Source organism: Pseudomonas sp. DCB_AW (genome assembly GCF_026240895.1).
Lineage (GTDB): Bacteria > Pseudomonadota > Gammaproteobacteria > Pseudomonadales > Pseudomonadaceae > Aquipseudomonas > Aquipseudomonas kermanshahensis.
Genome location: NZ_JAPFCE010000027.1, coordinates 1 through 56,252 on the forward strand (window position 1 = coordinate 1; position 56,252 = coordinate 56,252).

General features: G+C 62.1%; 58 protein-coding genes, 1 tRNA gene and 2 pseudogenes (1 of these 61 running past the window's edge). 14 read left to right on the forward strand and 47 right to left on the reverse strand.

The genetic code is table 11. The annotated features are described in order from the left end of the window. Position 1: 1 nt before the first annotated feature. Positions 2-91 (forward strand): annotated as a pseudogene (locus tag OO306_RS28345) (glycerol-3-phosphate acyltransferase); the annotation flags it as partial. 33 nt (positions 92-124) lie between these two features. Here the strand turns inward: OO306_RS28345 and OO306_RS15940 are convergent. From OO306_RS15940 to OO306_RS15950, 3 genes and pseudogenes are all read right to left on the reverse strand, one after another. Continuing rightward, positions 125-2,497, reverse strand: a pseudogene (locus tag OO306_RS15940) (TonB-dependent siderophore receptor); the annotation flags it as partial. Positions 2,498-2,605: 108 nt separating this feature from the next. Next, a complete protein-coding gene (locus tag OO306_RS15945) occupies positions 2,606-3,568 on the reverse strand; it encodes a FecR family protein (RefSeq protein ID WP_265969305.1) in 963 nt (320 codons plus the stop codon). Between the two features lie 17 nt (positions 3,569-3,585). Beyond that, entirely contained in the window at positions 3,586-4,068 is a 483-nt protein-coding gene (locus tag OO306_RS15950; RefSeq protein ID WP_027595562.1) for a sigma-70 family RNA polymerase sigma factor, read from the reverse strand. Between the two features lie 505 nt (positions 4,069-4,573). On the opposite strand from OO306_RS15950, the gene OO306_RS15955 reads away from it, so the two are divergent. Further along, positions 4,574-5,737 carry a type III PLP-dependent enzyme gene (locus OO306_RS15955; protein ID WP_027595561.1) on the forward strand — a complete coding sequence of 388 codons (1,164 nt, stop codon included), beginning with the start codon at positions 4,574-4,576 and terminating at the stop codon, positions 5,735-5,737. 154 nt (positions 5,738-5,891) lie between these two features. Here OO306_RS15955 and OO306_RS15960 read toward each other — a convergent pair whose 3' ends face one another. Together OO306_RS15960 and OO306_RS15965 are read right to left on the reverse strand one after the other, a co-directional pair. Then, entirely contained in the window at positions 5,892-6,641 is a 750-nt protein-coding gene (locus tag OO306_RS15960) for a tetratricopeptide repeat protein (protein WP_265969306.1), read from the reverse strand. 3 nt (positions 6,642-6,644) lie between these two features. After that, positions 6,645-7,325, reverse strand: coding sequence for a Fe2+-dependent dioxygenase (locus OO306_RS15965; RefSeq protein WP_027595559.1), 681 nt, complete (start codon positions 7,323-7,325; stop codon positions 6,645-6,647). Positions 7,326-7,546: 221 nt separating this feature from the next. Here OO306_RS15965 and OO306_RS15970 point away from each other — a divergent pair, with 221 nt between their 5' ends. Beyond that, positions 7,547-9,853: a TonB-dependent siderophore receptor gene (locus tag OO306_RS15970; RefSeq protein ID WP_099428375.1), complete on the forward strand. Its 2,307-nt coding sequence runs from the start codon at positions 7,547-7,549 to the stop codon at positions 9,851-9,853. 260 nt (positions 9,854-10,113) lie between these two features. Beyond that, a complete protein-coding gene (locus OO306_RS15975; protein WP_265969307.1) occupies positions 10,114-12,669 on the forward strand; it encodes a sulfite reductase flavoprotein subunit alpha in 2,556 nt (851 codons plus the stop codon). A gap of 113 nt (positions 12,670-12,782) precedes the next feature. Here OO306_RS15975 and OO306_RS15980 read toward each other — a convergent pair whose 3' ends face one another. The 21 genes from OO306_RS15980 to trmJ all read right to left on the reverse strand — a co-directional run bounded on the left by OO306_RS15980 (position 12,783) and on the right by trmJ (position 31,487). Next, positions 12,783-13,574: an amidohydrolase gene (locus OO306_RS15980; RefSeq protein ID WP_085272641.1), complete on the reverse strand. Its 792-nt coding sequence runs from the start codon at positions 13,572-13,574 to the stop codon at positions 12,783-12,785. Next, complete coding sequence (locus OO306_RS15985) at positions 13,562-14,710, reverse strand: pyridoxal phosphate-dependent aminotransferase (protein ID WP_265969308.1); 1,149 nt, start codon at positions 14,708-14,710, stop codon at positions 13,562-13,564. The genes OO306_RS15980 and OO306_RS15985 overlap by 13 nt, the downstream gene beginning before the upstream one ends. A 211-nt stretch (positions 14,711-14,921) precedes the next feature. Next, complete coding sequence (gene der / locus OO306_RS15990; protein WP_027595554.1) at positions 14,922-16,385, reverse strand: ribosome biogenesis GTPase Der; 1,464 nt, start codon at positions 16,383-16,385, stop codon at positions 14,922-14,924. Positions 16,386-16,502: 117 nt separating this feature from the next. Further along, positions 16,503-17,645: an outer membrane protein assembly factor BamB gene (gene bamB, locus OO306_RS15995; protein WP_027595553.1), complete on the reverse strand. Its 1,143-nt coding sequence runs from the start codon at positions 17,643-17,645 to the stop codon at positions 16,503-16,505. 1 nt (position 17,646) lies between these two features. Next, positions 17,647-18,288 carry a tetratricopeptide repeat protein gene (locus OO306_RS16000; protein WP_027595552.1) on the reverse strand — a complete coding sequence of 214 codons (642 nt, stop codon included), beginning with the start codon at positions 18,286-18,288 and terminating at the stop codon, positions 17,647-17,649. A gap of 39 nt (positions 18,289-18,327) precedes the next feature. Beyond that, positions 18,328-19,617 (reverse strand): histidine--tRNA ligase, encoded by a 1,290-nt coding sequence (hisS, locus tag OO306_RS16005; protein ID WP_027595551.1) that lies wholly within the window; start codon positions 19,615-19,617, stop codon positions 18,328-18,330. A 25-nt stretch (positions 19,618-19,642) separates the two neighbouring features. After that, the gene (ispG, locus tag OO306_RS16010) at positions 19,643-20,752 is read right to left on the reverse strand and encodes a flavodoxin-dependent (E)-4-hydroxy-3-methylbut-2-enyl-diphosphate synthase (protein ID WP_027595550.1); all 1,110 of its coding nucleotides are present in this window, start codon (positions 20,750-20,752) and stop codon (positions 19,643-19,645) included. A 3-nt stretch (positions 20,753-20,755) separates the two neighbouring features. Then, positions 20,756-21,772 (reverse strand): RodZ domain-containing protein, encoded by a 1,017-nt coding sequence (locus tag OO306_RS16015; RefSeq protein WP_265969309.1) that lies wholly within the window; start codon positions 21,770-21,772, stop codon positions 20,756-20,758. Further along, positions 21,769-22,530 carry a type IV pilus biogenesis/stability protein PilW gene (gene pilW, locus OO306_RS16020; protein ID WP_186675549.1) on the reverse strand — a complete coding sequence of 254 codons (762 nt, stop codon included), beginning with the start codon at positions 22,528-22,530 and terminating at the stop codon, positions 21,769-21,771. Before pilW ends, OO306_RS16015 begins: the two co-directional genes overlap by 4 nt. 13 nt (positions 22,531-22,543) lie before the next feature. Continuing rightward, positions 22,544-23,689: a 23S rRNA (adenine(2503)-C(2))-methyltransferase RlmN gene (rlmN, locus tag OO306_RS16025; protein WP_027595547.1), complete on the reverse strand. Its 1,146-nt coding sequence runs from the start codon at positions 23,687-23,689 to the stop codon at positions 22,544-22,546. Positions 23,690-23,717: 28 nt separating this feature from the next. Then, positions 23,718-24,143, reverse strand: a complete 426-nt coding sequence (gene ndk / locus OO306_RS16030) for a nucleoside-diphosphate kinase (RefSeq protein ID WP_012316140.1) — start codon at positions 24,141-24,143, stop codon at positions 23,718-23,720. 90 nt (positions 24,144-24,233) lie between these two features. Beyond that, entirely contained in the window at positions 24,234-24,434 is a 201-nt protein-coding gene (iscX, locus tag OO306_RS16035; RefSeq protein WP_024762959.1) for a Fe-S cluster assembly protein IscX, read from the reverse strand. Positions 24,435-24,444: 10 nt separating this feature from the next. Continuing rightward, entirely contained in the window at positions 24,445-24,786 is a 342-nt protein-coding gene (gene fdx / locus OO306_RS16040; protein WP_027595546.1) for an ISC system 2Fe-2S type ferredoxin, read from the reverse strand. Between the two features lie 3 nt (positions 24,787-24,789). After that, positions 24,790-26,652 (reverse strand): Fe-S protein assembly chaperone HscA, encoded by a 1,863-nt coding sequence (hscA, locus tag OO306_RS16045; protein ID WP_265969315.1) that lies wholly within the window; start codon positions 26,650-26,652, stop codon positions 24,790-24,792. Between the two features lie 42 nt (positions 26,653-26,694). Then, on the reverse strand, positions 26,695-27,216 hold the full coding sequence (gene hscB / locus OO306_RS16050) for a co-chaperone HscB (RefSeq protein ID WP_027595544.1): 522 nt from the start codon (positions 27,214-27,216) through the stop codon (positions 26,695-26,697). 8 nt (positions 27,217-27,224) lie between these two features. After that, positions 27,225-27,548: an iron-sulfur cluster assembly protein IscA gene (gene iscA / locus OO306_RS16055; RefSeq protein WP_027595543.1), complete on the reverse strand. Its 324-nt coding sequence runs from the start codon at positions 27,546-27,548 to the stop codon at positions 27,225-27,227. Positions 27,549-27,576: 28 nt separating this feature from the next. Beyond that, positions 27,577-27,963, reverse strand: a complete 387-nt coding sequence (gene iscU / locus OO306_RS16060; RefSeq protein WP_003248539.1) for a Fe-S cluster assembly scaffold IscU — start codon at positions 27,961-27,963, stop codon at positions 27,577-27,579. Positions 27,964-28,009: 46 nt separating this feature from the next. Further along, positions 28,010-29,224: an IscS subfamily cysteine desulfurase gene (locus OO306_RS16065; RefSeq protein ID WP_265969317.1), complete on the reverse strand. Its 1,215-nt coding sequence runs from the start codon at positions 29,222-29,224 to the stop codon at positions 28,010-28,012. Positions 29,225-29,271: 47 nt separating this feature from the next. Then, positions 29,272-29,763, reverse strand: a complete 492-nt coding sequence (gene iscR, locus OO306_RS16070) for a Fe-S cluster assembly transcriptional regulator IscR (protein WP_027595541.1) — start codon at positions 29,761-29,763, stop codon at positions 29,272-29,274. Positions 29,764-29,942: 179 nt separating this feature from the next. Further along, positions 29,943-30,728 (reverse strand): serine O-acetyltransferase, encoded by a 786-nt coding sequence (gene cysE / locus OO306_RS16075; protein ID WP_027595540.1) that lies wholly within the window; start codon positions 30,726-30,728, stop codon positions 29,943-29,945. 3 nt (positions 30,729-30,731) lie between these two features. Further along, positions 30,732-31,487: a tRNA (cytosine(32)/uridine(32)-2'-O)-methyltransferase TrmJ gene (trmJ, locus tag OO306_RS16080; RefSeq protein ID WP_027595539.1), complete on the reverse strand. Its 756-nt coding sequence runs from the start codon at positions 31,485-31,487 to the stop codon at positions 30,732-30,734. A gap of 151 nt (positions 31,488-31,638) precedes the next feature. Between trmJ and suhB the strand changes: the two genes are divergently transcribed. Then, positions 31,639-32,457, forward strand: a complete 819-nt coding sequence (suhB, locus tag OO306_RS16085) for an inositol-phosphate phosphatase (protein ID WP_027595538.1) — start codon at positions 31,639-31,641, stop codon at positions 32,455-32,457. Positions 32,458-32,580: 123 nt separating this feature from the next. Here the strand turns inward: suhB and OO306_RS16090 are convergent, their stop codons facing one another. Continuing rightward, positions 32,581-33,174, reverse strand: a complete 594-nt coding sequence (locus OO306_RS16090; protein WP_027595537.1) for an acyl-homoserine-lactone synthase — start codon at positions 33,172-33,174, stop codon at positions 32,581-32,583. Positions 33,175-33,312: 138 nt separating this feature from the next. On the opposite strand from OO306_RS16090, the gene OO306_RS16095 reads away from it, so the two are divergent. Next, positions 33,313-33,543 (forward strand): hypothetical protein, encoded by a 231-nt coding sequence (locus OO306_RS16095; protein ID WP_027595536.1) that lies wholly within the window; start codon positions 33,313-33,315, stop codon positions 33,541-33,543. Between the two features lie 3 nt (positions 33,544-33,546). On the opposite strand, the gene OO306_RS16100 is transcribed toward OO306_RS16095, so the two are convergent. Beyond that, on the reverse strand, positions 33,547-34,263 hold the full coding sequence (locus tag OO306_RS16100) for a LuxR family transcriptional regulator (RefSeq protein WP_265969318.1): 717 nt from the start codon (positions 34,261-34,263) through the stop codon (positions 33,547-33,549). 351 nt (positions 34,264-34,614) lie between these two features. Here OO306_RS16100 and OO306_RS16105 point away from each other — a divergent pair, with 351 nt between their 5' ends. Then, a complete protein-coding gene (locus OO306_RS16105; RefSeq protein WP_265969319.1) occupies positions 34,615-36,039 on the forward strand; it encodes a class I adenylate-forming enzyme family protein in 1,425 nt (474 codons plus the stop codon). A 156-nt stretch (positions 36,040-36,195) separates the two neighbouring features. Here OO306_RS16105 and OO306_RS16110 read toward each other — a convergent pair whose 3' ends face one another. The 6 genes from OO306_RS16110 to queA form a co-directional block, all read right to left on the reverse strand. After that, positions 36,196-36,744 carry a glycine zipper 2TM domain-containing protein gene (locus OO306_RS16110; RefSeq protein ID WP_027595533.1) on the reverse strand — a complete coding sequence of 183 codons (549 nt, stop codon included), beginning with the start codon at positions 36,742-36,744 and terminating at the stop codon, positions 36,196-36,198. Between the two features lie 119 nt (positions 36,745-36,863). Beyond that, positions 36,864-37,772 carry a protein translocase subunit SecF gene (gene secF / locus OO306_RS16115; RefSeq protein ID WP_027595532.1) on the reverse strand — a complete coding sequence of 303 codons (909 nt, stop codon included), beginning with the start codon at positions 37,770-37,772 and terminating at the stop codon, positions 36,864-36,866. A 10-nt stretch (positions 37,773-37,782) separates the two neighbouring features. Further along, positions 37,783-39,645, reverse strand: a complete 1,863-nt coding sequence (gene secD, locus OO306_RS16120; RefSeq protein WP_027595531.1) for a protein translocase subunit SecD — start codon at positions 39,643-39,645, stop codon at positions 37,783-37,785. 64 nt (positions 39,646-39,709) lie between these two features. Further along, on the reverse strand, positions 39,710-40,045 hold the full coding sequence (yajC, locus tag OO306_RS16125) for a preprotein translocase subunit YajC (RefSeq protein WP_027595530.1): 336 nt from the start codon (positions 40,043-40,045) through the stop codon (positions 39,710-39,712). Positions 40,046-40,087: 42 nt separating this feature from the next. Continuing rightward, positions 40,088-41,203, reverse strand: a complete 1,116-nt coding sequence (gene tgt, locus OO306_RS16130; RefSeq protein WP_077068621.1) for a tRNA guanosine(34) transglycosylase Tgt — start codon at positions 41,201-41,203, stop codon at positions 40,088-40,090. A gap of 14 nt (positions 41,204-41,217) precedes the next feature. Further along, positions 41,218-42,267: a tRNA preQ1(34) S-adenosylmethionine ribosyltransferase-isomerase QueA gene (gene queA / locus OO306_RS16135; protein WP_085272637.1), complete on the reverse strand. Its 1,050-nt coding sequence runs from the start codon at positions 42,265-42,267 to the stop codon at positions 41,218-41,220. Positions 42,268-42,373: 106 nt separating this feature from the next. Here queA and OO306_RS16140 point away from each other — a divergent pair. Together OO306_RS16140 and OO306_RS16145 are read left to right on the forward strand one after the other, a co-directional pair. Beyond that, positions 42,374-42,458: transfer RNA gene (locus OO306_RS16140), tRNA-Leu, on the forward strand. 554 nt (positions 42,459-43,012) lie between these two features. Further along, a complete protein-coding gene (locus tag OO306_RS16145) occupies positions 43,013-43,231 on the forward strand; it encodes a hypothetical protein (protein ID WP_085272636.1) in 219 nt (72 codons plus the stop codon). A gap of 142 nt (positions 43,232-43,373) precedes the next feature. Here OO306_RS16145 and OO306_RS16150 read toward each other — a convergent pair whose 3' ends face one another. After that, positions 43,374-44,705, reverse strand: coding sequence for a Fic family protein (locus tag OO306_RS16150; protein WP_265969320.1), 1,332 nt, complete (start codon positions 44,703-44,705; stop codon positions 43,374-43,376). 334 nt (positions 44,706-45,039) lie between these two features. Here OO306_RS16150 and OO306_RS16155 point away from each other — a divergent pair, with 334 nt between their 5' ends. After that, complete coding sequence (locus tag OO306_RS16155) at positions 45,040-45,687, forward strand: trypsin-like peptidase domain-containing protein (RefSeq protein WP_265969330.1); 648 nt, start codon at positions 45,040-45,042, stop codon at positions 45,685-45,687. Positions 45,688-45,780: 93 nt separating this feature from the next. After that, on the forward strand, positions 45,781-46,260 hold the full coding sequence (locus OO306_RS16160; protein ID WP_238210474.1) for a GNAT family N-acetyltransferase: 480 nt from the start codon (positions 45,781-45,783) through the stop codon (positions 46,258-46,260). 10 nt (positions 46,261-46,270) lie between these two features. Here the strand turns inward: OO306_RS16160 and OO306_RS16165 are convergent, their stop codons facing one another. Continuing rightward, complete coding sequence (locus OO306_RS16165; RefSeq protein ID WP_027595525.1) at positions 46,271-46,567, reverse strand: addiction module antidote protein; 297 nt, start codon at positions 46,565-46,567, stop codon at positions 46,271-46,273. Then, the gene (locus tag OO306_RS16170) at positions 46,564-46,788 is read right to left on the reverse strand and encodes a type II toxin-antitoxin system RelE/ParE family toxin (RefSeq protein ID WP_323055831.1); all 225 of its coding nucleotides are present in this window, start codon (positions 46,786-46,788) and stop codon (positions 46,564-46,566) included. The genes OO306_RS16165 and OO306_RS16170 overlap by 4 nt, the downstream gene beginning before the upstream one ends. 177 nt (positions 46,789-46,965) lie before the next feature. On the opposite strand from OO306_RS16170, the gene OO306_RS16175 reads away from it, so the two are divergent. Continuing rightward, on the forward strand, positions 46,966-47,856 hold the full coding sequence (locus OO306_RS16175; RefSeq protein WP_027595523.1) for a bestrophin family protein: 891 nt from the start codon (positions 46,966-46,968) through the stop codon (positions 47,854-47,856). Between the two features lie 28 nt (positions 47,857-47,884). On the opposite strand, the gene phnE is transcribed toward OO306_RS16175, so the two are convergent. From phnE to OO306_RS16195, 4 genes are read right to left on the reverse strand one after another with little or no spacing between them, the layout of a single operon-like run. After that, complete coding sequence (phnE, locus tag OO306_RS16180) at positions 47,885-48,652, reverse strand: phosphonate ABC transporter, permease protein PhnE (RefSeq protein ID WP_099428362.1); 768 nt, start codon at positions 48,650-48,652, stop codon at positions 47,885-47,887. Further along, on the reverse strand, positions 48,649-49,476 hold the full coding sequence (locus OO306_RS16185; protein ID WP_265969321.1) for an ABC transporter permease: 828 nt from the start codon (positions 49,474-49,476) through the stop codon (positions 48,649-48,651). Before OO306_RS16185 ends, phnE begins: the two co-directional genes overlap by 4 nt. After that, positions 49,470-50,285 carry a phosphonate ABC transporter ATP-binding protein gene (locus OO306_RS16190; protein ID WP_238210479.1) on the reverse strand — a complete coding sequence of 272 codons (816 nt, stop codon included), beginning with the start codon at positions 50,283-50,285 and terminating at the stop codon, positions 49,470-49,472. Before OO306_RS16190 ends, OO306_RS16185 begins: the two co-directional genes overlap by 7 nt. Further along, positions 50,282-51,136: a putative selenate ABC transporter substrate-binding protein gene (locus tag OO306_RS16195; protein ID WP_265969322.1), complete on the reverse strand. Its 855-nt coding sequence runs from the start codon at positions 51,134-51,136 to the stop codon at positions 50,282-50,284. Before OO306_RS16195 ends, OO306_RS16190 begins: the two co-directional genes overlap by 4 nt. Before the next feature lie 127 nt (positions 51,137-51,263). Here OO306_RS16195 and selD point away from each other — a divergent pair, with 127 nt between their 5' ends. Together selD and mnmH are read left to right on the forward strand one after the other, a co-directional pair. Next, entirely contained in the window at positions 51,264-52,298 is a 1,035-nt protein-coding gene (selD, locus tag OO306_RS16200) for a selenide, water dikinase SelD (protein ID WP_265969323.1), read from the forward strand. Continuing rightward, positions 52,298-53,410, forward strand: a complete 1,113-nt coding sequence (gene mnmH / locus OO306_RS16205; RefSeq protein WP_265969324.1) for a tRNA 2-selenouridine(34) synthase MnmH — start codon at positions 52,298-52,300, stop codon at positions 53,408-53,410. Before selD ends, mnmH begins: the two co-directional genes overlap by 1 nt. 23 nt (positions 53,411-53,433) lie before the next feature. On the opposite strand, the gene OO306_RS16210 is transcribed toward mnmH, so the two are convergent. The 6 genes from OO306_RS16210 to OO306_RS16235 form a co-directional block, all read right to left on the reverse strand. Continuing rightward, positions 53,434-53,820 carry a lysozyme inhibitor LprI family protein gene (locus OO306_RS16210; protein WP_027595516.1) on the reverse strand — a complete coding sequence of 129 codons (387 nt, stop codon included), beginning with the start codon at positions 53,818-53,820 and terminating at the stop codon, positions 53,434-53,436. A 20-nt stretch (positions 53,821-53,840) separates the two neighbouring features. Further along, entirely contained in the window at positions 53,841-54,380 is a 540-nt protein-coding gene (locus OO306_RS16215) for a hypothetical protein (protein ID WP_027595515.1), read from the reverse strand. 144 nt (positions 54,381-54,524) lie between these two features. Further along, positions 54,525-55,088, reverse strand: a complete 564-nt coding sequence (locus OO306_RS16220; RefSeq protein ID WP_027595514.1) for a GNAT family N-acetyltransferase — start codon at positions 55,086-55,088, stop codon at positions 54,525-54,527. Positions 55,089-55,259: 171 nt separating this feature from the next. Beyond that, positions 55,260-55,511, reverse strand: coding sequence for a DUF3077 domain-containing protein (locus tag OO306_RS16225; protein ID WP_238210492.1), 252 nt, complete (start codon positions 55,509-55,511; stop codon positions 55,260-55,262). Beyond that, entirely contained in the window at positions 55,508-55,756 is a 249-nt protein-coding gene (locus OO306_RS16230) for a hypothetical protein (protein ID WP_238210494.1), read from the reverse strand. The genes OO306_RS16225 and OO306_RS16230 overlap by 4 nt, the downstream gene beginning before the upstream one ends. Positions 55,757-56,211: 455 nt before the next feature. Continuing rightward, positions 56,212-56,252 carry the 3' end of a YkgJ family cysteine cluster protein gene (locus tag OO306_RS16235; protein WP_027595511.1) on the reverse strand. The gene runs 346 nt beyond the window's last position, so only the last 41 of its 387 coding nucleotides appear in the window; its start codon lies off the right edge, out of view — the gene reads right to left on this strand; its stop codon occupies positions 56,212-56,214.

Here is a 56,252-nt window from a genome sequence, read left to right on the forward strand (position 1 = left end):
CATGCTTCGCCTGGCAGGCCGCAAGCTGGCGATCCTGACCCTGCTTGGCGACCTGTGCAAGGGCTTGTTGCCCGTATTGCTTGCCCGCGCTGCCGGCCTCGACCTGCAGGAGCAGGCCTGGGTTGGCATTGTTATCGCTGGAGCGGGTGAAGTACTGCTTGTCGAACAGGTTCTTCACCCCCGCCGCCAGCGTCAGGTTGGACAGCTTCGGCCCGAAGTCGTACCCACCGCGGGCATGCCAGGTCACGTAGCCCGGAATGTCGCCATACTGCCCATCGGCGCTCGGCTCGGTGATGTAGTCGCCATTGAAGCTGCCATCGGCATTGATACCGGTACCCGGCGCGCGCTGCTTGGATTGGGCGTAAGCGTCCAGGTTCCAGGTCCAGTGGTTGACCGCGTAACGCACGCCGGCAGTGGCCACCTGGCGTGAATAGAACGGCAGATCACGGCCCTTGAAGCCAGGAATCTCCCCCTCGTAGGTCGCGCGGGTATAGGTATAGCCGCCATTGACCGACAGCCCCTCCAGCCGTGCATCCAGCCCGGCCAGGTCATAGCGCACCGACGCCTCGATCCCTTGGTGCTTGGTGGCGCCCAGGTTGGTCCAACCGACATCGTTGCTGATGTACTGCAGCTCGTCATCGAAGTCGATGTAGAACGCTGTCAGCTCACCGGCGAAGCCGCCATTGTCATAACGCGTCCCGACCTCGTAGGTCTTGGCCTTTTCCGGTTCCAGGCCATTGGCCGTGCTGTTGCCGGTGCCGCCTTGGCCCAGCTGGAAGTACTGCAGGCTGCCGAACGAGGTCTCGTAGTTGGCGAACACCTTCCAGGCATCGGAGAGGTGGTACATCACACTCAGCGCCGGCAGCGGCTCGTTGCTGGTGATGCTGCGCTTTTTCTCCGCCACCGGGCGGTTGTTGGCGTCCAGCACCGGGCGGTCGCGCCAGTCGGTGTTGATGTGCTCGAAACGCACGCCCGGGGTGATGGTCCAGTTGCCAACGTCGATCTTGTCATCGATGTAGTAGGCGCTGGCTTCGGTGCCGCCGCTGCGGTCCTGGAACACGTGGCCATCGGAGGTCGGGGTCGACGTCGGTACGTTGTCGATCAGCGCCAGGCGGGTCGACTGCTCGCGCATGGCTTCTTTCAGGTAGCGATAACCAACACTGACTTCCTGGGTGGTCGGGCCGGCGAAGAAGATCCGCGACACCCGCGGCTCGATGGCGAAGGTGTGGTAGTTGCGCGGGTACGAGGACAGGGTCTTCATGTCACGCGAGGCGATGGCACTGCCGCGAAAACTGTCGGTGTAGTAGGTCAGCACTTCGAACTGGGTGGCGTCGTCGAGCTGGCGCTGCCACTTGAACGACACGTCCTTGCGCCGGCCGGCAAAGTAGTCGTAGTCACGCAGCGACTGGTACGGGTTGCTGTCGTACTGAGCCTGGGTCAGGCCACCGGGCATGTCGGCACGGCCATCGTAGTAGTGGAAGTTGAGCCAGAACTCGTCGACGTCGGTCGGCGCCCAGTGGGTCTTGAGGATGACGTCGTCGATGTCGTTGCCGTTGTTGCTCTCGCGGTAGCCGTTGCCGTTCACCCCGGTGTACAACAGCGCAACGCCCATGCCGTTGTCGGCGGTGCCGCCGACGAAGGCCGATTCGGTGTGCTTCCAGCCGCCGTGCTGCGAGGTTTCCAGGGTGGTGGAAAGTTGCGCCGAGGCCTGCTCCGGGATTGCCCGGGTGACGAAGTTGATCACCCCACCGACGTTCTGCGGGCCATAGCGCACAGAGCCGGCACCGCGGACCACGTCGATGCTGTCGAGGTTGCCCGAAGAGATCGGCGCCATCGACAACTGCGGCTGGCCATAGGGGGCGAAGGCAGCCGGGATGCCATCGATCAACACGGTCGAGCGTGGTGACAAACGCGAGGTCAGGCCGCGCACGCCAACGTTCAGTGAAAGGTCGCTGCCACCGGTGCCATTGGAATCCTGCACCTGTACGCCAGGGATACCGCGCAGCACGTCACGCACGTTCATCGCGCCCTTCTCCACCATGGCCTCACGCCGCACCACGGTGCGCGCGCCTGGGTGGTTCTGGACCACGGCCTGGTCAGCATCGCCCAGCCAGTCGCCGACAACCTTGATGTCGGTGGGCGCCAGCTCCAGGCTACCGCTGCCCAGGTCGAGCGTGGTGGGCAGTGGCTTGACCACCACGGTGTCCTGCGACACCTCGAACGTCAGCCCGCTGCCTTGCAGCAACTGTTGCAGCGCCTGCACCGGCGCCAGGTTGCCGGACACTGCCGGGGCCTGTTTACCGGCCACGAGTTCCGGGCTGTAGAACAGCTGCAGGTTGGTTTGCTGGCCCAGCTGGCTTAGCGCCGAAGCCAGCGGTTGCGCCTGGATCTGAATGGCAGTGCCGGCCTGCTCGGCCTGGCTGTTGACGGCCACGGCACTGACCGCAAGGGCCAGCGCCAGGGCGCGCACGCGTGGGAAAGGCTTGTTGTTGTTCACGTCGTCAAGACATCCTGAAGTTCGGGATAAACGCCAACCGCATGCAAATGGAAATGCTTGGCAGTTGCAGCTGGCGAGGAAGACGAACGGGCTGAAAAAAACCTGAATCTATTTCGCGATTATTTCGCGAGAACCGTCTTCATGGGCTTTGATGGCCACCGGCAGAATGCTCGGCAAGGCGCGCAACAAGGCATCGGTGTCGTCGCTGCTGAAGGTGCTAGACAGGCGCAACTGCGCCACCTTGCCGGGGGCAACGCGCAGCGGCTCAGTGCGGTAGCGCGACACTTCGGCCACCACCTCGGCCAGGGTGGCGTTGTCGAACACCAGCTTGCCCTGGCGCCAGGCGGTGAGCGCGGCGGCATTGACCGCGTAGGGAGGCGTCACCTTGCCTTGAGCATCTATATGCGCGCCCAGGCCGGCCGTCAGTTGCGCCTGCGAGGCATCCTTGCCCTGCACACGCACCGAACCCTGCTCCACCGCCACGCGGGTGGCGGCCGGGTCCAGGCGCACATCGAAGCGGGTGCCGGTGACGGTCACGCTGCCTTGGGCGGTGTCGACCACAAACGGCCGGCTGCTGTCGTGGGCCACGATGAACATCGCTTCGCCGGCATTCAGCTGGATGTGCCGACGCCCGGCGCTGAAATCGACCTGCAGTTGCGTGCCGCCGTTCAGCGTCAGTTGCGATCCATCCGGCAACTCGACCTGCCGACGTTCGGCAAAGGCGGTCTGCAGCTGGCCCTGGTGGTTGAGGCGCTGGTACTGCCAGCCACTCCAGGCCACCCCCAGGGCAACCACCGCCACCCCGGCCGCCAGTGCCTGGCGTACCAGGCGCCGCCGTGGCAGTTGATGCACGGGCTCTGCTTGGCACAGCGCCTCGAGGCGCTGGCGTGGAATGAAGTCGGCGGCGCGCCACAGGCTGGCAAGCTGCTCGAATTCATCGCGATGGCGCGGGTCCACTGCCAACCAGGTGTGCAAGCGCGCCTGCAGCTCGGCATCCCGCGGCGCGTCCTGCACGCGGGCGAACCATTCGGCCGCCTGCTCGCGGACGGTGTCGGTGCCGTGCTGTTTCATCGAGGTCTCCTGACTCATCATCCCGACACATCCAGGTGTTCACGCAGGTGTCGGAGCGTGCGGATCATATACTTTTCGACCATGTTCTTGCTCAAGCCCATGCGCTGAGCGATCTCGGCCTGGGTCAGGCCTTCGAGCTTCTGCCAGATGAACACCCGGCGGCAGTTGAGGGGCAATTCGGCCAGCGCCCGTTCGACGCTGTCGGCCAGCTCCAGGGCGTGCACATAGGCTTCGGGGTCGCCGCTGCTGCTTGTGCTGCTTTCATCGAACACTTCCAGCGCCTGGCGCCGGTCCTCGCGGCGAAAACCATCCACGGCAATGTTGCGCGCCGTCTGGTGCAGGTAAGCGCGTGGCTGCTCGACCTGCTCGCGGGGGTTCTCCAGAACCCTGACGAAGGCATCGTGCGTGAGGTCCTCGGCCTGCTGGCGACTGCGCAGCTTGCGCGTCCAGGTGCCGATCAGCTCATGGTAGTGGTCGAGGAAGCCTTTGTGTGCGGACACGGTGGGGGTCGTCAGGGAGGCAGACAAGGGTGCGAATAGTAATGTTTCTCATCAAAACCGGCAAATCCGCCAGTCGGTAACAAAAAATTTTTGCGGATTTCCTGGACGGAAGTGCCAGCAAATCGTGGCCATAAATATGAACACCACCGGCCCCTTCGCGGGTAAACCCGCTCCCACAGGAATAGCGTAATCCCTGTGGGAGCGGGTTTACCCGCGAAAGGGACAACACGGTCTATTCCACAATTTTTTACGCTTGCGAACCCCAGGGGAACATCTGCCGGTCACATGAGTCGGTTATTCAAATGGCAGGTCGTCGATCCGCGACGAACACGCCCGGATTGCCTGTTGATCTTGCATTCTTCACGCCCTAAAGTGCGCGCCGAACGTCCATGCTGGAAACGATCCATCCGGCTCAAGTACTGAGTAGGCGAACCAAAGTGGGGATACGGAGGACGTTCAGTTTGCAGCCACTTATCTTTTCAGTTTGCCCATGGAGTCCCTGAGCATGTCGATCCAGGTCGAAGACTATTTCGCGCGTGACACCTTCCAGAAAATGAAGGCGTTCGCCGACAAGCAGGAAACCCCGTTCGTACTCATCGATACCCAGATGATCAGCCAGGCCTATGACGACCTGCGCGCCGGTTTCGAATTCGCCAAGGTCTACTACGCGGTCAAGGCCAACCCGGCGGTCGAGATCATCGACCTGCTCAAAGAAAAAGGTTCGAGCTTCGACATCGCCTCGATCTACGAGCTGGACAAAGTGATGGACCGTGGCGTCAGCGCCGACCGCATCAGCTACGGCAACACCATCAAGAAGTCCAAGGACATCCGCTACTTCTACGAGAAGGGCGTGCGCCTGTATGCCACCGACTCGGAAGCCGACCTGCGCAACATCGCCAAGGCCGCACCGGGCTCCAAGGTTTACGTGCGTATCCTCACCGAAGGCTCGACCACTGCCGACTGGCCGCTGTCGCGCAAATTCGGCTGCCAGACCGACATGGCCATGGACCTGCTGATCCTCGCCCGCGACCTGGGCCTGGTGCCCTACGGCATTTCCTTCCACGTGGGATCGCAGCAGCGCGACATCAGCGTCTGGGACGCTGCCATCGCCAAGGTCAAGGTGATCTTCGAACGCCTGAAAGAAGAAGACGGCATCGAACTGAAGCTGATCAACATGGGTGGCGGCTTCCCGGCCAACTACATCACCCGTACCAACAGCCTCGAAACCTACGCCGAAGAAATCATCCGCTTCCTGAAGGAAGACTTCGGTGACGACCTGCCGGAAATCATCCTCGAGCCAGGCCGTTCGCTGATCGCCAACGCCGGCATCCTGGTCAGCGAAGTGGTGCTGGTGGCGCGCAAGTCGCGCACCGCGGTCGAGCGCTGGGTGTACACCGACGTGGGCAAGTTCTCGGGCCTGATCGAAACCATGGACGAGTCCATCAAGTTCCCGATCTGGACCGAGAAGAAAGGCGAGATGGAAGAAGTGGTCATCGCCGGCCCGACGTGCGACAGCGCCGACATCATGTACGAGCACTACAAGTACGGCCTGCCGCTGAACCTGGCGATCGGTGACCGCCTGTACTGGCTGTCGACCGGTGCCTACACCACCAGCTACAGCGCGGTGGAATTCAACGGCTTCCCGCCGCTGAAGGCCTACTACCTGTAATGAACAACGGGGCCGCAAGGCCCCGTTTTCATGTGTGCGTCAGTGCCGGCCTCTTCGCGGGGCAAGCCCGCTCCCACAGGCCCCTGATGTGCCACAGGCAACAGATAACTTGTGGGAGCGGGCTTGCCCCGCGAAGAGGCCAGCAGTCTAGACATCATTCCCCGCGCTGTTCGAGTTCCTCGGCATACCCTGCTGCATACCCCGCCAGCAACGGCCCAGCCCCACGCAATGTAGCCACCGCACTGCGCAAGAAATTCACATTCCCCTCAACCCGCGCCCGCTCCAGCCAAGGCCCGGCTTCAGTCAGTTGCCCCCGCTCGACCAGCACCATCGCCAAACTGAACATCCCGCGAAAGTCCCCCGCCTCGGCCGAACGCCGATACCAGCGCACCGCCCGCGCCGGGCTTGCCGCCGTGGCAATGCCCTGCTCCAGGTAACGCCCGTACAGGTTCATCGACTTGGCATGCCCCAACTGCGCGGCCTTCTCGTAACAGACCAAGGCCTGGGCCTGATTGGCCGGCACCCCGCGCCCGGTGGCCAGTAGGTTGCCCAGATTGTAAAGGCCCCAGTCCAGCCCGGCGTCTGCCGCCCGGGCATAGTGAATGGCCGCCTGCGTCAGGCTGGCTTCACCGCCCCAACCATGCTCCAGGCAGCGCCCCAGCATGTTGCAGGCCATGACACTGCCTCCCTCCGTGGCAATGGCGAACCAGCGCCGAGCCAGGTCTACATCCTGCTCGATACCGCGCCCATCGAGCAGAATCTGCCCCAGCAGCAACTGCGCCTCAACCACCCCCTCCCCCGCTGCTGCCAGGATCGCCTGGGCCGCCTTGCCGGGGCTGTCTTCGAGCATGGCCTTGAGCCCTGCAACATCCACCACTTCTTCACGACGCAACGGGTATGACACGGTTCAGACCTCAGCCCAGCGGCGCAGCAGGTTGTGGTAAGTCCCCGTCAACTGCAGCAGCGATGGGTGATCGGGCACATCGGCGGTGAGTTGCTGGATGGCATTGTCCATCTCGAACAGCAGCGCACGCTGGCTGTCCTCGCGCACCAGGCTCTGCGTCCAGAAAAACGCCGCATAACGCTGGCCGCGGGTCACCGGGTTGACCTTGTGCAGGCTGGTGCCGGGGTACAGCACCAGGTCGCCAGCTGCCAACTTGACCTGCTGCACGCCGTAAGTGTCCTGAATCACCAGTTCGCCGCCGTCGTAGCTGTCCGGGTCGCTGAGGAACAGCGTCGAGGACAGGTCGGTACGCACGCGCTCCGGGCTGCCCTTGGGCTGGCGCAATGCATTGTCGATGTGGAAGCCGAAGTTGCCGCCTTCGCGGTAGCAGTTGATCAGCGGTGGAAACACCTTGTGCGGCAGCGCTGCTGACATGAAGCGCGGCGTGTTCCACAGGCGGTCGATCAGCGCGCTGCCCAGCTCCTTCGCCAGCGGGTGGCCTTCAGGCAACTGCAGGTTGTGCTTGGCCTTGGCCGATTGATACCCGGCAGTGACCTTGCCATCGGCCCAATCAGCCTGCTCCAGCGCCTCGCGGATACGCGTGAGTTCGTCGGCATCGAACAGGCCGGGTATGTGAAGCAGCATGGCGGCGGCACCTGGGCAAATGTAAAGGCGTCAATGATATTGATTCCCTTTTACATACTACAAGCCCCATTCGCCGCTTAAGACGTTTCAGCCACTGAAAACCGTAAGGGCAAACTGTAAAGATTGTAAATTCTTCACGAATGGTAACGACTCTCAATTGTTAGTCACAATTGCTTACATTAAGATCCGCCGCCTTATCACCTTGGGGAAGGTCCTTACCAATGCGTCACTACGTGCCATCTGCTGTGAGTTCACCACGCCTGATCGTGACCGCCATCGGCGTCGCCATCACTGCTTCGACCGCCTACGCTGCCGAGCCTGCCGCCAACAACGCTGTCACCCTTGACGCCACCAGCGTCAACGGCAAGGCCGAACAAGCCAGCACCGACTACAAGGTCGAGAAGGCCTCATCGCAGAAGTACACCGCGCCGCTGGTAGACACCCCACGCTCGGTCACGGTGATCCCGCAACAGGTCATCAAGGACACCAACGCCCTCAGCCTGCAGGACGCCCTGCGCACGGTACCTGGCATCACCTTTGGTGCCGGTGAAGGCGGCAACCCGCAAGGTGACCGGCCATTCATCCGCGGCTTCGACGCCCAGGGCGACACCTACCTGGACGGCGTACGCGATACCGGCGCGCAAACCCGCGAGATCTTCGCCATCGAGTCGGTGGAAGTGGCCAAGGGCCCTAACTCGGCCATCGGTGGCCGTGGCGCAGCAGGCGGCACCATCAACCTGGTGAGCAAGCGCGCGCACCTGGGCAACTCGCTGGATGGCGCCTGGACCTGGGGCAGTGACCAGACCCAACGCTACACCTTCGATGGCAACTACCAGTTCAGCGACACAGTGGCCGGTCGTCTCAATTTGATGACCCACGAGAGCAACGTCGCCGGCCGCGACAAGGTCAACTACGACCGCTGGGGCATCGCCCCGTCCCTGGCTTTCGGCCTGGGCACCCCGACCCGCGTCAACCTCGACTACTACCACCTGGAAAGCGACGACCTGCCGGATTCCGGCATCCCGTACACCATTCCTACCGGTGGTAGCGGCGCCCGTACCTCGGCGCACCCGAGCAAACCGTACGATGGTGGTGACAGCGACAACTTCTATGGCCTCACCGGCCGCGACTTCCGCAAGAGCCGCGTCGACATCGCCACCTTCGCGATCGAGCACGACCTGACCGACGCGCTGACCATCAAGAACACCCTGCGTCACGGCAACAGCATGCAGGACTACATCCTGACCCAGCCCGACGACAGCAAGGGCAACGTCAACAACGGCAGCGTCTGGCGCCGCGCCAACAGCCGCGTTGGCAACACCGCCACCACCACCAACCAGACCGACCTGTTTGGTGAGTTCTATGTGGGCGGGATGAAGAACAGCTTCTCCACCGGCATCGAGCTGAGCCGGGAAGAGAGCAAGCGTTCGTCGTACACCGTTGATACCAACACGGGGGGCTCTACTGCCTCGACGTGCAACCCGAGCCTGATCGGCGCCAACAGCGGCTACAACTGCACCTCGTTGAGCAATCCGAACCCGGATGATCCGTGGAATGGCGCGATCTCGCGCAACTACGCCGGCACCGACACCAAGAGCAACACCCGCGCTCTGTACGTCTTCGACACCTTGGAGCTGACGCCTGACTGGCTGCTGAACATGGGCCTGCGCTACGACCACTTCGATACCCAGTACCGCACCTACGATGCCGCTGGCGCCACCGTGGTCAACGCCAAGGGCGTGGCCTCCAAGGGCCGTGATACCAGCGAGTTCATCACCGGCCAACTGGGCCTGGTCTGGAAACCGGCCGAAAACGGCAGCATCTATGTCTCCTACGCCACCTCCGCGACGCCACCCGGCGCGATGCTCGGCGAGGGCACCGAAGGCAACCCTCTGGGCAACACCAGCGACCGCGCCGGCAACCTGCTGAGCAGCGACATGGAGCCGGAAGAAACCACCAACTACGAGATCGGCACCAAGTGGGACCTGCTCGACCAGCGCCTGTCCCTGGCCGCCGCGCTGTTCCGCACCGAGAAGGAAAACGCCCGCGTTCAGGTGGACACCACCACCTACGAAAACGTCGGCGAAACCCGCGTGCAGGGTATCGAGCTGTCGGCCAGCGGCAAGCTCACTGACAAGTGGCAGGTCTTTGCCGGCTACACCTACATGCAGGCGCGCCAGATCGATGGCGGCCCGCTGGGCAAGGCCAACGATGGCAACCAACTGCCGAACACGCCAAACAACAGCGCCAGCCTGTGGACCACGTACTCGATCACGCCGAAGCTGACCGTCGGGGGTGGCGCGTTCTATGTGGATGACGTGTACGGCAGTGTGGCCAACACCACCATGGTCGACAGCTACGTGCGCTACGACGCCATGGCCGCCTACAAGCTGACCAAGAACGTCGACCTGCAGCTGAACGTGCAGAACCTGACCAACGAGGTGTACTACGACAAGGCGTTCTCCACCCACTTCGCCAACCAGGCGGCTGGGCGGACTGCTCTGTTGACCACCAGCGTCCACTTCTGATGTCGGGATTGGGTTGATCTGTTGAATGGGCTGTGCCTGTGCCGGCCCTTTCGCGGCTAAAGCCGCTCCCACAGGTATTCCACTGACCTCGAGTTTCGTGGTGTCCCTGTGGGAGCGGCTTTAGCCGCGAAGAGGCCGGCACAGGCTACATACAACCGGTAAACAACACCCACCCCTGCCCCGTTCATTGAGCGGGGCTTTTGCGTATCAAGGCATAATGCACACCGCGCAGGCTGCGGCAGCTACACAAGGTGATCGATGTGGTGAAGAAGACGCTGTTCCAATTGCACTGGTTCTTTGGCATCACCGCTGGCCTGGTGCTGGCCTTGATGGGCATCACCGGGGCGATCTGGTCGTTTCAGGAAGAACTGCTGCGGGCCTTCAATGCCGATGTGCTGAAGGTCGAAGTACGCCCCGAGGGCGTGTTGCCGCCCGCCGAACTGGTGCAGCGGGTCGAGGCCGCGCGAGGCGACAAGGTCGCGATGCTGTGGGTGGACCTGCACGAAGGCAATGCTGCGCGGATCTTCTTCACCCCGCCGCCGGGCCAGCGCCGTGGTGAGCTGCGTTATGCCGACCCGTACACCGGCGAGCTCAAGGGTGAAGTGGCCGGGCAGGACTTCTTCAACCTGATGCTCAACCTGCACAGGTTCCTGGCCATGGGCGACAGCGGCCGGCAGATCACCGGTGCCTGCACCCTGATGCTGATCTTCTTCTGCCTCTCCGGCCTGTACCTGCGCTGGCCGCGCAAGGCGCTCAACTGGCGGGTCTGGCTGACCTTCGAGTGGGCCAAGAAAGGCCGCGCCTTCAACTGGGACCTGCATGCCGTGGCCGGTACCTGGTGCCTGCTGTTCTACCTGCTGTTCGCCCTCACCGGCCTGTTCTGGTCCTATGAATGGTATCGCGAAGGCCTGAACAAGCTGCTGGCCGATGCGCCGGCAGCGGGCCAGCAGCAAAAACGCGGCGAAGGCCGTGGCCGCCACGGGCCACAGAAGGTCGACAAGAACGCACCGCCGCTGGTGGTCGACTACGACGCCATCTGGGCCAACCTCAAAGAGGCCGCAGGCCCGGGCCTGGCCATGTACAACCTTCGCCTGCCACCGGCGGGTGGCCAGCCGGCCAACCTGTTCTACCTGCTGGACGATGCCGCGCACCCGCGCGCGTTCAACACGCTGGTCCTCGACCCGGCCACCGGCCAGGTGAAAAGCCACGACCGCTACACCGATAAATCCTTCAAGGCGCAGTTGCTGCAGAGCGTTTACGCCCTGCACGTGGGCGAATACTTCGGCTTGCCGGGCCGGATCATCGTCACCCTCGCCAGCCTGACCATGCCGCTGTTCTTCGTCACCGGCTGGCTGCTGTACCTTGACCGCCGCCGCAAGAAACGCCAGGTTCGCGCTGCCCGAGGCGGCGTCGACAGCACCCAGGCTGGCAGCGACAGCTGGCTGATCGGCTTTGCCAGCCAGAGCGGCTTCGCCGAACAGCTGGCTTGGCAAAGTGCCGGGCAACTGCAGGCGGCTGGCCTGCCGGTGCAAGTCCGCGCCTTGGCCGAGCTGGGCGAGGATGACCTGCGCCAGGCCCGCCGCGCCTTGTTCGTGGTCAGTACCTTCGGCGACGGCGAAGCGCCAGATAGCGCCCGCGCGTTCGAGCGCAAGGTGCTTGGCCAACCCTGGGCGTTGAACAACCTGCACTATGCCGTGCTCGCCCTGGGCGACCGCCAATACCCACACTTCTGCGGCTTTGCCCGTCGCCTGCAGGCCTGGTTGGGTGAACGCGGCGCCAGCACAGCGTTCAGCCCGGTGGAGGTGGACAACGCCGACCAGGCGGCGCTGCAGCAATGGCAACAGGCACTGGCGCAGCTGACGGGGGCCCAGCCGGTCACGGCCTGGCAGCCGCCGAGTTTCGGCAACTGGACGCTGGTGCAGCGTGAGTTGATGAACCCGGGCAGCCAGGGCTTGCCGGTTTACCTGATCGGCCTGCGCCCCGAGGAGCCTGCCAGCTGGCAGGCCGGCGACCTGGTGGAAATCCTGCCGCGCAATGCTCAGCCGCGGGTCGACGCCTTCCTCGACGGCCTAGGCCTGGATGCCAACGCAACCGTACAGCTCGACGGCCTGAGCGAGACCCTGGGTCAGGCGCTGGCCAGCCGTCAGTTGCCCAGCCGGCGCGATCAGTTGGTGGGCTTGCACGCACAGGCGCTGGTCGATGCGCTGGTACCGATCGGCACGCGTGAATACTCCATCGCTTCGATCGCCAGTGATGGTGTATTGGAATTGATCGTGCGCCAGGAACGTCACCCGGATGGCAATTTCGGGCTGGGGTCTGGTTGGCTGACCGAGTACCTGCCGGTGAATGGCCTGCTGAACGTGCGCATGCGCCGCAACAGTGGCTTCCACCTGCCCGAATCGCCGGTGCCGATGATTCTGATCGGCAACGGTACTGGCCTGGCTGGCCTGCGCAGCCTGCTGCGCGCGCGGGTCAACGCGGGCGAACAACGCAATTGGCTGCTGTTCGGTGAACGTAACCGCGCGCATGACCTGCTGTGCGGCAGCGAACTGCAAGGCTGGCTCGACAGCGGCGATTTGGCACGCCTGGACCTGGCGTTTTCGCGGGATCAGGCCGAGAAGGTGTATGTGCAGGATGTGTTGCTGCAGCAGGCTGAAGCGTTCAAACGCTGGGTGGCGGATGGCGCCTGTGTGTATGTCTGCGGCAGCTTGCAGGGCATGGCGGCCGGCGTTGATGCGGCGCTCAAGGGCATGCTTGGTGAAGCCGTTGTACAGCAACTGATCGAGGATGGGCGGTATCGGCGGGATGTGTACTGATCAGATATTGATGTAAAGGCATCTGGCCCTTTCGCAGCACAAGGCTGCTCCTACAGGTGTAGCGCATAACGTGTAGGAGCAGCCTTGTGCTGCGAAAGGGCCAGTGCAGGCTGTTAGTGCAGCTCGAAGGTATCGGCATCCAGGTTCGCCGGGAACTTGGCCCGGTATGCCGCCAGCTCCGCCGCTCTCAACACCACCGTGAACACCCCGTCCGCTTCGCCAGCACTGAGCAGGCTCTCGCCCTGGAAGTCCAGTACCTGGCTGTCACCGGAATAGGCGAAGCCTTTGCCATCGGTGCCCACGCGGTTCACCGCCGCGACAAAGCACAGGTTCTCGATGCCCCGCGCCGGCAGCAGTCGGTTCCAGTGCTGGCGGCGCGCCGCCGGCCAATTGGCGGTGTACAGCAACAGGTCGGTGTCCTGGGCATCACGGCTCCACACCGGGAAGCGCAGGTCGTAGCAGATCAACGGGCGCACCCGCCAGCCCTTGATCTCGAACTGCACCTGACGCTCACCGGGGGTGTAATGCTTGTGCTCGCCCGCCATGCGGAACAGGTGGCGCTTGTCGTAGTGCAAGATCTCACCGTCCGGGCGCGCCCACAGCAGGCGATTGCGGTGGCTGCCATCGGCGGCCTGGATGATCACGCTGCCGGTGATCACCGCGTTGTACTTCTTCGCCTGGGCCTTGAGCCATTTGTAGGTCGGGCCGTTCTCGGGCTCGGCCAGGCTTTCGGACTCCATCGAGAAGCCGGTGGTGAACATCTCTGGCAGGATCACCAGGTCCACCTCACCCACTTGCTTCAGCAGTTCCTCGAAGTGCGCATAATTGGCCTCGCGGTCGTGCCAGGCCAGGGTGGTCTGCACCAAGGCGATTTTCAGGTCGGGCAGTGTACTCAGATCGCGCATAGTTTTTCCGCCGCCTGACGCAGCGTCTCCTCACGTTTGGCAAAGCACAGGCGCACCAGGCGTTGCTCGGGGATGGGTTGCTGGTAGAACACCGACACCGGAATGGTCGCCACGCCGTGCTCACGGGTCAGCCACAACGACATCTCGACATCGTTCAGGTCCGGGCGGATCTGCGAGTAGTCCACCAGCTGGAAATACGTGCCGGCCGTGCGGCGGAAACTGAAGCGCGAACCTTCGAGCAAATCGCAGAACAGGTCGCGCTTGGCCTGGTAGAAGCCTGGCAGTTCATCGAGGTGCTCGGGGTGCTCGGCCATGAAGTCGGCCAGCGCGCACTGCAACGGCGTGACGCCGCAGAAATTGACGTACTGGTGCACCTTGCGCAGCTCGGCGCTCAGGGCCGGTGGCGCGATCACGTAGCCGGTTTTCCAACCGGTCACATGGTAGGTCTTGCCGAACGAACTGACCACGAAGGCACGGTTATAGAGCTCGGCATGGGCCAGCACGCTGGCGTGGCGTACGCCGTCATAGACCAGGTGCTCGTAGACTTCGTCGCTGACCAGGTAGATATCGCGATCAGCGATCAGCTGCGCCAGCTGGTCCAGGTCTTCACGGGTGATCAGTGCGCCGCTGGGGTTGTGCGGCGAGTTGAGGATGACCATGCGTGTACGCGGGCTGAGGGCATCGCTGAACCGCTGCCAGTCGATACGGAAGTCGCCGTCGCTCAGTTGCACATGCACACAACGGCCACCGGCCAGCTCCACCGACGGCTCGTAGCTGTCATAGCACGGGTCGAAGACGATGACTTCGTCACCGGCCTGGATCACCGCCTGAATGGCGCAAAAGATTGCCTCGGTGGCACCTGGGGTGATGGTCACTTCGTGATCGGCATCCACCTGCGCGCCATACAACCGTGCGACCTTGGCCGCTACCTGCTGGCGCAGGGCCGGCAGGCCAGTCATTGGCGCGTACTGGTTATGCCCGGCGGCCACATTCCGGCCCACTGCATCGAGCAACGCCTGCGGGCCGTTGAAGTCGGGGAAGCCTTGGGAAAGGTTGAGCGCACCGGTCTGCACGGCGAGCTGGGACATGGTGGTGAAGATGGTCGTGCCGACATTCGGCAGTTTGCTGCGGATCATGGAGCCCTCTTTCCTGGGGTTTATCCGGCACGGGGTGGAGTCCGAGCATAGCGGATCGAGCGGTCAGGAAAAAGGTTGAAACAATAGGGGGATTGCTTTGGATCAAAGGGCCCCTTCGCGGCTAAAGCCGCTCCCACAGGTACTGCGCTGCACTCGATGACTGCGCTATCCCTGTGGGAGCGGCTTTAGCCGCGAAGAAGTCGACGCGAAATCAGCGCTTGTCGCGGCGCTTCTTCTCGGCCTTCTTGTGGTGCGACATCAAGCGGCGCTTCTTGTTGACCTGGCGATCGGTGAGGGTGTTTTTCTTGCCCTCGTACGGGTTCTCACCGCCTTTGTACTCGATGCGGATCGGCGTACCGACCAGTTTCAGCACGCGGCGGTAGGTGTTTTCCAGGTAACGCGAGTACGACTTGGGAATGCTTTCGGTCTGGTTGCCGTGGATCACGATCAGCGGCGGGTTGGCGCCGCCCAGGTGGGCATAACGCAGCTTGATGCGGCGGCCATTGACCAACGGCGGCTGGTGCTCGCTGACCGCATCTTCGAGGATCTGCGTCAGGCGGCTGGTTGGCCAACGGGTGACCGCCGACGTGAACGCGGCCTGTACCGACTTGTACAGGTTGCCCACGCCCGTGCCGTGCAGCGCGGAAATGAAGTGGATGTCGGCGAAATCGACGAAGAACAGCCGGCGCTCCAGCTCGGTCTTCACGTAGGCGCGCTCACCCGACTCCATGCCATCCCATTTGTTCAGGGCGATGACGATGGCGCGGCCGGCTTCGAGGGCAAAGCCCAGCAGGTTCAGGTCGTGGTCAACCACACCTTCGCGGGCATCCATGACGAAGATGACCACGTTGGCGTCTTTGATCGCCTGCAGCGTCTTGACCACCGAGAACTTCTCGACTTCCTCGTGGATCTTGCCGCGCTTGCGCACCCCGGCGGTGTCGATGAAGGTGTACTTGTCGCCATCGCGCTCGAACGGGATGTAGATACTGTCTCGGGTGGTGCCCGGCTCGTCGTAGACCACCACGCGCTCTTCGCCGAGCATGCGGTTGACCAGGGTCGACTTGCCGACGTTCGGGCGGCCGATGATGGCGATCTTGATGCCATCTTTTTCGCTTGGGCCAGGAATGCGCGCGGCTTCCTCGCCTTCGGCGACGTCTTGGTCGAGGGCTTCGTCCTCGGCATCACGCGGCAGGTGGCCGAGCACGGCTTCCATCAGGGCGTTGATACCACGGCCCTGGGAGCCCGCCACCGGAATGGCGTTGCCCATGCCCATCGGCGAGAACTCGGCGCGCGCAACGTCGGGGTCGATGTTGTCGATCTTGTTGGCAACCAGAATCGCCGACTTGTTCCGCTTGCGCAGGTGCTCGGCAATCATCTGGTCGGCTGCGGTCATGCCCGCACGGGCATCGACCAGGAACAGCACATAGTCGGCTTCTTCGATGGCCATGAGCGACTGCTCGGCCATTTTCTCGTCCATGCCCACTTCGTCACCGGTGATACCGCCGGTGTCGATCAGGATGAAAGAACGACCCTGCCAGGAGGCATCACCATACTGGCGGTCACGGGTCAGGCCCGACAGGTCACCGACGATGGCATCGCGGGTCTTGGTCAGGCGGTTGAACATGGTGGATTTGCCGACGTTCGGCCGTCCCACCAGGGCGATTACGGGAACCATGCGGCTCTCCACTCTTGAATTCTTGAAAATGCAAAGGCCGCTGCAAGGCAGCGGCCGGAGTTTGTGCGGCGTTTCCTACACCGCGGCTCAAGACCGTTGGCGGTCTTGAGCTTAGCTTCAGCGGACGGTCAGTGCCTCGAGCTTGCCGCTGTTGCCGAAGACGTAGATGGTGTCGCCGACCACCAGGGGCCGGGCGCGCAGGCCATCGCTGTCGATTCGTTCACGGCCGACGAAGCGACCATCGACCTGGCTGAGCAGGTGCAGGTAACCCTCGAAGTCCCCGACAGCCACGTAGCTGGAGAACACTTCCGGTGCCGACAGCTGACGGCGAGCCATGGAATCGTTGGTCCACAGGGCGCTGGAAGAGCGCTCGTCGACGCTTTCAACGGTACCCGAGGCTTCGCTGACATAGACGTTACCGTAACCCTGGGCGACACCCACGTAGCTGGACGCATCACGCTGCCACAGCACGCGGCCGCTTTCCAGGTCCAGGCCCGCTACGCGGCCCTGGTAGGTGCTGACGTACAGGGTACCACCGGACAGCAGCAGGCCGCCGTCGATATCTACCACGCGGTCCAACTCGGAACGCCCCTGCGGGATGGCCACACGGCTCTCCCACACTGGCACGCCGTTGTTGATATCCACCGCGATCACTTTACCGGTGGACAGACCGGCAACCGCCAGGCGGTTGGTCGCGATCGGTGCACCGGTGCCGCGCAGGGTCAGTACGGCCGGGGTGTTTTCGTAGATCCAGCGGCGGTCGCCGGTCGCGGCATCGAGGCCGATCAGGCGGTCGTCCTGGGTCTGCACTACCACCACGTCGCCGTTGTTGGCGGGCGGTGCCAGCACTTCACTGGTCACGCGCGAACGCCAGCGCTCTTCACCGGTGCTGGAGTCCAGCGCGATGACTTCGCCTTTGAGGGTGCCGAGCATGACCAGCCCGTAACCCACGCCGACAGCGCCCGACACTTGCAGGTCCAGGTCTTTTTTCCACACCACGTCGCCGGTGATACGGTCGAGGGCGAAGACTTCGCCGTTGACGTCGGAGGCGTAGATACGGTCGTTTTCGATGGCCGGTACCAGGGTGTTGTACGTCTCGCCCTGGCCGTCACCGATCGAGCGGCTCCACTGCTTCTTCAGTACCACTTCCTCGGTGAACTTGGTCAGCTCGGCCGGGGGCAGTTCCTTCTTGCTGTTGCTGCTGCAACCCGCGGCCAGTACGGCCAGGGTCAGCACTGCTGCTTGTTTCCAACCGATCACGTCACGCGTCCCCTTTGGCCAAGTCATCCAGCTTCAGTTGCAGGCCACCGACCGCTGCTTCATCCGACAGCGAGGCCTTGGCTTTCTCATAAGCGCTGTGAGCATCGTCGGCGCGACCCAGCTGCACCAGCAGGTCACCCTTCAATTCTTCGCGGCTGGCCAGGAACGCCTTGTCGGCGTCGCCGTCGAGCAGCTTGAGTGCCTCTTCGGCCTTGTCCTGGGCAGCCAGTACCCGGGCCAGGCGCTGGCGCGAGATCTCGCCCAGGGTGGCATCGGCTGGCTTGTCCAACACAGCTTTGAGCTCGGCAGCGGCGTCGTCGAGCTTGCCGCTCTCGACCGCGACCTTGGCCACGAACAGGCTGCCGTACTGGGCGTAGGCGGTACCACCGAACTCGCTCTTGAGCTTGCCGGCCAGTTCCGCGACCTTGGTTGCGTCAGGCTGGCCACTCGGCGTCAGGCTGGTTTCAAGCAAAGCCTGGTACAGCTGCGAGGCACCTTGCGACTGGTTGTTCTGGTACTTGTGCCAGGTATTCCAGCCCAGTACCACCACACCGGCCAGCAACGCGCCCGTCAGCAGCGGCTTGCCGTTGCGGTTCCACCAGTCCTTGACCCCTGCCAGGTCATCATCATCGGTACTCGACACCCCAATACTCCTTTTCGCCTATTCGCTTGTTGGACCGCGTTACGCCTGTGCGACCGCGGTTTCCAGGTGCTCAGCCAGAGCATCCCAGGCAATGTTCTGTTGTTCGCCCTGACCACGCAGGGGCTTGAAGCCGATCGCTTGCTGGGCCAGCTCGTCGTCGCCAAGAATCAGGGCGAACAGCGCGCCGCTCTTGTCGGCTTTCTTGAACTGGCTCTTGAAGCTGCCACCCCCAGCGTTGACCACCAGGCGCAGGCCCGGCAGACGATCACGCAGGCGTTCGGACAGGCGCAGGCCAGCCAGCTCGGCCTGTTCGCCGAAGGCGCAGAGGTAGACATCGACCTGACGGCTGATCGACTCGGGCACCTTGCCCAGGGTCTCCAGCAGCAGAATCAGGCGCTCGATACCCATGGCGAAACCAACGCCGGTGGTCGGCTTGCCGCCCATCTGCTCGACCAGGCCGTCGTAGCGGCCACCGGCGCAGACAGTGCCCTGGGCGCCGAGCTTGTCGGTGACCCACTCGAACACGGTCTTGCTGTAGTAGTCCAGGCCACGCACCAGCTTGGTGTTGATCACGAACGGGATACCGGCAGCCTCCAGACGGGCCTTGAGGCCCTCGAAGTGCACGCGGGATTCTTCGTCCAGGTAATCTTCGAGCTTCGGCGCGCCAACCAGCACCGCCTGGGTGTTCTGGTCCTTGCTGTCGAGGATGCGCAGCGGGTTGCTCTTCAGGCGACGCTGGCTGTCTTCGTCCAGCTGCTCGAGGCGTGCCGAGAGGAACTCGACCAGCGCATCACGGTAGCGGGCACGGGCTTCGCTGGTACCCAGGCTGTTGAGCTCGAGCTTGACCGCGTCCTGGATGCCCAGCAGGCCCCACAGGCGCCAGGTCAGCATGATCAGCTCGGCGTCGATGTCCGGCCCGTCAAGGTTGAACACTTCTACGCCGATCTGGTGGAACTGGCGGTAGCGGCCCTTTTGTGGGCGCTCGTGGCGGAACATCTGCCCGATGTACCAGAGTTTCTGCACCTGGCCGTTGCCGGTGATGCCATGTTCCAGCACGGCACGCACACAGGCGGCAGTGCCTTCGGGGCGCAGGGTGAGCGAATCGCCGTTGCGGTCCTCGAAGGTGTACATCTCTTTTTCGACGATGTCGGTCACTTCACCGATGGAGCGCTTGAACAGCTCGGTGAACTCGACGATCGGCGTGCGGATCTGGCTGTACCCGTAGGTGTCCAGCAGGCCGGCCACGGTGCCCTCGAAGTAGCGCCACAGTGGCGACTGTTCAGGCAGGATGTCGTTCATGCCACGGATGGCTTGCAGCGATTTGCTCACGAAAAGTCCTTACGAATTCTGTGTGTCAGCCACGGGCGATCAGCGCCGCGTCGGCTTCGACCTTTTCGGCCGCTTTCTGGCGGATGAGTTTTTCGAGCTCATCGACCAGGTTGTCATTGGTCAGCTTCTGCGCCGGCTTGCCGTCGATGTAGATCAGGTTCGGCGTGCCGCCGGTCAGCCCTACGTGGGCTTCCTTGGCTTCGCCGGGGCCGTTGACCACGCAACCGATCACCGCGACGTCCAGCGGCACCAACAGGTCTTCCAGGCGCCCTTCCAGCTCGTTCATGGTCTTGACCACATCGAAGTTCTGCCGCGAGCAGCTTGGGCAGGCGATGAAGTTGATGCCACGCGAACGCAGATGCAGCGACTTGAGGATGTCGTAACCGACTTTCACTTCCTCGACCGGGTCAGCAGCCAGCGAGATACGAATGGTATCGCCGATGCCTTCGGCCAGCAGCATACCGAGGCCGACGGCGGATTTCACTGTCCCCGAGCGCAGGCCACCGGCTTCGGTGATGCCCAGGTGCAGGGGCTGGATGATCTGCTTGGCCAACAGGCGGTAGGCTTCGACGGCCATGAACACGTCGGAGGCCTTGACGCTGACTTTGAAGTCCTGGAAGTCCAGGCGGTCCAGGTGCTCGACATGGCGCAGCGCCGACTCGACCAGCGCGGCTGGGGTCGGTTCGCCGTACTTCTTCTGCAGGTCCTTTTCCAGGGAGCCTGCGTTGACGCCGATACGGATCGGGATACCGCGGTCGCGGGCCGCATCGACCACGGCACGCACACGGTCTTCACGGCCGATGTTGCCCGGGTTGATGCGCAGGCAGTCGACGCCCAGTTCGGCCACACGCAAGGCGATCTTGTAGTCGAAGTGAATGTCGGCAACCAGCGGCACGCTGACCCGTTGCTTGATGCGGCCGAAGGCCTCGGCGGCGTCCATGTCTGGCACCGAGACACGCACGATGTCGACACCGGCATCCACCAGGCGCTGGATTTGCCCGACGGTGGCATCGACATCGTTGGTGTCGGTGTTGGTCATGCTTTGTACCGCGATGGGCGCATCACCACCCACCGGCACATTGCCGACCCAGATTTTGCGGGATTCGCGACGTTTGATCGGAGATTCGCCGTGCATGACTTACTGTCCCAACTTCAGGCGAGCAGTCTCGCCGCTTGTAAACGGAGCAACATCCACGGCCTGGCCGTTGTAGCTGACCTGCGCGCCACGGGCAAAGCCCAGGCGTACCGCGAACGGCGGCTTGCCGGTCAGCTCGAGGTTGTCGCCCTTGCGCTTGACGCCGCTGAACAGCACCTTGCCATTGCCGTCGTTGACTTGGGTCCAGCAATTGGCGCTGAACTGAATCGAGACACTGGCGCTACCGGCCGGCACTGCGACGGGCGCGGCGGGCACAGTGGCAGCGGGCGCGGTTGCAGCTGGCGCTGCCGGAGCAAGCGCAGGCGTTGGCGCAGTGGCTGCGGTGGCCGCTTGGGGCTGCTGAGCGGGGGTTGGTGTTACGGATGCTGCAGGGGGCTGCGCAGCGCTGGCGGGTGCTTGCTCGGCAGCGGCGGCCGACGGTTCACCTGCGGGCTGCTCCAGCGGCAACGGGGCGCTCTCGGGTTGCTGGCCGGCGCTCACGGCCTGGTCTTCAGGCTCGTCCAGCGGGTGAATCTGCGTGGTGCCGTCGGCGCTCTCGACTTCGACGTGCTCCAGGGCGATCTTGGCCAGGTCCTTGCCACGCAGGCTGCCTTGGTCCTGCCACCACACGAAGCCGCCACCGACCACCGCCACCAGCAGCAACAGGCTGACGCCGCGCAGGATGTTGTGCGAGAGGCGTACAGGCTCTTCGATGCGGCCCAGCGAATGCACTTCGCTGCCTTTGGCGTGGGTGCCAGTGTAACGGTCGAAAGCCTCGACCAGCGTGGCTTGGTCCAGGTCCATCAGTTTGGCGTAGGCGCGGATATAGCCACGGGCGAACGTGTGCCCGGGCAACTTGTCGAAGGCGCCGGTTTCAACGTGGTTCAACGAACTGACAGTGAGGTTGAGCTTGCGGGCCACCTCGGCTTGTGACCAGTCCCGCTTCTCACGGGCCTGACGCAAAAGCTCACCGGGGTTCTGGCCAGGCGCTACGGCTACTTCGGGATGCGCGGCGTTCATCGTTGCTCCGACAGGTATTGCTGATATTCCGGCGTACCGGGATAAAGTCGTTGTAATTGCTGGCCCAAATTGGCCAATGTGCCCTGCTCGTCGAACACCCGGGCAAGGCGGCTGCCCAGCAGGAGGCTACGGGCGTCGTGGTCGCTCAACTGGCTGAAACGATCGTAGTAGTCCAGGGACGGCACATAATGCCTGTTTTCGTAGGACAACTCAGCCATTTCCAGCAACGCCTTGGGTTGCCGTGGGTTGAGTTGCAACGCTTTGAGCAGATAGGCGTGCGCCTGGTCTCGACGCTCGAGCTTCAGGGCGGTCAAGCCAAGGTTCTCGTACACGCGTGAGCGCTCAGGATACAGGGTATCGGCACTGGCCAGGCGAAACATCTGCTTGGCCTCGGCAAATCGCCCCTGAGCATAAAGGAAACTGCCGTAATTGTTGCGAATTCGCGTATCGCCAGGGCGTGCCTGCAGGGCTTTTTGAAAGTGCTGCTCGGCCAGGGCCGGCTCACCTTCAGCCTGAAACACCAGCGCCAGCGCCGCATGCGCGCCGGCATCGCTGGCGTCCAGGGCAAGCGCCTTGCCCAGCGGGGCCTTGGCCTGTTCGGTCAAGCCTTGTTGCAAATAGCCAAGCCCCAACTGCACATACGCCCTGCCCGCCTCTTGCCGCCCTTGGCGGCTGGCCAGCGGGTCACCTGCGCCGCCCGACACGCAGCCGGCCAGCAGCAAAAGCGCAAGGATCGACAGCGCGGCGCGCAGGGTCATGGCGAGTTCTCGGTCAGTGGCGCGCGGCGCTGTCTTGCAGCTCGGCGTCGGCAGAGAGCTGGCGCACGGCGATGTAGCGCTCACTGCGGCGGGTACGGTCGTTGACCTGGCCGACCAGCTGACCACAGGCGGCGTCGATGTCTTCGCCACGGGTGGTACGGGTGGTGACGTTGAAACCACCGTGGTGTAGCAGGTCCTGGAAGCGGCGGATGGCGTTGTTGCTCGGCCGCTCGTAACCGGAATGCGGGAACGGGTTGAACGGGATCAGGTTGATCTTGCACGGCACGTCGCGCAGCAGTTCGATCATCTGCGCGGCATGTTCAGGCTGGTCGTTGACGTCCTTGAGCAGGGTGTACTCGACCGTCAACACGCGCTTGCCACCCAGGGTGGCCATGTAGCCCATGCACGACTCCAGCAGCACCTTCAGCGGGTACTTCTTGTTGATCGGCACCAGCTGGTTACGCAGCTCGTCGTTCGGCGCGTGCAGCGACAGGGCCAGCGACACGTCGATGTGCTTGGCCAGTTCGTCGATCATCGGCACCACGCCCGAGGTGGACAAGGTGACGCGACGCTTGGAAATGCCATAGCCCAGATCATCCATCATGATCTTCATGGCGGCGATGACATTGTCGAAGTTCAGCAAAGGCTCGCCCATGCCCATCATGACCACGTTGGTAATCGCGCGGTCGACTTTGGCCGGGACGGTCCCGAAAGATTTGTTGGCAAGCCACACCTGGCCAATCACTTCGGCGGCGGTGAGGTTGCTGTTGAAGCCTTGCTTGCCGGTGGAGCAGAAACTGCAGTCCAGGGCGCAGCCGGCTTGCGACGATACGCACAGCGTGCCGCGGTCGTCGGTAGGAATGTAGACGGTCTCGACGCAGCTGCCAGAGGCAACGCGGATCACCCATTTACGGGTGCCGTCGGCGGAAATGTCTTCACTGACCACTTCCGGTGGGCGAATTTCGGCAACAGCCTCGAGCTTTTCGCGCAAGGCCTTGCCGACGTTCGTCATGGCGGCGAAATCATCGACGCCAAAATGGTGAATCCATTTCATCACCTGGCCGGCACGGAAGCGCTTCTCCCCTATAGAGTCGAAGAATTGTTCCATTTCCGGCTGGGTCAGGCCCAACAGGTTGATTTTGCCAGTAGATGTCGTCATGGATTCACCCTCACCCGTAAGCTTTCGCTTAGCGAGTGGTTACCTCGGTAGCAGCGAAGAAGTAAGCGATTTCGCGAGCAGCAGCAGCTTCGGAGTCCGAACCGTGAACGGCGTTGGCGTCGATCGACTCGGCGAAGTCAGCACGGATGGTGCCGGCAGCAGCTTCTTTAGGGTTGGTAGCGCCCATCAGCTCACGGTTCAGAGCGATGGCGTTTTCGCCTTCCAGAACCTGAACAACAACCGGGCCGGAAGTCATGAAGGCAACCAGGTCGCCGAAGAAGCCGCGCTCGCTGTGCTCAGCGTAGAAGCCTTCGGCTTCGGCTTTGGACAGTTGCTTGATTTTCGAGGCAACGATTTTCAGGCCAGCTTCTTCGAAGCGAGTGGTGATCTTGCCGATGACGTTTTTGGCAACTGCGTCAGGCTTGATGATCGAGAAAGTACGTTGAACAGCCATGGAAAACTCCAGAAATATGAGTGTTGCTAAAAATTAAACCCGCGAATTATACGCGGGTTTCAGGGGATTGCCTAACCTGCAGCGACGCGCTTAGTCGGCTTCATCAATCCAGGCCGCCTGGATGGCCTCGAGCACTTTCTCACCGCCGCGTGACGGATCGTCGCTGAACTCTGGCAATGCCAGCACCCAGCGGTGCAGATCGACGAAATTCACATAACGAGGATCGACGTCCGGCTTGCTTTCTGCAAGCTGGATGGCGATCTCAAGTACATCAACCCATTTCAGACTCATGCAAAAATCCTCAGTGGGGCGCTTCGGCAGCGTGGTTGAGCGAATACTTGGGAATCTCGATGGTCAGGTCCTGGTCGGCGACGACCACCTGGCAGCCGAGGCGCGACTGGGCTTCCAGGCCCCAGGCCTTGTCCAGCATGTCCTCTTCCAGCTCGTCCGCTTCTTCCAGCGAGTCGAAACCTTTGCGAACAATACAGTGACAGGTGGTGCAGGCCTTGACCCCACCGCAAGCGCTTTCCATTTCGATGTGATGCTCGTGGGCCAGCTCCAGGATGTTGGTCCCAGGCTCGACCTCCACGGTCAGCCCTTCCGGGCAAAACTTCTCGTGCGGCAGGAATGTCACCAGCGGCATCGGTTACTCCTCGATCTCATTCAGGTTGCGCCCGGCCAGTGCGGCTTTGACCGTCGAATCAAGGCGACGGGCGGCAAATGCATCGGTCACCTGCGACAGACGCTTGGTCTGTTGCTCGATGGCGGGGCCATCGGTGCCGGTCAGCAAATCACGTAGTTCTTGCATCTGGAATTCGATGGCTTCGCGCTCTTCGCTGCTGAGCAGGCGCTCGCCATCGGCGTCCAGGGCGCCCTGTACCGCTTCGAGCAGGCGCTCACCGTCAACCTGGTGTTCACGCAGCTGACGGGCCTGCTTGTCGCTGCCTGCGTGCTCGAACGAATCTTTGAGCATGCGGGCGATCTCGCCGTCGGTCAGGCCGTAGGACGGCTTGACCTGAATGCTGGCTTCGACGCCCGAGCCCAGTTCGCGAGCAGCGACGCTGAGCAGGCCATCGGCATCGACCTGGAAGGTCACGCGGATTTTCGCCGCACCGGCGACCATGGCCGGGATGCCGCGCAGCTCGAAGCGCGCCAGCGAGCGGCAGTCGCTGATCAGCTCGCGCTCGCCTTGCAGGACGTGAATCATCATGGCCGACTGGCCATCTTTATAGGTGGTGAACTCTTGCGCACGCGCCACCGGAATGGTGGTGTTGCGCGGGATCACCTTCTCCATCAACCCGCCCATGGTCTCAAGGCCCAGGGACAGCGGGATGACGTCGAGCAGCAGCAACTCGCCACCTTCGCGGCGGTTGCCAGCCAGGGTGTCGGCCTGAATGGCAGCACCGATGGCCACCACCTGATCAGGGTCGATCGAGGTCAACGGGGTACGGCCGAACAGTGTGCCAACAGCGTCACGCACACGTGGAACGCGGGTCGAACCACCGACCATGACCACTGCACCCACTTCTTCCAGCTCGACACCGCTGTCGCGCACGGCGCGGCGGCAGGCTTTGAGGCTGCGAGCGATCAGCGGCTCGATCATGGCATCGAAGGCGGCCCGGCTGAGCTCACCCTGCCAGGCACCGTGGCTGACGCTGACCACGTCGGCGTCGGTCAGGGCTTCCTTGGCAGCGCAGGCGGCCTGCAGCAGCTGGCGCTGGGTACCCGGGTCGAGGTCGGAAGACAGCCCAGCCTGTTCAATGATCCAACCGGCAATCGCGTGGTCGAAATCATCGCCGCCCAGGGCGGTGTCGCCACCGGTGGCCAGGACTTCGAAGACGCCGGCCGTCAGGCGCAGAATGGAGATATCGAACGTGCCGCCACCCAGGTCATAGATGGCCACCACGCCTTCGGCGTTCTGGTCCAGGCCATAGGCCACGGCCGCTGCGGTCGGCTCGTTGAGCAGGCGCAACACATTGAGGCCGGCCAGGCGCGCGGCATCCTTGGTCGCTTGGCGCTGGGCGTCGTCGAAATAGGCTGGCACGGTGATCACCGCCCCCACCAAGTCGCCACCGAGGGTTTGCTCGGCGCGTTCGCGCAGCACCTTGAGGATGTCGGCCGACACCTCCACCGGGCTTTTCGGCCCTTGGATGGTATCGATGAACGGCATGTGCGACTCACCGCCAATGAAGCGGTACGGCAGTTGCTCGCCCAACTGCTTGACGTCGGCCAGGCCGCGCCCCATCAGGCGCTTTACCGACAGCACGGTGTTCAAAGGGTCGCTGGAAGCGGCATCGCGCGCAGCCTGCCCGACTTCGCTGCGCCCTTCGAGGTAGCGCACCGCAGACGGCAAAATGACATTACCCTGCACATCAGGCAGGGGCTCGCTGCGACCGCTGCGAACGGCAGCGACCAGAGAATTGGTGGTACCCAGGTCGATACCCACCGCCAGGCGGCGCTGGTGCGGCTGAGGGCTTTGACCGGGTTCGGCGATCTGCAGTAGGGCCATGCTTATCTGAATACCTTAGGCGTCATCACGGGCAACGCCGGGTTAATCGTCGAGGCGCTCTTCCAGTTGGCGCACTTCTTGGGCGAGCTTGTCGAGGAACTGCATGCGGCGCATCAGGCGTTCGGCCTTCTCGCGCTCGGCAGGCACATCCCAGCAGGCGGCGAAATCCTCGTTCAGCGTGTCCTGCGCACCCTTGAGGCGCTTCTTGAACACGGCAACACCATCGAGGTCGGCTTCGTCCTGCAGCTCTTCGAGCTCTTCGCGCCACTGCATCTGCTGCAGCAGGAAGTCGGGGTCATGGACCGTGACTTCCTGGGGCACTTCGTGGCCACCGATTGCCAGCAAGTAGCGGGCTCGGCGCGGCGCACTGCGCAGCGTCTGGTAGGCGTCGTTGAGGGCCGCGGACTTCTCCAGGGCTACCCGCTGCTCGCGCTCGGAAGCGTCGGCAAAACGGTCAGGATGGACCTCGCGGGCCAGCTCGCGGTAGCGAGTGGCCAGCTTGTCGAGGTCCAACCGGAAGCACGGCTGGAGATCAAACAGAGCGTAATGACAAGGAGTACCCACAGCCAGCCTCAGACGTTGAAGCTTTCGCCGCAGCCACACTCACCGCGCACGTTGGGGTTGTTGAACTTGAAGCCTTCGTTCAACCCTTCCTTGACGAAGTCGAGCTCGGTGCCATCGAGGTACACCAGGCTTTTCGGGTCGATGATGACCTTCACGCCATGGTTCTCGAATACCTGGTCTTCGCCCGCCACTTCGTCGACGAACTCCAGCACATAGGCCAGGCCCGAGCAGCCGGTGGTGCGTACGGCCAGGCGAATGCCTTCACCCTTGCCGCGCCCTTCCAGGGAACGCCGCACGTGGTTGGCGGCGGCTTCTGTCATGCTGATAGCCATCAGAACTCCTTACCTCGCAACAGGCGACTTAGATCAAGCCTTTCTTCTGCTTGTAATCGCGAACGGCTGCCTTGATGGCATCCTCGGCGAGTACCGAGCAGTGGATCTTGACCGGCGGCAACGCCAGTTCTTCAGCCAGCTGGGTGTTCTTGATGGTTTCGGCTTCGTCCAGGGTCTTGCCCTTCATCCACTCGGTGGCGAGGGAGCTGGAAGCGATAGCCGAACCGCAGCCGTAGGTCTTGAACTTGGCGTCTTCGATGACGCCCTGCTCGTTGACCTTGATCTGCAGGCGCATCACGTCACCGCAGGCCGGCGCGCCGACCATGCCGGTACCGACGTCCGGGTCTTCGGCATTCATCTTGCCGACGTTGCGCGGGTTTTCGTAGTGGTCGATGACCTTTTCACTGTATGCCATGGTGCAATTCCTTCCTCATCAGGGAGCCGCTCTTGCCGGCGACTGCTTAGTGGGCGGCCCACTCGATCTTGGAGATGTCAACGCCGTCTTTGTACATGTCCCACAGCGGCGACAGCTCACGCAGTTTGTTAACGGCCTCGCAGACTTTCTGCGCGGCGTAGTCGACTTCTTCTTCGGTGGTGAAGCGGCCGAAGGAGAAGCGGATCGAGCTGTGCGCCAGCTCGTCGTTACGGCCCAGAGCGCGCAGTACATACGACGGCTCGAGCGAAGCGGAGGTACAGGCCGAACCGGACGATACGGCGATGTCTTTCAGGGACATCAGCAGCGACTCGCCTTCGACGTAGTTGAAGCTCAGGTTCAGGTTGTGCGGTACGCGGGCAGTCTGGCTGCCGTTGACGTACAGCTCTTCAAGGTCCGAGACCTGCTTGAAGAAGCGGTCGCTCAGGGCCTTGATGCGAGCGTTCTCGCTGGCCATTTCCTGCTTGGCAATGGCGAAGGCTTCGCCCATGCCGACGATCTGGTGAGTCGGCAAGGTGCCCGAACGCATGCCGCGCTCATGGCCACCACCGTGGATGATCGCTTCCAGACGCACACGCGGCTTGCGGCTGACGTACAGCGCGCCGATACCTTTAGGGCCGTAGACCTTGTGCGCCGAGAACGAGATCAGGTCGACTTTCAGTTTTTGCAGGTCGATTTCGACCTTGCCGGCCGACTGGGCGGCATCGACGTGGAACAGCACGCCGCGGGCGCGGGTCAGCTCACCGATGGCGGCGATGTCGTTGATCGAGCCGACTTCGTTGTTGACGTGCATCAGCGAGACCAGAATGGTGTCGTCGCGCAGCACGGCTTCGACCATGGCCGGGGTGACGATGCCGTCTTCGCCTGGCTCAAGGTAGGTGACTTCGAAACCTTCACGCTCGAGCTGGCGAGCGGTATCCAGGACCGCCTTGTGCTCGATCTTGGAGGTGATGATGTGCTTGCCCTTGGTCTGATAGAAGTGCGCGACACCTTTGAGTGCGAGGTTGTCGGACTCGGTGGCACCGCTGGTCCAGACGATTTCGCGCGGATCGGCGTTGATCAGCTCGGCGACCTGGCGACGACCGTTCTCGACCGCTTCTTCGGCTTTCCAGCCGAATACGTGGGAGCGCGAAGCCGGGTTACCGAAGTTCCCGTCGACCAGCAGGCAGTCAGCCATCTTCTGGGCAACGCGGGGATCGACCGGGGTGGTCGCGGAGTAATCGAGGTAGATCGGCAACTTCATGGATATCTCCTATCAGGCGGTGGCGTCGCTCGTCGCTGTCATAACGGTCAGTCGACGGCGGACGTCTCAATCTTGTCCAACTGGGCGGATCGGCCTGCGACACGACGCAGGTCCTGGCGCTGGGCGACTTCCTGCACCTCACGGCGCTTGACGAGGTCGGCCAGGCTGATGCCGCTGAGGAATTCATGGATCTGCTGGCTGAGATCGCACCACAAGTGGTGGGTCAGGCAGGTGTCACCGGCATGGCAATCCCCAAGGCCTTGGCAACGGGTGGCATCGACCGATTCGTTGACCGCGTCGATGACCTGGGCCACCTGGATGGTTTCCATGCCCCGCGACAGCTGATAGCCACCGCCTGGACCGCGCACACTGGATACCAGGCTGCTGCGGCGCAGCTTGGCGAACAGCTGCTCCAGATAAGAGAGGGAAATGCCCTGGCGCTCGGAAATGTCGGCCAAAGACACCGGCCCATGCTGCGCGTGCAACGCCAGGTCAAGCATGGCTGTCACGGCGTATCGGCCTTTGGTAGTCAGTCGCATGGCTATTGGGTACCACGGGAGTTACAGGATGTGAGCGAGTATGCGATTCCCGAGCATTTAAGTCAACTATAAGACCTACTGCTTTAGTCGGGTTTTGCATCGGGAGGCGGCCGCGATTGTAGCAGACGAGGGGCGTGCGCACACGCCCCGTATGTCACTATGATTTCAGCGCGGCGCGATCAATGCGACTGAGTGTCGCGCTGGGCGACCTGGGCAACTTCGGTGAAGTCATCTTCCGGCAGCGCCGGCAACTCCTTGGCGCAGTAATCGCTACCCATCTTGGTCAGCGCACCGCACATGCCCTCCAGGCGCTCATCGACCGCCTGCAGGTGGTCGAGCATCTGGCCGATGGCACGCGCGACCGGGTCAGGCATGTCGCCACTGACGCCGTAGGCATCGAAGCCGATCTTCTCGGCCATGGCCTTGCGCCGGGCTTCGACTTCGGTCTCTTCGCTCTTGACGATAATACGCCCCGGGATACCGACGGCAGTCGCCCCCGCCGGCACAGCCTTGGTCACCACCGCATTGGAGCCGATCTTGGCCCCGGCGCCGACAGTGAACGGCCCCAGTACCTTGGCCCCCGCGCCTACCACCACGCCGTTTTCCAGGGTTGGGTGGCGCTTGCCTTTGTTCCAGCTGGTGCCGCCCAGGGTGACGCCTTGGTAAAGGGTGACATCGTCGCCAATCTCAGCGGTCTCGCCGATGACGATGCCCATGCCGTGGTCAATGAAGAAGCGGCGGCCGATGGTGGCACCGGGGTGGATCTCGATCCCGGTCATCCAGCGGCCGAAGTTCGACACCAGCCGGGCCAGCCATTTGAAATCACGTTTCCACAAGGCATTACCCAACCGGTGCAGCCAGATGGCATGCATGCCCGGGTAGCAGGTCAGTACCTCGAAGGCATTGCGCGCGGCGGGGTCACGGTGGAATACGCTTTGAATATCTTCACGCAGACGTTCGAACATCTGTCAGCCCTTCCTTTTATGCGGTTCGCCCCGAGCCACTTTCTGGGTCTCGGTGAGGATGCCGCGCAAAATGCTCATTTCCGGACGCTCGACCGAGCTTCGCCCATACAACCGGCGCAGGCGCGCCATCAGGTGCTTGGGCTTCTCGGGGTCGAGGAAGCCGATGTCCACCAGGGTCTTTTCCAGGTGGTCATAGAACAGCTCCATTTCGTCCATGGTCGCCAGCTCGCTGGCGTCGACCTTCTCGACTTTGGCCGGTGCATCCTCGGCCGCCAGCCAAGCCATGCGCACCTCATAAGAGAGCACCTGGACAGCGGCGGCCAGATTCAGCGAGCTGAAGTCGGGGTTCGAGGGAATGTGCACGTGGAAGTGACATCGCTGCAGTTCTTCGTTGGTCAGGCCGGCGTGTTCACGCCCGAACACCAAGGCGATTTCCTCGCCGCCCAGCGCATGCTCCACGGCCTTGGCCCCGCATTCGCGAGGGCCGATCAGCGGCCAAGGGATACTGCGCTCGCGGGCACTGGTGCCCATGACCAGGTTACAGCCGACCAACGCCTGCTCAAGGCTGTCGACGACCTGGGCATTGCTCAGCACATCGTCGGCACCGGAGGCACGTGCACTGGCTTCGGCCGCAGGGAACTCTTTCGGCTGCACCAGCACCAGGCGCGACAAGCCCATGTTTTTCATGGCACGTGCAGCGCCGCCGATGTTGCCGGGGTGGCTGGTATTGACCAGAACAACACGAATATTTTGCAGCACGGTGTTGTGCTCTCAGAGGCTGATATCAGGGCCTTCGATCTTACAGAACCGACGGACGTAACGCCATGAAAGCAAATGTGACACTTCTGCCGTCAAAGATTTCTGCTAGAATGATCGGCTTTCTTCTTTAACATCTCCAGGTGACCCGCCCATGCAGCCTATGCTGAATATCGCCCTGCGCGCCGCTCGCAGCGCCAGTGAACTGATTTTCCGCTCCATCGAACGCCTGGATAGCATCAAGGTCGATGAGAAAGAGGCCAAGGACTACGTTTCCGAAGTCGATCGCGCCGCCGAGCAGAAAATCGTCGACGCCCTGCGCAAAGCCTACCCGAACCACTCCATCCAGGGTGAAGAGACCGGCATGCACGCGGGCACCGGCGAAGAAGGCAAGGACTACCTGTGGATCATCGATCCGCTGGACGGCACCACCAACTTCCTGCGCGGCATCCCTCACTTCGCCGTCAGCATCGCCTGCAAATACCGTGGTCGCCTCGAGCACGCCGTGGTACTCGACCCGGTTCGCCAGGAAGAATTCACCGCCAGCCGTGGCCGCGGCGCCCAGCTCAATGGCCGTCGCCTGCGCGTCAGCTCGCGCACCAGCCTGGAAGGCGCCCTGCTGGGTACTGGCTTCCCGTTCCGTGACAACCAAATGGCCGACCTGGACAACTACCTGGGCATGTTCCGCGCCCTGACTGGCCAGACCGCCGGCATCCGCCGCGCAGGTTCCGCCAGCCTGGACCTGGCCTACGTCGCCGCCGGCCGCTTCGATGCCTTCTGGGAGTCGGGCCTGGCCGAGTGGGACATGGCTGCAGGCGTACTGCTGATTCAAGAAGCAGGCGGTCTGGTAAGCGACTTCAACGGTGGCCACGACTTCCTCGACAAAGGCCACATCGTCGCCGGTAACATCAAGTGCTTTAAAGCGGTATTGACGGCTATTCAGCCGCACCTGCCAGAGAGCATGAAGCGCTAAGCGCTGGCTGTATTAGAAAAGCACCCCTCGGGGTGCTTTTTTTATGGGCGCTATAAGTGTGCTGTGCATGGCGAGGGACATACAACTTGATGGCAAGTCAGCGTGAATACACCCGGCGTCTATTCAATGGCAGTTGCTATTGATTGCCGCCTCCAAGGCCGCCGTGGTTTTATCATTCAATTCAATGCGCAGTGCCACCGCGCGTTCAACGCCAATTTGCAATGCCGGCCCGAAACGACTGATATCCAGGCCCAGGCGAATCAACATCTTCTCCACACCCACCGTGGTCACGGTGACGAACTGTTTCACCTCACAACTGATGGCGTAGTTGACGATGGCGTGAATCGCTTGCGTGGTGCCTTGGGAGAAGCCGAACCGGTTGCCGTCTGGCAGCTCGATGGCGAAGCGGCTCAGCTCCCAGATCGCGTCGGAGCACGGCGCTGGGTGCCCATGCAGCAGCTCTGGGAAGGTGTGCGCCAGCATGTTAGGGCCGGTCGTCGGCAGTATGCGCCAGCAGCCACACACATAACCCGCCTCGTCCTCGCGGTTGATGATCATGTAATAGGGGTCGAGCGCATCATACCCGTCGATTTCCATGTCGTTGATCAGTGGGATGTCCCACATCTTTTTAACCTTGAAAATACGCGCCCGAAGTTTGTGCATCGCATTCAGCGCTTGTGGGTCGATGTTAGTGCGGCGATCAATGGAGATAAGCATAGGGGCAAATACCGGCAGGGGTTGGAGTTGCCGCCCACGGTATATTCACGCTGAATAAATAAAATCCTACCTAATTTGGGAGGTGGCCGAAGTTACTCGGGCTTGTTAATTTTTCGGCTTTTGCAGGATGGATTCCGGATGAAGCTACTCAATACCTCCGCCGTACGCGAGGTCGCCCATCAAGCCATCAGCCTGCGCCTGGGCCTCAAGCAGAGCCAGACCGAGTTCTGGTCGCGCTTTGGCATCAGCCAGGCCTGTGCCAGCCGCATCGAATGCACCAGCCAAGTGCCTGCGCCGGTGTACATTCTGCTGCGCCTGTACCTTAGCGGCCGGCTCGAGGAGAGCGACCTGGCCCAACGCCCACAGTGATACTCAGGGCGTGATCGACTTCTGCTGGATGGCCTTGAGCACCGCCATCTGGCGTGAGCTGACCTGGAACTTGCGGCGGATGTTCTTGAAGTGGAAGTCGATGGCCGAGGTCGTGCACGACAAGATCATCGAGATTTCCCAGGTAGTCTTGCCCGCCGCGCTCCACTGCAGCACCTCTTTCTCCCGGGTGGTCAGGTGCACAGGTTCGGAGCATTCAATGCGTGCCCTGAGCATCCCTTCCATCGCGTAATCGCGCAGCAGGGTTGCCATGGGCAAGGACTGGATCATTGCAGCAGTCGCCTGCTCGCCGCTCTCATCCGGCTTGAGGCACAGCATGCCCGCCTCGCCCCGCGGGCCATGCAGGGGCAGCGCCAGCCCTTGCTGCAACCCGTGCGCTGCGGCTTCTTCGAAGAACTCCGACTCTGAGGGCCCCCGATAGTTGTCGCGGTTCCACAGCAGTGGCCGGTTGGCGTTCAGGCAATGCTGAACGACCGGGTCGACTGCCGCGTAAGACTCGGCGTCGTAACGCGTACGCCAGGCATCGGGGTAATCACTGTAGATCAGCACCTGCTGACAAGCGTCCGTGGGGGCAGGTTTGAGGCCGATCAAAAAGTTCGAGTAACCCAGCTTGCGGGTCAGGATTTTCAGGTGAGCCAGCCAGTCCTCAAAGCGCTCCATTTCGCCGAGTTTCAGCAGCTCATCCATTACCAGTAGGGCCATTCCCTTCCTCGTAGGCACCGTTTGACGGTGGTCTCATGGCGAGACGACACGCGAGGGAATATCGACTCCCTCATTCAGGTGGGTCGATAAGATAGTTACGTGGCACTTTGAAATCAACGTGCGAATTGTGCCTGCCGACGAGTTACCCACCCGACGCAGGCGGTCGAAGACAGTAATAAAACTGCCAGGCGCACCACAACCTCCCTGTTCTGGGAGGTACCAGGCGCCGCGCGCAGCCTATTAACTAGCGTGGCACCAGCCTGCATCCGGCAGGCTGCACCGCTTTGCACATGGACGGCAAGGGAAGACACCTGAAGCTGTAGTTCGGCTGCCCCTCAAGGAGACCCCTGCATGTTCCAGCAACAGTTCTTCAGCATGGTTGCACGCCATCGCGACCACCCGGCGATCGTCGACAGCCATGGCAAGACCCGCAGCTACGGCGAACTGCTGCATGATATCGATCAATTGCGCGCCAGGCTGCACGCCGCAGGCCTGCGCGAAGGCGACGTGGTTGCCACCCAACTGGGCAACAGTAGCGGTTATGTCGCTCTGTTGTTCGCCATGGCCAGCCTGGGGCTGATTCATTGCCCTGTAAGCGTGGCCAGCAGCATCCACCAGCGCGCCATGCGCCTGGGCCAGGTCGGTGCCGCCCTGCTGGTGACCGAAGCCGGCATCGTGCCGGCGGGCTTGGGCATCCCTGGCTTTACCCTGCACTCGCCGACACCCGTCAACCTCAAGACACCCGCCTGGCGTGACTGCGCCGGCTTGATGCGTATGCAGGAAACATCCGGCAGCACCGGGGCTCCCAAACTTGCACTGTGGCGCCAGGACAGGCTGTACCGGGAAATCATGCACTGGGTCGATAGCGCCGGCCTTGATGCCAGTGCCCGTTACCTGAGCATCCACACCCTCGATGGCGGGCATGCGGTGGACCTGCATGTGTTCCCGGCCTTGCTGACCGGCGCCACGCTGTACCTGGGCGATGCCACCCAGGTCGAGAACACCCTGCAAACCCTGCACGAACAACGCATCAGCGTGATGAGCGCGTTGCCGTCACAGTACCTGGCGCTGGCCCAGGCCGCGCAAAGCCGCGGCATTCGCCTGCCAGCACTGAGCAAACCGTTCTGTGGTGGGGCCTACCTGGATGACCATGTGGTGCTGGAGTGCGAACGCCACTTAGGTGTGCACCTGAAGCGGATCTATGGTTCGACGGAATTTGGCATGATCCTGGCCAACTTCGCGCCTGGGTTGCAAGTGGGTTGCGGCATGCGCCCGGTGGGTGATGTCGAGGTCACATTGAAAGCGTTGGACCCTGCGCAACCGGAGGTCGGCGAAATCATCGCGCGCTCCGCACACCGCGGCTCGGGGTACTTCCCACCTCCCCCCATTCCCTGCGAGGACCAAGCCTACGCCACCGGCGATATCGCCCGGCGCCTGGCCGACGGCAGCCTGATGCCCATGGGGCGTGCGACCGATGCCCTGCTGACGAAACAAGGCACCCAGTTCGCACCGGCCCTCGAAGCGCAGATTGCACAGGCCATGAAATTCGAACGGGTGGTGATACTGGTCGACGAGCAGGATCGTCGACGCGCCCAGGTGGTGGTGCAAGCCAACATCGCTGACGCCCAGGAGCGGTTGAATGAGCTGAGCGGGGGGCTGGACCGACTGGGGATCAATGCCAACGTCACAGTACTCGAGCGAATACCCTTGACCCCCACCGGCAAGCCGGACCGCGTCAGGCTTCGCAAGCTGCTAGCCGCTCACCCAGTGATGTAGAAGCAGCCTTGAGCTGCGCCAACTGTAGGAGCAGCCTTGTGCTGCGAAGAGGCCGGTGAAAACACAGTAGATCTAGGGTGTTTTCACCGGCCTCTTCGCAGCACAAGGCTGCTCCTACAAGGGATTTCAGATACAACGGATTTCAGCAGATGGCGATCACTGCCCGGCCTGATTCTCGCTGAGGATCAGCTTGCCATTCTTGTCCACGGGAATGGTCGAGCCAGGCTCGTGGTCCATCTTCACCTGCCCCACCTGATCACCAATGGTGTACTTCACGTTATACCCAACGACCTTGTCGCTGATGTCGTGGACTGTGTTGCAGCGGGTTTGCGTCGTGGTGTAGGTATCACGCTCTTGCATGCCTTCCTGCACCTTGTTACCGGCATAACCACCACCGACCGCACCGGCCACGGTGGCGATCTTCTTGCCGGTACCGCCGCCGATCTGGTTACCCAGCAGGCCGCCGGCCAGCGCACCCACCACCGTACCTGCGATCTGGTGCTGGTCCTTGACCGGCGCCTGACGCGTCACGGTGACGTCCTTGCAGACTTCACGCGGCGTCTTCACTTGCTGCTTGATTGGCTGCACGTCGGTGACCTGGGCGTACTCAGGCCCTTTGTTCACCAAGCTGTAGGTCGCCACAGCACCTCCGGCAGTTACACCGACAGCACCCAGCACCGCACCCACCAGCATTGATTTATTCACGTGAACCTCCTGATCATACCCGCGGGACTTGGCCCGCCTTCTCCCTGCCTTGGAGCAAAAAAAAAGGCGCGAGTTCAATACTCGCGCCTCTTGATTCGCCAAACGGCGTAGGAAAGCCCTTACGGACGCTCGTCCACACCCTCAGCCTTGGCTGGCGGAATCAGGTCTTCGCTGTTCAGGTTCAGCCAGATCAGTACCACGTTGGCGATGTAGATCGACGAGTAGGTACCGGCCATGACGCCGATGAACAGTGCCAGCGAGAAGCCGAACAGGTTGTCACCACCGAAGAACAGCAGCGCAGCGATGGCCAGCAAGGTCGACACCGAGGTGGCGATGGTACGCAGCAGGGTCTGGGTGGTCGAGACGTTGATGTTCTCGATCAGCGACGCCTTGCGCATCACGCGGAAGTTCTCACGCACCCGGTCGAATACGACGATGGTGTCGTTGAGCGAGTAACCGATGATCGCCAGCACCGCCGCCAATACCGTCAGGTCGAAGGTGATCTGGAAGAACGACAGAATACCCAGCGTCACCACCACGTCGTGGATCAGCGAGATGATCGCGCCCACGGCGAACTTCCACTGGAAGCGGAAGGCCAGGTAGATAAGGATGCCGCCCAGGGCCAGGAGCATGCCCATGCCACCCTGGTCACGCAGCTCTTCACCCACCTGCGGGCCAACGAACTCGACGCGCTTGAGCGTAGCCGGGTTGTCGCCGCCGGCCTTCTGCAGCGCCTCGGCAACCTTGCTGCCCAGCTGCGGGTCATCGCCCGGCATACGCACCAGCAGGTCGGTGGTAGCGCCGAAGCTCTGCACCACAGCCTCGTGGAAACCGGACTCGACCAGCTCGGCACGTACCGCCTTGAGGTCGGCCGGGCGCTCGTAGGTCAGCTCGATCAGCGTACCGCCGGTGAAGTCCAAGCCGAAGTTCAGGCCCTTCTGCCACCAGCTGAACAACGCCAGGACGGTGAGGAGCACAGTGATGGCGAACGCGACATTGCGCACGCCCATGAAGTTGATGGTTTTCATCGCAGCTCCCTCAAACCCACAGCTTCTTGATGTCACGCCCGCCACAGGTCAGGTTGACCATAGCGCGGGTCACCATGACGGCGGTGAACATCGAGGTGAAAATCCCGAGGGACATGGTGACCGCAAAGCCCTTGACCGGGCCGGTACCCATGGCGAACAGGATGCCGCCGACCAGCAGGCTGGTCAGGTTGGCGTCGATGATCGCGGTATAGGCGCGGTTGAAACCTTCGTGAATGGCGCGCTGCACCGACATGCCAGCTTTGAGCTCCTCGCGGATACGCGAGAAGATCAGCACGTTGGCGTCTACCGCCATACCCATGGTCAACACGATACCGGCAATACCCGGCAGGGTCAGGGTTGCACCCAGCAGCGACATCAGCGCCAGCAGCAGCACCATGTTGCCCGCCAGGGCGACGGTGGCGATCACGCCGAAGCCGCGGTAGATGGCGATGATGAACAGCGAGACGAACAGCATGCCCCACAACGACGCATCGATACCCTTGGTGATGTTGTCCGCACCCAGGCTTGGGCCAATGGTACGTTCTTCAGCGAAGTACATCGGCGCGGCCAGACCACCGGCACGCAGCAGCAGCGCCAGCTCGGACGATTCGCCCTGGCCGTTCAGGCCGGTGATACGGAACTGGCTGCCCAGTGGCGACTGGATGGTCGCCAGGCTGATGATCTTTTTCTCTTCCTGGAAGCTCTGTACCGGCACTTCCTTCTCGACGCCGTCGACCGTCTGCTTGACGTAGCGAGTGACGGGCTTCTGCTCGATGAAGATCACCGCCATGCTGCGGCCGACGTTGCTGCGCGTGGCGCGGCTCATCAGCTCGCCGCCGTGGCCATCCAGGCGGATGTTCACTTGCGGGCGGCCATGCTCGTCGAAGCTGGCCTGGGCGTCGGTGACCTGGTCACCGGTGATGATCAGGCCACGCTCGACCGGGGCGGAACGGCCGCCCTCACGGAACTCGAAGACCTCGGTGGTCGCCTTGGACGCACCCGGCTCGGCACCGAAGCGGAACTCCAGGTTGGCCGTCTTGCCGAGGATACGCTTGGCTTCGGCAGTGTCCTGCACGCCTGGCAGCTCGACCACGATACGGTTGGCGCCTTGGCGCTGAACCAGCGGCTCGGCCACGCCCAGTTCGTTGACACGGTTGCGGACGGTGGTCAGGTTCTGCTTGATCGAGTATTCGCGGATCTCGGCGACTTTCGCCTGAGTCAGCGCCAGACGCAGCACAGCGAGGTCATTACGCTCGGTGGCGGTCAGGTCGAAATCACTGAAATTCTTGCGGATCAGGGCACGTGCCTGCTCGCGGGTTGCATCGTCAGAGAAGCCCAGCATGATGCCGCCATCCTGCTGAGGCAGGCTGCGGTAGCGGATGCGCTCTTTGCGCAGGAGGGTTTTGACCTCGCCTTCATAGACCTTCATGCGGGCGCTCATGGCCTTGTCCATGTCCACTTCCAACAGGAAGTGCACACCACCGGACAGGTCCAGGCCCAGTTTCATCGGGCTTGCACCCAGGTTGCGCAGCCATTGCGGAGTGGTCTGTGCCAGGTTCAGGGCCACGACGTAATCATCGCCCAGTGCCTTGCGCACTACATCCTTGGCTGGAAGCTGGTCTTCCTGGTTGGTCAGGCGAATCAGCGCACTGCCCTTCTCACCCAGGCTGCCGCCCTTGACGGTAATACCGGCATCGGTCAGCGCCTTGGTGACGCGATCGAGGTCGGCCTGGCTTACCTGCAGCGCCGAACTGGCACCACTGACTTGCACCGCCGGGTCATCCGGGTAGAGGTTGGGAGCGGAATAAATAAAACCGATCGCCAGTACCAGCAAGATCAGTGCGTATTTCCACAGAGGGTATTTGTTCAGCATCACGCCGCCCGTTCAAGACGCGGGGCGCGTTGCGCGCCCCGACTGGAAAAATAAAACCGGTAACTCAGATAGCCTTGAGCGTACCTTTTGGCAGGGTCGCGGCGATGGCGCCCTTCTGGAACTTCAGCTCGACGGTGTCGGACACTTCCAGCACCACGAAGTCATCGGTAACTTTGACGATTTTGCCGGCGATGCCGCCGTTGGTGACAACTTCGTCACCTTTCTGCAAGTTGCCCAGCAGGTTCTTCTGCTCTTTGGCGCGCTTGGCCTGTGGACGCCAGATCATCAGGTAGAAGATGACCAGGAAGCCGACCAGGAAGATCCATTCAAAACCGGTACCGGCTGGGCCGGCGGCTGGTGCAGCTGCGTCCGCGTAAGCGGCGGGAATCAGAAAGCTCATGAGGCACTCCATTACTGAGTTTTAATATTTTAGTGCTGACAGTCAGCCCAAAGGCGGCACAGGCAGCCCGCGTTTGGCGTAGAAGGCGTCGACAAAGGCGGCCAATTTACCCTGTTGAATAGCCTCGCGTAAACCGGCCATCAAGCGCTGGTAATGGCGCAAGTTGTGGATGGTATTCAGCATGCTGCTCAACATTTCGCCGCATTTGTCCAAGTGGTGGAGATACGCGCGGGAGAAGTTGGTGCAGGTGTAGCAATCACAGGTCGGATCCAGCGGCGATTCATCGTGGCGATGGAACGCGTTGCGGATCTTGATCACCCCTGTATCGACGAACAGATGGCCGTTGCGCGCGTTACGCGTCGGCATCACGCAGTCGAACATGTCGACGCCGCGGCGCACACCCTCAACGAGATCTTCCGGTTTGCCTACCCCCATAAGGTAACGAGGTTTGTCAGCGGGCATCTGATCTGGCAGGTAATCCAGCACCTTGATCATTTCGTGCTTGGGCTCACCCACCGACAGGCCGCCGATGGCCAGGCCGTCGAAACCGATGTTTTCCAGGCCTTCCAACGAGCGCATGCGCAGGTCCTGGTACATGCCGCCCTGGACGATGCCGAACAGCGCCGCGGTGTTATCGGCGTGGGCGTTTTTCGAACGTTGGGCCCAACGCAGCGACAACTCCATGGAGGTGCGCGCCACATCGTGCTCGGCCGGGTATGGCGTGCACTCGTCGAAGATCATCACCACGTCCGAGCCCAGGTCACGCTGAACCTGCATGGACTCTTCAGGGCCCATGAACACCTTGGAGCCGTCGACGGGCGAGGCGAAGGTCACGCCTTCCTCTTTGATCTTGCGCATCGCGCCCAGGCTGAATACCTGGAAGCCACCAGAGTCAGTGAGGATCGGGCCTTTCCATTGCATGAAGTCGTGCAGGCCGTTGTGCTTCTTGATCACCTCGGTACCCGGGCGCAGCCACAGGTGGAAGGTGTTGCCAAGGATCATCTCGGCGCCGATGGCCTCGATGTCGCGCGGCAGCATGCCTTTGACCGTGCCATAGGTGCCGACCGGCATGAACGCCGGGGTTTCCACGGTGCCACGGGGGAAGGTGATGCGACCACGACGGGCCTTGCCGTCGGTGGCCAGCAGTTCGAAGGACATTCGACAGGTGCGACTCATGCTTGATCCTCGGGCCCGCGTGGCGCCGGATTGCGGGTGATGAACATGGCATCACCGTAACTGAAGAAGCGGTACCCTTCTTGAACCGCCGCCGCATAGGCGGCCATGGTTTCGGGGTAGCCGGCGAAGGCCGAGACCAGCATCAGCAGCGTGGACTCCGGCAGGTGGAAATTGGTGACCAAGGCGTCGACCACATGGAACGGGCGGCCTGGGTAGATGAAAATATCGGTATCGCCGCTGAAGGCCTTGAGCACGCCATCGCGCGCAGCGCTTTCCAGCGAACGCACGCTGGTGGTGCCCACGGCAACCACGCGCCCGCCACGGGCACGGCAGGCTTGCACAGCATCCACCACATCCTGGCTCACTTCGAGCCACTCTTTATGCATGTGGTGGTCTTCGATCTTGTCGACCCGCACCGGCTGGAAAGTGCCCGCACCGACGTGCAGGGTCACGAAGGCCCGCTCCACGCCCTTGGCAGCGATCTTTTCCAGCAGCGCTTCGTCGAAGTGCAGGCCGGCCGTGGGTGCGGCTACAGCACCGGCACGCTCGGCGTAGACGGTCTGGTAACGCTCACGGTCGGCGCCTTCGTCGGGGCGGTCGATGTAGGGTGGCAGCGGCATGTGCCCGACGCGTTCAAGCAGTGGCAGCACCTCTTCGGTGAAGCGCAGCTCGAATAGCGTGTCGTGGCGCGCGGCCATTTCGGCCTCGCCACCGCCATCGATGAGAATCTGCGCACCGACCTTGGGTGCCTTGCTGGAGCGTACGTGCGCCAGCACCCGATGGCTGTCGAGCACACGCTCGACCAGCACTTCCAGCTTGCCGCCGGAGGCTTTCTGCCCGAACAACCGCGCCGGGATCACCCGGGTGTTGTTGAACACCATCAGGTCGCCGGGGCGCAGATAGTCGAGCAGGTCGGTGAATTGCTGATGTACCAAGGCGCCGCTCGGCCCATCGAGGACCAGCAGACGGCTGCCATGGCGCTCGGCCAAAGGGTGGCGGGCGATCAGGGAATCGGGGAGTTCGAAGGAAAAATCGGCGACGCGCATGATGATGTTCGGTTCGGCAGGGCCGGGAAGTTTAGCCCAATGTGTGAAAATTGACCATGAAACCCGATTGACCGACCAGAAGCACCTCTCTATACTGCGCGCCACTGCCCTGATGGCGGAATTGGTAGACGCGGCGGATTCAAAATCCGTTTTCGAAAGGAGTGGGAGTTCGAGTCTCCCTCGGGGCACCAAAATCCGGAAAAAACCGACCTTATGGTCGGTTTTTTTTCGCCTGGATTTTGGCTGGCAGCGCGGTATTTGATTTTGTTTGGGGTCGTCGTCAGGTTCGAGCCATGGCATTGAATTATGGCTAGCGGGCGCATGCCTTCCGATCTGCAGCGCTCTCAAGATCGAGCGCCGCCCGCGCGGCGCTTCGCAGCACAAGGCTGCTCCTACATCTGTTTCGGGCCAATTATTCCTGGGGCATGGTCGCGCGACCCTCTTGGCGACCCCCTCAATATCGAGTTGCACGAACAAGGCAATCGCGCGCCGGCCGCACAGACTTGACTGGCCCGAAACAAATGTAGGAGCAGCCTTGTGCTGCGAAGCGCCGCGCGGGTGGCGCGCGATCTCAAATCCACGACTAAAGCCGCGGCAAACACATCTTAGCCCCCCGCCCAGTTCCCCCCCATAACACCACAGCACCCGGAACGGCCTCCGCGGGCAGTCCAATGAAGGCATTGTGATATCATTCGCTAGCCCTTGGATGGGCGCCGTTCTCCAGATTTCAACAAGGAATTTGCAAGTGAAAGATTTCGTCATCAGCGTCAACAACCTGGTCCTCTACATCTCCCTCGCCGTGATCTGGCTTTTTGCGCTGGTCGCCATGTTCACCAGCGGCTTCCTCGCTGGCCTGGGCATTTTCGTCGTTGGCAGCCTGAGCTGGTGCATCGTATCCGGCTTCTGGTTCGTGCAGTCGGCTACCTATGAAGAACTGCGCAAGCTCAACGCCAGCAAGGATTGATTGCCGCGGATGGCGCTATGCCTCGGACTTGAAGTCAGAGGAAACACACTCCACAGAAAGTTACTGTTTGTGTAATTTTCTGTGGAGTCAGCTAACTGCGGCCGAAGGACAAAAAAGACAAGGTTTTTGGGGGAGTACCCACTCAACGTGGCCGCCCCGCCTCGATCCAAGCTTGCACCTGCCTCATGCCCAGCCGGTACCGGGCGCAGTTATGCAACGCCAGACTATCCAGCTCTGCCTGCAACAGCGGTTCGAACTGCAACTTCTCGTGTTCCGACAACAACAGCCCGGCGACCACTGCGCCTACTGCCTGCCTGTCGCGCACCACCGCATTGATTGCCTCGTTCAGCACCTCTCGAAAGTGCAGACGCACGGGGTCGGGTACACCCATGGCTTCAAGCATGACGCCATACTTTTTGATGGACCTACGATAAACCCAGACGAACAGATCAACCGCCATAGCCATGTCGCGCTGTTCATAAACCCCCATCATGGCGAGTGCATAGTCGTGGGGTGTCACATCCAGGAACGATAATGGCGAGCAGTTGTAGAGCATCAACGGGATATTCGCCGCCAGTCGACTGGTGCGTTTGTTGCCATCCTCGAACGGTTGCAGATAAGCCAGGTTCACCCACAAGAAAAACGTCGCCTCAATAGGGCTCTTGATTTGCCTGGCCTTGTCGAGAATCTGCTCGAACATCTCCTCCAGCAACGTGGGAACCTGGGTGGGGAAATAGGTGGTGCCGCTGATGTTCACCACGGTCTGGCGAATACTGCCCAACGCAGTGCTATCTGCTAGCAGATCCTGCATCAGTAAGGCATGCAAGTTGCGAATCACCGCTGAGTTGAGGCCATACTCCGGTACCGCATCGATCATGAACTCGATGGCTGCCTTATGATTGAGCAGCATCACCGCATCCAGATCGCCATCGGTTATACCGCTTTTGAACAACCGCTCAGTGTCGAGCAGCGAGTAGCGGTTGCCTTCAAGACGCGATGAAGACCAGGAGAGATCGATCAGCAGGGGCTCCAGCACTTTCCGGGCATAGGTGCCGGCAGGCTGCTGCCCCTTCATTCTGCCTTCAACCTCCAGAGTTTCCGCTAGATCAGGAGATAGCCACGTGGTTTGATTAGGCTGATAGCTATCGACCAAATCTCGCTGATACGTGACGACGTCACCCATAGCCAGTGGAAGCAGCAAGGATTTGCGTAGGTTAATACTTTCGGAAGACCACGGCAGATCTGAAGCGATAACTTGTGCGGGAATGCTTTGGAGACGGGTCACAGATGCGCGTACGAGCCGATAGCGGGCGGTACGCCCTTCTCTCTCTCGCTGAATCTTCCCCGCCTCCATCAATACATCAAGATGGCGTTTGACGGTTGACCAACTGAGCCCCAGATGCTCGGCAATCTCACGGGAACTCAGGGCTTGCTCGCCTTCCAGCGCACTCAGAATTTTGTTTGGCAAAGTCATGGGAACTCCGAATACAGCTCAATAGAGCTCAATATAGCTCAATGCAGCTCAAATACAGCTCAATTGAGCTCATCGCAGCTCACCTCAACTGAAAAAAGCACCAAAACCACGGCCTCCAACCCACCCACCAAATTGACGCCGCACGCCTGACTGTCAGCCCTGCAGCCATGCCGGGAATCTATTGGCCATTACCATCCCCCCCTACTTAAGATGTCACTCGTCGGATATATGCACAAAGTATTGCCAGCATGATGGCTCTTAGCCATATTTGCGCCCCCATTTCTCCACGACTGTGTGACACATGAAAACAACCGTGCCCTGTCTGGCAGCAATGATGCTGCTGAGTGGGTGCAATGGAGTGCCAACGTCCTACGTCTCCGATCCCGTCTACAGCCAGGCTTTCGTGGTCACCTCAGGTGCGCCGCTGCCGCTGTTGCTGATGGCCAGCGCCATCCAGTGGAACGAAGACTACGCAGTGACCGCCAAACACACCCCCTTCCTGCGTAACGTGGTCCATGAGGGCCTCGGCGATGTGGTGTTCTTCAAGCACAAGGCCAGCGAGGTGCCGCATTGGCGGCAATACGTACCGGGTGAGTCGGTGACGGCGGTCGGCTTCAACAGCCTGATGATTCCTGTACAGGGCAAGGGCCATGCGTTGCAGTCGCTGGTGCGCCTTGAAGGTACGCCGGGCAGTGTCTTCTACTCGCTGCACGACGGCCCGATGGTCAAGGGCATGTCTGGCGGCCCAGTGTTCGCCGATGATGGCCAGGTGGTGGGTATCAATATTGCGTTCATCCCCAAGAACGAGATCGATGCGCGCACTCGCCCGGACCTCGCTGATAAAGAGCGTGTCAGCGTGTTCATGTCGTACAGCGAGATCGACAAGGAATGGCGGCGCTTCCAGTACTTGCTGGCACGCAAGGCCAAGCCTCATGCGCCTGCGGCGATCAAGGGGATTGTGGCGGTGGCGGCCAAGCCGTGAGCAGTCGGCGGTGATCTCCCACTGAGGCAGTGCTAGCCTGTGAGCGGGGCTTGGCCGCAAACGGCCAGCCAACGCACTGCAAAAGGACCTGCCATGCACCTCAGCCACCGCCCTGTTCAACCCAGCGACATCCCCGCCATCTGCTGCTTCCCCCAGGGCCCGGACGAACTGTTCTACATGTTCCCCAAAGCCACCTACCCCCTAACACCCGCGCAATTGACCGACGCCATCGCCCAGCGCAACGGCTCTACGGTGGTGGAAGGCGGTGGCATGGTGCTGGGCTTTGCCAACTTCTACAAAGCCGAGCACGGCGGCGTGTGCGCCCTGGGCAACGTGGTGGTGGCGCCAGCTGCCCGCGGCCATGGGGTGGCGAGCTACCTGGTAACCGCCATGATCGAGCTGGCCCGCGAACAGTTTGCGGCGCGAGAGATTTGGGTGTCGTGCTTCAATCACAACACGGCGGGGTTGCTGCTTTATCCACAGCTCGGTTTTGTGCCGTTCGGCATCGAAGAACGCCAGGCGCCGGATGGGAAGCGAGTGGCGTTGGTGCAGATGAGGCAGGTACTGGCCTAGCCTGCGAAATCTAATGCGACGACGTATGGGGCTGAACAAAAAGCTCCACGCCTAGGGCACGTATGACTTTAAGCACTGTATCAAAGCGGGGCTTAGCGCCTGGGCTAAGTGCTTTATAGAGACTTTCTCGACCTAACCCACTCTGTGCAGCGATTTGTGTCATTCCTCGTGCCCGAGCGATATGACCGATGGCCCGGATAATCTCATCTGTATCGCCATCGGATAGCACCTGGCTGAGGTATTCGCTGATTGCTGCATCACTGTCAAGCAAGTCGGCGATATCAAAAGGGATCAATTTTTCGCTCATTTCATCTCCTCCACCAGCTTTCTCGCTTTGAGGATATCGGCGGTCTGGGAAGATTTGTCTCCGCCCACCAGCAGAAAAATCACTTTGGCTCCCTTACGCGTGAAATAGACTCGATAACCTGCAGAAACGTCGATGCGAAGCTCACTTACACCGCCCCCAACGCTTTTGTAGTCGCCAAGGTTTCCACTTTCTGTATCCTTTTGGATACATTCATGCGAGATATGGAAGCCGTCTACTTTGCCGTTTCACCTTTGCGAAGAGAATTCAGGAGCGTCTGATACCTCAGTCAGTTTTTTCTTTCAAACACGTCCAAAAAAATGTCTTGCAACATCAGCTGCCGAACCATACCCATCCCTCGACGTCCGATCCTGCATCCCCCGCGTTTCGAGGTACCCCGTGTGAAAGAGATCATCGCCCGCAAGTACCGCTTGGTGGTGAAGACCATCGGTTACATCGGCTGGTCGCTGTTTTGGCTGCTGATCTGGGATGTGCTGGTCACCATCGATTTCATGCTGTTCTTCAACAGCAAGTTCACCCTGCCGTTGATTCCTTTGACCTTGCTGGGTTCGGCGCTGGTGGTGCTGGTGAGCTTTCGCAACAGCAGCGCCTACAACCGCTGGTGGGAGGCGCGCACGTTGTGGGGTGCGCTGGTCAACAGTTCGCGCAGTTTTGCCCGGCAGACGCTGACGCTGATCGATGACCCGGATGACGGGCTGAACCCGATCAAGGCCACCTTGCTGCGCCGGCATATCGCCTATGTGAACTGCCTGGCTGCGCACCTCAAGGGCGACCGCTGCCCGGATGAACTGATAGCGTTCATCCCGCAGGCGGAGTTCGAGCGGCGCAACCGCTCGAACAACTTCGCCAACGACATCCTCAGTGGCTCGGCAGCCCTGCTAGCGCGGGAATACCAAGCCGGGCGCCTGGACAGCATTCGCCTGGCGCGGCTGGAGTCGACCTTGGTGGACCTGTCCAATGCCCAGGGCGGCATGGAGCGGATCGCCAATACGCCGCTGCCCTACCCTTATGTGTATTTTCCGCGGCTGTTCATCACGCTGTTCTGCCTGATCGTGCCGGTGGGGCTGGTCGAGTCGCTGGAGTGGTTCACACCGCTGGCGTCGACGGTGGTGGGGTTCATGTTACTGGCCATCGAGCGGATCGGCACCGACCTGCAAAGCCCCTTCCGCTTCAGCGAGCACCAGATCCAGATGGACACCATCTGCGAGACGATCGAGCGCAACCTGGAGTCGATGCAACGGGAAGCGCAGCATGGCGAACTGACCACCTGATAGTTGCGCGGGCTGCCCTGCAGCCCGATCAGGCGCGCACGTAGCGCTGGCGCAGCACATCGCTCAAGGCATCCACCAGCAACACCAGCACCAGCATGGCGATGATCACCGTGCTGGCTTGCGCCTCCTGGAACAGGCTCAAGGTGGTGTAGAGCATCTGCCCCAACCCACCTGCCCCAACAAACCCCAACACGCTGGCCATGCGGATGTTGTTCTCCCAGCGGTACAGGCTGTAAGCCAGCAACTGCGGCCACAGGTTAGGCAAGGTACCAAAGCAGAATGCCGCCACCTGGCTGCCACCCTGCAAGCGAATGGCTGCTGCAGGCTCTGCCGGGGCGTTTTCCAGCGCCTCGGCAAACAAGCGGCCGAGCACGCCAGCGGTGTGTAACGCCAAGGCCAGGGTCCCGGCATTCGGGCCAAGCCCTGCGGCCAGCACGGTAAGCGCCGCCCAGACTAATTCCGGGATGGCCCGCAAGGCATTGAGCAGCACACGCGCCGCTGCCTGTAGCGGCCAGCCGAAGCGGCCCGCCGCCGGCAACGCCAGCAGCATCCCCAGCACCACCGCCAGCAAAGTCCCCAGGCCCGACATCGCCAAGGTCTCCAAGGCGCCATGCCAGACCGCGCGCAAATGCTCGACGGTCACATCCGGGTGCAGGAAGCGCCCCGCGTACTCGCCCATCTGCCCTAGCCCGCCATCACCGACCAGCGCGTGCAGGTCCAGCTCCAGGTAGGCGAACGAGGCCACCACCGCCGCGATGATCACGCCGAGCACCAGCAGATTGATCGCCCGGTTCATGCCAGCCTTCCTCGCAGAAAGCGGCTGAGCAGGTCAGCCAGCGATACCAGCAACAGAAACGTCAGCAGCATGCTTGCCACCTCCGCGCCGGCAAACATGCGCATAGACAGATCGATCTGCTGCCCCAACCCGCCAGCGCCAACAAACCCCATCACCACCGAGGCACGCACCGCGCATTCCCAGCGGTACACCGTGTACGACACCACTTCCGACACCGCATTGGGCAGGATGCCGTAGAAAAAGGCCATCAGCCGACCACTGCCGGCCTGCAATAGGGCATGGGCCGGGCGTTGGTCGACCGACTCGAAGATTTCGGCGTAGACCTTGCCAAGCATGCCGCTGTAGGTAATGGCGATGGCCAGCACCCCCGCCGTTGGCCCAAGCCCCACGGCACGCACGAACAGCAAGGCCCAGACGATTTCTGGCACGCTGCGCAGAAAGATCAGCAGCCCGCGTACCGGCAGCCGCAGCACCCGCGACCACCACCCAGCCCGCCCGCCACGGGAGGCCGCGCGCAACGACAAGGCACGGCTGGCCAGCAGGCTGGCAGGTACCGCCAGCACCAGCGCCAGGGTCATGCCGGCCGTCGCCACGGCGAGGGTCTGCAAGGTGGCCTCGTACAGCAACTGCAAGAAGGCGGCATCGTGCGCCGGCGGCCAGAATGCCTGGGTGAAGCTGGCGATCTGCTGACGGTTATCGGCCTGCCACAGCACGCCAGGGTTCAGCTCGCTCAACTGCAGGCCCGGCCATAAAACCGCCACAGCAAGCAGGGTCAGCAGCAACCGTGGCAGGGCAGCCGGGTCGCGGGCATGGGCCTTCAGCATCGCGGGATCTGTACCGTCAGCACTGCTGCAGGGCCCTGCAAGGGTGGCGAAGCCAAGTGTTCGTTGGCATAGAGTGCATCGAGCATTTGCGGGCTGACCGCCTCGGCCGGGCTGTCGAACACCACCTGCCCTTCACGAATGCCAATCACCCGTGGAAAGTGCGCCAGCGCCAGCTCGACCGCATGCAGGCTGGCCACCAGCGTTACACCGTTGGCCTGGGCGTGGCGGTTGAGCAATGCCAGGCTGTGGTCGGCCAGCACCGGGTCCATCGCCGAAACGGGCTCATCGGTCAGCAGCAAGTCCGGGCGTTGATACAGCACCCGTGCAATGCCCACACGTTGCAGTTGGCCGCCAGACAGTTGCCCGCACTGGACGAACAGTTTGTCAGCTAGCCCCAGCTCGGCCAATGCCTGGCGCACGCCTGGCACATCGGTCGGGTACAGCAGGTTGAACAAGCCACGCACGATACCCCACTGCCCCAACCGCCCCGCCAGCACTGCGGTCACAACCCGCTGGCGCGGCGGCAAGGGCGGTGCCTGATGCACCAGGCCAACCCGTGCCCGCAAGCGCTGACGCGCCCTGCCAGACAACTGCCAAGGCTGTTCACCGAACAGCGCCAGGCGCCCGGCACTGGGCTGGATAGCAGTGGCCATCAGGTGCAGCAGGCTGGACTTGCCTGCGCCAGAGGGGCCGATGATCGCGACCCGCTCGCCCTGCTCCACGCGCAGGTTTATCGCGTCGAGCGCGCGGACCTGGCCATGCTGCAGGCTGGCATCGTGCAGATGAATTGCCACCGGAGCGGACGTCACTTGAGCAGGCCGGCCTCACGCGCGGCTTGTTCGGTGCCCTGGTAGTTCTCAGGCTTGGTCTCGATAAAGCGGCTGGCAGCCTGCAGGTCGAGGATCGCCTTGTGCTCGGGGTTGGCCGGGTCCAGGTCGAGGAACGCCTGTTTGATCTTCGCCTTGAGTGCCGGCGCCATGTTGCCGCGCACGGTCCAGTTGTAGTCGTAGTAAGTCGGGGTAGTGGCGAACACCTTCACCTTGCTGGTATTGACCTTGCCGGCGTCCACCAGCTTTTGCCAGACGCTGGCATTGAGCACCCCGCCATCGACCTTGCCGGCCTGCACCCAGGCTGCGGTGGCGTCGTGGGCGCCGGAGTAGGCCACACGGCTGAAGTAGTCCTCAGGCTTGATGTTGTTCTCTTTGAGCATGAAGTAACGCGGCATCAGGCTGCCCGAGGTGGACGAGATGGAGCCGAAGGCGAACGACTTGCCCTTGAGGTCGGCCAGGCTCTTCACATTGGGGTTGGCGGTGATGAACTTGGACGTGAATTGCGCGTCCTGCTCACGCTGCACCAGCGGCGTGGCGTTCGGGTCTTTCAAGTGCACCTGAACAAAGGTGAACCCCCCCAGCCACGCCAGGTCGAGGCGGTCGGAGGCCAGCGACTCGACCACCGCCGGGTAGTCGGCGACCGGCACGAACTTCACCTCCATGCCCAGCTGCTTGGCCAGGTACTCCCCCAACGGCTTGAATTTACGCTGCAGCTCCGTGGGCGCTTCGTCGGGGATGGCACTGACCCGAAGGGTTTCAGCAGCTTGGGCGACAACGGCACAGCAGGACAGCACGAGGCCGGCGGCGAGCGCCAGAGGGCGTTTGAGCATGGGCAATCTCCGGGTCATTGGCAGCTAAAGGGTCGGCAGCCGTGCCGACCGTGAAAAGTATAAGTGCCCATGGCGCAATGGCCAGCTTTGCTACAATCGCGCAACAATTTGATCTGCTGAGGTACGTATGAGCGAGCCAATCCGCCTGACCCAGTACAGCCATGGTGCCGGTTGTGGCTGCAAGATCTCCCCCAAGGTACTGGACGTAATCCTTGCCGAAAGCGGCGCCCAGGCCCTGGACCCGAACCTCTGGGTCGGCAATGCTTCGCGCGACGACGCTGCCGTGTACGCCCTGGACGAAGAGCGCGGCGTGGTCTCGACCACCGACTTCTTCATGCCGATCGTCGATGACCCGTATGACTTCGGCCGCATCGCCGCCACCAACGCCATCAGCGACATCTACGCCATGGGCGGCGACCCGTTGATGGCCATCGCCATCCTCGGCTGGCCGGTCAACGTGCTGCCGCCGGAAGTCGCCCGCGAAGTGATCCGCGGCGGGCGTGCGGTCTGCGCCGAAGCTGGCATCCCGCTGGCCGGCGGCCACTCCATCGACGCCCCGGAGCCGATCTTCGGCCTGGCCGTCACTGGCGTGGTCAGCAAGCGCCATCTCAAGCGCAACGACACCGCCACCGCCGGTTGCCGCCTGTACCTGACCAAACCGCTGGGCATCGGCATCCTCACCACCGCCGAGAAAAAGGCCAAGCTGCGCGAGCAGGACCAAGGCCTGGCGCGCGACTGGATGTGCACCCTCAACACCCCCGGCAGCCGCTTCGGCAAGCTCGAAGGTGTGAGGGCGATGACCGACGTCACCGGCTTCGGCCTGTTGGGCCACCTGGTGGAGCTGGCCGACGGCAGCGGCCTCACCGCGCACCTGGACTACGCCGCAGTACCGCGCCTGCCAAGTGTCGATCACTACCTGGCCGAGGGCTGCATCCCGGGCGGCACCTTGCGCAATTACGAAAGCTACGGCCACAAGATCGGCGCCCTGAGCGATGAGCAGAAGCACCTGCTGTGCGATCCGCAGACCAGCGGTGGCCTGCTGGTGGCGGTCAGCCCTGAGGGTGAAGCGCAGTTTCTGGCCGTGGCGGCCGAACTGGGCCTGCAACTGTCGCCCATCGGCACGCTGGGTGAGCGACAGAGCAACGCGGTCGAGGTGATCTGATGCGTCCCGACTGCACGGATTTTCGCCCGCTATTTTTGAACGACGTGCCGATGATGGACATGCGCGCGCCCATCGAATTCGCCAAGGGTGCCTTCCCGGGCGTCGTCAACCTGCCACTGATGAACGACCAGGAGCGGCAGAAGGTCGGCACCTGCTACAAACAGCAAGGCCAGGCCGCCGCCATCACGCTTGGCCACCAACTGGTCAGCGGCGCGATCAAGCGCGACCGCCTGCACGCCTGGGCCAGCTTCGCCAAGGCGCATCCCGAGGGCTACCTGTACTGTTTCCGCGGTGGCCTGCGTTCGTTGATCGTTCAACAGTGGCTGCGCGAGGAAGCGGGCATCGACTACCCGCGGGTCAAGGGCGGCTACAAAGCGATGCGCACCTTCCTGCTGGACACGACTGAGCAGGCCGTGGCGCAGTGCGATTTCGTTTTGATTGGCGGCCTCACCGGCACCGGCAAGACAGAGGTACTGCACCAGTTGAGCAATGGGCTGGACCTTGAAGGCCATGCCAACCACCGTGGCTCCAGCTTCGGCAAGCGTGCCACCGCGCAACCCGCGCAAATCGGCTTCGAAAACAAGCTGGCCATCGATGTGCTGAAAAAGCGCGCGCGTGGCATCGAGCAGTTCGTGCTCGAAGATGAAGGCCGTATCGTCGGCAGCTGCACCGTGCCGCTGGCGTTGTACCAAGGCATGCAGCAGTACCCGTTGGTATGGCTGGAGGACAGTTTCGAGCAGCGTGTTGAACGTATCCTGCGCGATTACGTGGTCAACCTGAGCGCAGAGTTCGTCGATGTGCACGGCGACGAAGAGGGCCGCCGACTGTTTGCCGAACGCATGCTGTCGAGCATGGCCAATATCCACAAGCGCCTGGGTGGTGAACGCTGCCAACGCTTGTCCGCCATCCTGCAACAAGCCCTGGATGAGCAACAGCGCAGCGGCGCGGTGGAGCTGCACCGGGGCTGGATCGAAGGGTTGCTGAAGGAGTATTACGACCCGATGTATGCCTATCAGCGCGATGCCAAGGCTGAGCGTATCGAGTTTGCAGGGGATGCCGTGGAGGTGCGCGAATACCTCAAGGCCCGCGCGCGGCGCGAACCGCGCAAATAAAACCAGGGCCGGAACAGGCAATCTTACTGCCCCGGGCTGAGTACTCGCTCAAGCTCGGCCGCCCGGTCCCGAGTCATGTCCATCACGCACACGCCGCCTTCCAGCTGCGCCAGGGTCCCGCCACTGGCCTGTACGTGGAACGTGCAGTTGTCATCACGGTAGGCGATCCACTTGCGCTGTACCTCGCGCAGGCGTTTCTGCTGCCCTGCCTCCAGTTTGCCCATCAACTGTTTGTACACCCGGTTCAAGCGCTGGTCCTGCAACTGGGTCTCGGCCTGGATGCAACTGCTCATGGCCACTGTGCTGGACGCCTTGTCCATGCATTGGCCGTAGCTCGGCGAATTTTCTTCGGCCATGGCCAGCGGCAGCACACACGCTAGCGCCAGGCCCGTCAGGTGATACCTGTTCATGACTATTCCCCCTGTGGATATCAAAATGTCTGTGGCTGTTCCGGCGGCATCAGCACCTTGTTCGGCTCGAAACGCAACGACGGCATCTGCGTCGCGGCATACAACGCGACACCCAACGCCGCTATCAAGGCCACATCGAGCCAGCGCCATCCGGGCATGTCGTCGGCGCTGCGGGCCTTCCAGCAATGCCAGGCCTGGCCCGCGCAAAACACCACCATCGCAATGAGCCATAGATAAAAGCCTGCACCAAAACCGGTGCGGTCATGAAACGCGTAGCTTTGGCTGTCTGGCAGGCGGTCGATTCCGAAACTGCTGGCCGCCAGATACAACGCCGCCACACCGCACGCCAAGGCCAACCGACGGAAACGTCGATGGGCAAGAATCGCCACGGCCAGCAGCGGATTGGCAAACCATTGATACAACCCGAAGGGCATGCCCCATGGCCCGTACAGCAACATCTGCAGGGCGGGCATGTGGCGGTCGCCACTCATCAGCACGCCATCGAAAAACAGCGCGAGCAGGTACAGGAACAGGCTGATGCTCAGGTAGAAAACGGGCAAAGGGGCACACCTGGTGAAAACGGGACAGGCTGCGACCATAACCCAGGCCCTGCCCCGCTTCCAGGCGTTTAGTAAGTGCCGCGCAGGGTCACCACCGGTAGCGTGGTGACCAGCAGACGATGAAAATCGAGGTTCGCCATAACACTATGCAACCGGTGGTTCCAGCAGCAGGCCATAGATGCCCGAGTCGGACAGCTCACCGGCCACGCACCAGCGCGCCCGCAGGGTGCCTTCGAGCACGAAGCCCTGGCGTTCGAGCGTGCGTGCCGAGCCTTGGTTACGTGGGTCGATCTCGCCCTCCAGGCGGCGCATGTGCAGGGTGTGAGCGAGGTAGTCGATGAAGCAGGTCAATGCCTCATCCATGTACCCCCTGCCCTGTACGGCGCTGGCCAGGCAATAGCCGATCTCGCCACGGCGGGATACGTCATCGATGTTGAACAGTTGGACCATGCCGATGAGTTCGCCGTTGTCACGGCGGTACATGCCGAGCTTGAGTTGGTCGCCATTGGCATAGGCTTCACGGTCGGCGGCCAGGGCGCTTTCGGCCTCGGCGAGGTCTTGCCAGGGTGCATGGTGCCAATAACGCATGACCTCGGGGTCGGCCATGATCGCCAGCCATTGCGCGGCATCGCCATGGCGCATCGGGCGCAATTGCAGGCGGGGGCTGTCGAGGCAGAGGTCACTGGGGAAACTGCGGGGTGGGGTCACGCCGGATCTCCTGTCCATTGCTGGGGAGATGACAGTTTAACGTCAAGCGAGGCGGCTGGGGGATGCGTTGGGTTTTATCGTGTGTTTGAGCGTGAGCGGTTGTCTGGCAGGGGTTTCGCGCTGGGGCGGAAATCGAGCGCCGCCCGCGCGGCGCTCGATCTGCGCGACCACTCAACCGCCCCGGTTCAACCCCATTTCCATGTCATTGATCAGCGCTTTGGCCATGGCACTGAGAATTCGTGCAGCGCTGCCTGCAACCTTGTTGCCCTCCATCTCGGCCTCTTCGCTGAGGTGGCGTATGCACCCCAGCAACACAGACAATTCGTCGAACGCGTGATCAAGGGGGATGCCCGGTTCGATGCGGAACAATTCGAGAAACGTCTCCACGCCAGCGGTGGTGTGGGTTTTCAGGTGATTGCTCATTCCACTGCCTCCTGCGCCTTTATGTGGGCGAACAGCGCATGAAGCAATTCGGTCAGGGCGGACATGTTTTCGAGGAGGGCGCTGCGTTGCAAGCTGTCTTCGGCTTTGAGGTAAAGCTCGATGGTTTGGGAAAGGCTGCCCATGAGCTTGGCTGCCTGGGACCTTGCCTCTGCATGGGAGAGGTCGGCGATTATCGAGATGTAAGGGATTGGGAAAGTGGGTGGGTCTGGGACGATCTTCTTCATAAAGATATTCCTGAGGAAGCTATCGGATTAGCAACCACCTCGTCCTTCTCACAGATTGGGTGGCAGCCGTACGCGAGGTGAGAAGACCGCGTCCTCAGGCTCCCGCGGCCAGACCTAAGTCTGCACGCGCACGGCCGCCATGACAGAAAGCCATTACTGAGGGATAACTGCAGCTTCTCACGGCCGCTCGCCATTTCAGGCGAACCGTGACGTTACCGCTGTGGTATTCCCCCGCATATCAGACGGCATCCGACAGAGGTCGTAGGATAATTCCCAAGACCCGCCAACCTGAAGCATTTGGTTTCAAGTTCAGAATCTTCTTACAGCTGATGGCCCTTTCGCGGGGCAAGCCCGCTCCCACAGGATCGGTGACTTGCTTCGCCCACAGGTCTTGCAACGGTCCTGTGGGAGCGGGCTTGCCCCGCGAAAGGGCCGGCACAGGCGACCCAAAAAGGTCAGGCCACCTCAGCCCCATCATCATCCGGCCAATGCGGCT

Coding starts and splice junctions, on each gene's coding strand:
- iscR (WP_027595541.1), bottom strand. CDS start 29,763: ATGCGACTGACTACCAAAGGCCGATACGCCGTGACAGCCATGCTTGAC.
- hscA (WP_265969315.1), bottom strand. CDS start 26,652: ATGGCCCTACTGCAGATCGCCGAACCCGGTCAAAGCCCTCAGCCGCAC.
- iscU (WP_003248539.1), bottom strand. CDS start 27,963: ATGGCATACAGTGAAAAGGTCATCGACCACTACGAAAACCCGCGCAAC.
- rlmN (WP_027595547.1), bottom strand. CDS start 23,689: ATGACGACATCTACTGGCAAAATCAACCTGTTGGGCCTGACCCAGCCG.
- OO306_RS16185 (WP_265969321.1), bottom strand. CDS start 49,476: ATGCTGAAGGCCCATGCCCGCGACCCGGCTGCCCTGCCACGGTTGCTG.
- OO306_RS16225 (WP_238210492.1), bottom strand. CDS start 55,511: ATGAGCAATCACCTGAAAACCCACACCACCGCTGGCGTGGAGACGTTT.
- OO306_RS16065 (WP_265969317.1), bottom strand. CDS start 29,224: ATGAAGTTGCCGATCTACCTCGATTACTCCGCGACCACCCCGGTCGAT.
- secD (WP_027595531.1), bottom strand. CDS start 39,645: ATGCTGAACAAATACCCTCTGTGGAAATACGCACTGATCTTGCTGGTA.
- OO306_RS16230 (WP_238210494.1), bottom strand. CDS start 55,756: ATGAAGAAGATCGTCCCAGACCCACCCACTTTCCCAATCCCTTACATC.
- OO306_RS16095 (WP_027595536.1), top strand. CDS start 33,313: ATGAAGCTACTCAATACCTCCGCCGTACGCGAGGTCGCCCATCAAGCC.
- ispG (WP_027595550.1), bottom strand. CDS start 20,752: ATGCACGGCGAATCTCCGATCAAACGTCGCGAATCCCGCAAAATCTGG.
- ndk (WP_012316140.1), bottom strand. CDS start 24,143: ATGGCTGTTCAACGTACTTTCTCGATCATCAAGCCTGACGCAGTTGCC.
- phnE (WP_099428362.1), bottom strand. CDS start 48,652: ATGAACCGGGCGATCAATCTGCTGGTGCTCGGCGTGATCATCGCGGCG.
- OO306_RS15970 (WP_099428375.1), top strand. CDS start 7,547: ATGCGTCACTACGTGCCATCTGCTGTGAGTTCACCACGCCTGATCGTG.
- OO306_RS16165 (WP_027595525.1), bottom strand. CDS start 46,567: ATGAGCGAAAAATTGATCCCTTTTGATATCGCCGACTTGCTTGACAGT.
- queA (WP_085272637.1), bottom strand. CDS start 42,267: ATGCGCGTCGCCGATTTTTCCTTCGAACTCCCCGATTCCCTGATCGCC.
- iscA (WP_027595543.1), bottom strand. CDS start 27,548: ATGGCTATCAGCATGACAGAAGCCGCCGCCAACCACGTGCGGCGTTCC.
- OO306_RS16160 (WP_238210474.1), top strand. CDS start 45,781: ATGCACCTCAGCCACCGCCCTGTTCAACCCAGCGACATCCCCGCCATC.
- selD (WP_265969323.1), top strand. CDS start 51,264: ATGAGCGAGCCAATCCGCCTGACCCAGTACAGCCATGGTGCCGGTTGT.
- der (WP_027595554.1), bottom strand. CDS start 16,385: ATGGTTCCCGTAATCGCCCTGGTGGGACGGCCGAACGTCGGCAAATCC.
- OO306_RS16210 (WP_027595516.1), bottom strand. CDS start 53,820: ATGAACAGGTATCACCTGACGGGCCTGGCGCTAGCGTGTGTGCTGCCG.
- OO306_RS15985 (WP_265969308.1), bottom strand. CDS start 14,710: ATGATCCGCAGCAAACTGCCGAATGTCGGCACGACCATCTTCACCACC.
- OO306_RS15965 (WP_027595559.1), bottom strand. CDS start 7,325: ATGCTGCTTCACATACCCGGCCTGTTCGATGCCGACGAACTCACGCGT.
- suhB (WP_027595538.1), top strand. CDS start 31,639: ATGCAGCCTATGCTGAATATCGCCCTGCGCGCCGCTCGCAGCGCCAGT.
- yajC (WP_027595530.1), bottom strand. CDS start 40,045: ATGAGCTTTCTGATTCCCGCCGCTTACGCGGACGCAGCTGCACCAGCC.
- OO306_RS16155 (WP_265969330.1), top strand. CDS start 45,040: ATGCTGCTGAGTGGGTGCAATGGAGTGCCAACGTCCTACGTCTCCGAT.
- pilW (WP_186675549.1), bottom strand. CDS start 22,530: ATGACCCTGCGCGCCGCGCTGTCGATCCTTGCGCTTTTGCTGCTGGCC.
- tgt (WP_077068621.1), bottom strand. CDS start 41,203: ATGTCCTTCGAACTGCTGGCCACCGACGGCAAGGCCCGTCGTGGTCGC.
- OO306_RS16105 (WP_265969319.1), top strand. CDS start 34,615: ATGTTCCAGCAACAGTTCTTCAGCATGGTTGCACGCCATCGCGACCAC.
- OO306_RS15980 (WP_085272641.1), bottom strand. CDS start 13,574: ATGCGCGATCTGAGTACACTGCCCGACCTGAAAATCGCCTTGGTGCAG.
- fdx (WP_027595546.1), bottom strand. CDS start 24,786: ATGCCGCTGGTGACATTCCTGCCGCACGAGAAGTTTTGCCCGGAAGGG.
- OO306_RS16090 (WP_027595537.1), bottom strand. CDS start 33,174: ATGCTTATCTCCATTGATCGCCGCACTAACATCGACCCACAAGCGCTG.
- secF (WP_027595532.1), bottom strand. CDS start 37,772: ATGAAAACCATCAACTTCATGGGCGTGCGCAATGTCGCGTTCGCCATC.
- cysE (WP_027595540.1), bottom strand. CDS start 30,728: ATGTTCGAACGTCTGCGTGAAGATATTCAAAGCGTATTCCACCGTGAC.
- OO306_RS16015 (WP_265969309.1), bottom strand. CDS start 21,772: ATGAACGCCGCGCATCCCGAAGTAGCCGTAGCGCCTGGCCAGAACCCC.
- OO306_RS15955 (WP_027595561.1), top strand. CDS start 4,574: ATGTCGATCCAGGTCGAAGACTATTTCGCGCGTGACACCTTCCAGAAA.
- mnmH (WP_265969324.1), top strand. CDS start 52,298: ATGCGTCCCGACTGCACGGATTTTCGCCCGCTATTTTTGAACGACGTG.
- iscX (WP_024762959.1), bottom strand. CDS start 24,434: ATGAGTCTGAAATGGGTTGATGTACTTGAGATCGCCATCCAGCTTGCA.
- OO306_RS15945 (WP_265969305.1), bottom strand. CDS start 3,568: ATGAAACAGCACGGCACCGACACCGTCCGCGAGCAGGCGGCCGAATGG.
- OO306_RS16150 (WP_265969320.1), bottom strand. CDS start 44,705: ATGACTTTGCCAAACAAAATTCTGAGTGCGCTGGAAGGCGAGCAAGCC.
- OO306_RS16100 (WP_265969318.1), bottom strand. CDS start 34,263: ATGGCCCTACTGGTAATGGATGAGCTGCTGAAACTCGGCGAAATGGAG.
- OO306_RS16195 (WP_265969322.1), bottom strand. CDS start 51,136: ATGCTCAAACGCCCTCTGGCGCTCGCCGCCGGCCTCGTGCTGTCCTGC.